The organism is Acinetobacter sp. YH12241, from assembly GCF_013417535.1.
GTDB lineage: Bacteria > Pseudomonadota > Gammaproteobacteria > Pseudomonadales > Moraxellaceae > Acinetobacter.
Map to the genome: position 1 here is coordinate 57,672 of NZ_VPDQ01000003.1, position 56,906 is coordinate 114,577.

Here is a 56,906-nt window from a genome sequence, read left to right on the forward strand (position 1 = left end):
AGTGGCTTGATACCAGGAATGGTATCAAAAGCAATCAGTCCGGTATTACGGATCAGTTTCAAGAATGGATTCTGGTTACTAAATCCACGTACGACTGAATCACAGAACTTAATCACTCTTTGCTGGTCATTCAAACGGGATTTTTCATAATCCTGTAATACTGCTGCATCACCTAAGTCTGCACCTTGTGACTGCTGTTCTTTCAGGTAGCGCACCAATACATGCGCATCTCGCATACACAGGTTAAAACCCTGACCCGCTACTGGATGAATTGTATGTGCAGCATTACCCATCAAGACCACGCGGCCCACAGCCTGTTTTTCTGCTAATACTTGGGACAATGGAAAACTGAAGCGCTTACCTGTTTTCTGGAATTTACCGGCACGATCGCCATAGGTTTCTTGTAAGGCGTTCAGGAAATGCTGGTCATTTTCTTCACCCAGCCATTCTCCTTCCGTTCCTTTTTTCACAGGCCAGACTACAGAACGACGATATTCACCTGGAAGTGGTAATAAGGCTAATGGGCCTAAGTGGCTAAACCGTTCAAAGCCAACATGATTATGTGGCTTAGAAGTTTGAACGGTAGTGACAATGGCGACCTGATCATAGTCATGTTCTGAAGCCCCAATACCGAGCGCTTTACGACAGAAAGAATCACGCCCATCAGCAGCAATCACCACTTTGGATTGAAGTTTCAATAAAGCATCACCACGTTGTGCTTCAAGATAAGCAAACTCAGCATCTTGAGTCAGAGAGCTGACCTGAACCCCATCAATCAGTTCAATGAGTGGTTCTTTTTTGACTTGAGTTAATAGCACACGACCTAGCCAGGCATTTTCAATCACTTGGCCAAAGCTTTCGACTTTTTCCTGTTCTGCAATTAAGCGCGCCTTACCAAAACTGCCCTGCTCAGTGATATTCACTTCAAGAATCGGCGTTGCATGTTCCTGCAAGGCATCCCAAAGCCCAAGTTCCTGATAAATCTGTACACTACGGCGTGACAAGGCACTATTACGTGCATCAAAGCTGGAATGATAGGGTGCAAGGTTTACATCATCATAATCTGGATATTTGATCGCTTCCAAAAGTTTGACTGCAATATTGGTTTTGGCCAACATCAGCGCGAGACTCAAGCCGACCATACCACCACCGACAATGATGACTTCTTGTTGCATGCTGTAATCCTTTCAATGGCGTACCTATATATAGATACTTATAATCATGATGAATTTTATATTAGCCTAAAAAATTTCTTTTTTATAATAAATTAGGTTGCGGTTTCGAAGCGAAGTCTGCTTGTGGTTAATTTATAGCTCACCTCAACGTCCTACTTAAATTTTTCAAAATACAGAAGTATCATCTGCCTGATAAAAAGCAGAAGAATTTTGGCACTGATTGTTAGGTTTAAAAGCTTGGCTTGGTATGAAATGATGAAGATGGGATCTGGATATAATTTTTTGAATTAACAATATTTATGTTTTTGAATTTATATAATATTTTTTATTTAACTTATTTAAAGTAAATACTCATTTTAAAAAATCATGCGATACGTAGCTTTAGCTTATATCGCATGATGATGTAAGGATTAACTTGCTTTCAATGTATAGGCATGGTCATTCAAACTTGCCAATATCTGTATAAATTGAGGAATGGTCTCGGCATTCAAGGTATAAGGATTGAATTCATCCAGATTATGTTCGGCAAAGAATCCAAGAATATCCTGATGGATATTGGCATATTTCATATGCCAGTCTGAGAAGAGACGGTCATTCACATCTTCAAAATACAGAACTTCACAATTTTTATGTCGAGGATCTTTCAAGATTTTTTTATAGAACAGATCTTCAATCTTGTTCCTATCTCCTTCCAGACATTGAACAAAGTAACCATTTCCATAATACAGAGCCCCAAAAATCGCATTACGTGAATTGAAATTCAACGCTTCTGTCAGAATATTGAATAGATCATTCATTGGATCTTCGCAATCATACAACTTACTAACATATAAAAGTCTTGCGTCGCTCATTGTCTACCTCAATATTTTAGATTATGTACATTACTCAATATTTTTCTGTTTAATATATATAACTGATTTTATAAAAATTTTCTATGATCAGATACAAAATAATTTATCGAATAGTAAAATAACTTGAAAAATAAAATAAATTTTTATATAAATTCAGCTACTTGCTTTTAACACGCATTTTCCAAATATTTCTATATTAAAAAGCTTCAAAATTTTGCTATTTGAGATCTGCCATCAAGTATCAGTTTTTTACTTTCTAAATGCTCATGTAATTTGAGCACCAGTTATCTTTGCCAGAACATCAGCAAGCCAGCAAAAATGTAAATCAGCGATTTGTTCTCAATCAATAGTGCAAGTGCTACGAATACGATAGCAAAGATGAAGGAACGGATTAAAGTCGCGATGTTTAATTTAGAAACGACAGTCTAAGTCGAGCTCAAGCAACTTATTAAGTATGTACTTTCTTACACCTCTCTTCTTATAATATTTTTAAAAGGTAATTGTTTTTAATTTCTAAATGATACAAAAACATGCTTATTTAATAATCAATCTTGTACTCTTTGACTTACAGCTATTCAAGTCCTTTACCCCTATTTTAGTTAAATGAATTTTCATATGATGATTACATCAGGAACAGGGAGTTCCACATAAGAATAACAATAGATAAGCACAAGGACAGTAAGGTACGACAGGAGTTATACCAAGCTAACCAATACAAAGAACCCCGGCAGGATGCCGGGGTTTTTTATTATTTAATGATTAAAAATTTGAAGATGATACTGAAGTTTCTAAACAGAAATCTTAGCAATCACTACTACCTATATCTTTCATCTACTTATAGAAAATTCCCAAATTTTGGTGTGAAGTTAATAATGTATACGTGATCTTTGAATTAATTCATCAATAGATTTCTTTCATAAGTCATTTTTCACTCAGCTCCAAGTTATAAATTCCAGCAATTAGATTGAATCTTAATGCTAGTCTTTTGCCTCGATTGCGATATCGCTCAGCAAGAATTTTGAAGGTTTTCAAACTGCCAAATACATGCTCAATTCCAATTCTTCTTTTATTGATTTCCTGATTATAGATTTTTAGTTCGGAATCCAGTTTACAGCGCTTCTTTGCTTTTAATGGCAACAAGCTATTTGGATACACTGTATAAATTCCCTGATAACCCTTATCCGCAAGGATAAATGCACCTGCAGGAATCTGATTCAAGTTACGTTTGAAGAGTTCGAAATCATGTACGGCACCACGACTCGTACATAAACTCAGGATTTTTTGAGTTTGATAATCAATGATGGCCTGTACTTTGAAAGTGTGGGTCTTTTTCTTGCCGCTATAGCTTTTCTTCTGTTTTTTTAGGCCTTTGGATTGGAATTTCTGTGGCATCCACGATCACAACATTCCAATCGATGCCTTCGCCCTCGGGTAAATCTTTGGGTAAATTAAAGAGATTGGACCGAATCAGGCAGTCTTCAACATGACGGACAATTCTTGAGGCTGTGGGCTCTGAAACCCCGTAGCTCGTCGCAACGTGAAATAAGGTTCGGTATTCCCGCCAATAGCTTAGACAGAGCAGAACCTGGTCTTCCAAGCTTAACTTGGGCGGTCTGCCTTTGGCAGGGACATGTTTCTTCAATTGCTCAACCATTAAATCAAAGGTTGACCATGAGATGCCCGTGTATCGCTTGAACTGAGGATCAGAAAGCTTGTTTGAATCGATGTATTTCATCCGCAGATTATGCATGAATGCCAAGAAATCTGGAGTGCAAATATTAACCAAAAAGAAGATCGTTTTTTGATTTATGAAAGAGATCTAATGGTTTCTGGAATTTCTTTTATTAAGCTGAGTACTTTTACTTTTTATTAAAATTTTGAAACATATTTTAAGCCGGTTAATAAATAATAATAATTAATAAAAAATTCATTTTTTACCAGTTTCTAAACTCTAGTGAATATTTGAGTTCCCGTAAAATACGGCTACTTTTATATAAAACCAACCGTAATGATTTTAGATTAAATAATTAGTAATATTCACGGTCTTTCACTAGGTATATTTGTTAGACAAACATTGAGTATGGTAGTTTAAATTAAATACTTTAATAAAATAATAACTATGCTTTATTCAGTGCAATTTCTTAGGGGGATTGCTGCCTTAATGGTAGTTATAAGCCATACCTCCTTTAAAGGACAACAATACAATGTTGATACGCTTCAGTGGTATCACATAGGCGGTTCTGGTGTTGATTTATTTTTCATAATCTCTGGCTTTATTATGTGTTATACAACATATAATAAAAAAGTTAATTTTCTAAATTTCATGAGAAACCGATTCATCCGAATCATTCCTCTTTATTGGGTTCTCAGTTTTTTTGCTTTAATTGTATTTCTGATTTCTCCAAATCTTATAAATTCATCCGGTGGTGAAACAGGAATTTTCGAATCTTTCTTTTTAATTCCGAATGGCAGTAAATTTTTAATTAATAATGGATGGACTTTAAGCTACGAATTTTATTATTATTTTATATTTTCTTTTTTCCTAATCTTTTTATTAAAAGACTTATATAAATATCTTTTTATCATTCTATATTTTTCAGTTGTTGTGGCTATAGGTTTAATACTCCAACCAAAATCTGAATTTCTGATGTTTTTAACCCATAATCTTTTGCTTGAATTCGCTTTAGGCGTTCTGGCATTTATCATTATAAAAAATACTAGTCTTTCCCGATTAATGTCTATATTTATGATTCTTGTCGGTGCTTCCCTATTAGCCTATCAAAACTTTTATAAACTACCTGATTTCATCACCTTGAGATCATTAAAAATCGGGATCCCAATGTTTTTCATTTTTGTTGGATGCGTAGCTTTAGAAGACTTAATCACAGAAACTAAATCACTAATTTTAAGATTCTTTAATCATCTTGGAGATTCATCTTACTCTTTATATTTGATTCATCCTTTTACTTTAAGCCCAGTTGCTATGGTTTTAAACAAACTCAATATATTAAACCCTTACCTATTTAGCTCTATACTGATTACCTCTTCGATCTTGGCAGGCTCTATTACGTATCTAGTTTTAGAAAAAAGGTTAATTAAATTAGGCAAAGAACCATTTAACTTCTTTAGGTATTTTTATCCGGTCGATAGAAAAAACTTATAGAGATTTTTTGATCACTTTATACGGTTTTTATCGATTTAAAATTTTATATAGGTTGACTAATTTAGAAATGGAAAACGGAGCTTAAGCTCCGTTTCTGTTAAATGTCCTTTATATCTTTTAGATTAACTAATTTGTTATAGAAATCAGTTAATTAAAAAAATATAAATGACTTCAATTAACTTTTAGTCAGTTAACGTACTACTCGAGCTTGAGACTCATGATGTACATCACGTCGACCCAATTTTGTACCAGTATAGATCAGATACAAGGCAGACAAACCAACCAATACATAGATAATTCGAGATAGTGCACTCATTTCACCAAAGATGGCAGCGACTAAATCAAAGTTAAACGCACCAACCAGACCCCAGTTGATGCCACCAATAATCGCTAAAGCATAAGCAATCCAGTCAAGCGTATTTAGTCTCATCATTTTTCTCCTGCTCTTCTTTGAGTTTATTTAAGGAACAGGTCAAGTATGAGAATGAAATCGGAATTAATATGTTGCTTTGATGCTAAAAACTCAATTGCTGTGTTGAATTCCTGTCATCTTATAATTCTCAATTTTAACAAAGTTAATTTTATTTGAATAAGTCGCGATTAACGTAAGTAAAAGTCTTGCATGTTTCTCGACAGTATCTTTGTTTTATGTAGCCATTGGATAATTTATTCCCTAAGAAATTAATTCATTTTTTCTTAAAATTTTATAAATATTCATTTTAATATCAATAAATTAAAAAATTACTATCATTCACGAATACATTTTTAACTTTCTACTATATAAAAAAGCCGGTGAGATCACCGGCTTTTTTATATCTTTCATTTAAGCAGCATGGGCTTTGGCCATTAAGGCTTCAATATCTTCCACGGTTTTCACAACTTTTGCAGTTAGCACTAGTGGGCCATTTTTGGTAGCAACCACATCATCTTCAATCCGGATTCCGATACCACGCCATTTAACATCTACAGTTTCATCATCTGGCGCAATATAAAGACCCGGCTCAACTGTCACGACCATACCTTCTTCATATGCACGCCATTCACCGTTGGCTTTATAAGTACCTACATCATGTACATCCATACCCAGCCAATGTCCAGTACCGTGCATATAGAACTGGCGGAAACTTTCCGTCTGGATAATTTCTTCAAGATCTCCCTGCATAATCCCCAGATCAAGTAAACCTTGAACCAGAATGCGAACCGCCACATTATGCGGCTCTTTATAAGAGTTCCCGATTTGAACTGCATTGATGGCAGCAATCTGTGCATCCAGTACGACATTATATAACGCTTTTTGTTCCGGACTGAATTTACCATTCACCGGGAAAGTACGGGTAATGTCCGAAGCATAAAACTGATATTCACATGCAGCATCAATCAGAACCAGATCACCATCTTTCAGTTCTTTGTCATTCTCTACATAATGCAGAATACAGGCATTTTCACCGCCACCAACAATACTGTTGTACGATGGTACACAGCCATTTTTACCAAAAACATAATTTAATTCTGCTTCTAAAGCATATTCCATCATGCCTGGACGAACTTTCTGCATAGCCAGTGTATGCGCTTCTGCAGAAATATCTGATGCAAGCTGCATCAGTTCAATTTCATTTTCATCTTTATGCAGACGCATTTCATCAACGATACGATCCAGCTGCATGATCTGTGCCGGTGCAGAAGTACCATGGCGGCTTTCACCACTGGCTGTTACGATCCATTTAGCTACACGTGCATCAAATTCGGCATTGTGTCCAATCCGGTAGAAAAGCTTGTCTTTGTTCTGAAGCTTGGTGAGGATTTCCTCATCCAGTAGATCAATCGCATAAGCTTCGTCTGCTTCATAATCATCAACGGCGCCATCTACTCCGGCACGGTAGCCGTTCCAGATTTCCATTTCACGATCACGTTCACGGCAGAACAGACTATAGGTATAGCCTTCTTCTTCAGTATCGAAAGTTTCAATTACTGCAACTGCTTCAGGCTCAGCAAATCCGGTCAGGTAAAAGAAACTGCTGTCCGCGCGGTATTTATAATCTGCATCACGGTTACGCAGGGCAACCGGGCTGGTGGCAATAATCGCGATACTACGTAATCCCATTTCCCCTGCGAGGATGTCACGACGTTCCTGAAAATCGGCTTGAGTCAGTTTCTTCATTACACCTTACTTCTTATCAATTGCTACTGTTATTTAAAATTTGGTCCTGAAAACAGGTCAGATTAATTTACTATCATCATGAGAAGGATCAGCAAAAAATATGCCGGTTTTCAGAACCGTTTTTTAATTTGTGTTTAGAACCGCTTGAACTTAACTCGGACGTTTCGGCGAGAAAATTTCAACTACAGATTGCGCTTCAGTTGCAGAAGCTGGAGTAGGTGCTTTTTGCGTGAATTTCTGCAATAAAGGTGTTTCTTCAACTTCTAATTTCTTACGGCCGACGGACAGGCTTACCGGAATCAGACGAACAAACTCATACAGCTCCTGATAGCTTTCTTCGCCTTCGGCATCGTCATCAGAATCTTCAAACTCGACTGCTGCAACATCTTGTAAATGTTCAATCAGTTCCATTTCATCATTGCGGATATGCCCTGAAGCCAGACCGAAACCAAGCACTACGCCTGCACACCAGTCAGCCAGTGCCTGAACGCGTTCAGCCAAGCTATGCTCATCATCTGGTAGTAATGGCAGATAATCCAGCTCATCTTCAGACAGCGCATGAAATATGTCTTCTGCCTCACCCGTTAACAATTCTAATGCTTCAGGGTTCAGTTCAGGAACATCTAGCGTTTCTAAAATCTGTCCCCATTCATCACTTGAAGGTGCCTGAGTGACACAGACAATTCCGGTAAGCAAACCATGCAGTTCGCTTGGGCTAGAAATTTCTTCAATTGAGGAAAAATTGCGGTACCATTCTGACCAACCTGAAATATCGTCTTGCATTCGTTTATCCAATCTCTATACTGCTTTATATATTACCTTTGTTTGCAACACTGTGCGACCTCGATATGTTAGAAGAATTACAGCGTCTACAAGTGCATATTGGCGTTTTAAAAACGCGACTTGCACAACTTGAAAGTGAGAATACCAGTTTACGGGAGAAGCAAGAGGCTTCAAGCGTGCAACATGAAACTCAAATTGAACAAAAAAATAGCTTTATTGCGCAAAAACAACAAGAAATCCAGAACCTCAATCAGCAACTGACAGAATCACGTAACCAGTTTCAGCATTTAAACCAGGATGCTACAGCACTGGCAGATCGTTATAGCCGTCTGGAAAAAAGTTGTACTGATCTAAAGAACCGTTTTCAGGAAATTCTGGCTGAACGCAATGAGTTACGCGTGCTGAAAGAAAAGTTATTGCTGGAACAGCGTCATGCCCAGCAGGAAATTCAGCGGCTGAATCAGGAATCTGAACGTCTTACCCAGAAAAATGAAAATGCCAAAGCTAAAGTTGAAGCCATTATTCAACGTCTGGCGATTTTGGGAACAGCCCAAGATCAAAATGCACAGGAAATTCAGCAATTGGCCCATCCTACTGAAGTGACTGAGGAAGCTTCATCATGAGTGAACAAATCGCAATCGACTTAAAGGTATTGGGTCATAGTTTCCGTCTGGCCTCCACTGCGGATCAGCAGGATGAACTACAACGTGCAGCGCAATTACTCAATGAAAAATACGATGAATTTCGCCGTAAAGCCCCTCGTATGGAACCAAGTAAACTGATCATTATGGTGGCACTGGAACTGATGCAGGAAGTATTGACGATGAATAAATCCCTGCAACAATATGCTCACTGCGAACGTTTGTTACAAACTATTTTGGAAGAAGTTGAAGAACTAACTGAATAATCGAGTTTTTTGTATAAACTTCGGTCGTTCGACTAAACTGTTTACAGTTCACGAACAGCATAGAGTTGCCACATCAGCATTATCGTTTATACTTAGTCTAACTCTGAGATGTTCGCCAGCGGGTCAGATTCCCCTGAGCCGATATTTAAATCTTAGGATTGAGTTCTGCATATTTAGAGTGTATGCCCATCCGGTATGGGAAACCCAGCAAGTATGCGTCTCGTCCACCTTGAACTTTAGGGTTCAAGGGTAATGACATGCAGCGGCATCCTCGGAGTGCTTCTATTTTTCTCAAAATATTTCATCATTTATCTTCTTTTCTAAATCTTAAATTTATTATATTTTTCTTGGTTTAGCGTCCTATACTCGTACCTTTTTCGTCTTTTAAAAAATTGCCTAGATCTAAATATAGTTCGATTAATTCATCATAAATGTTTCATTATTTTTAAAATTTAATCAAAAATTCATACTGATGCCTATAATACTCGTTATGTTGCTACCCTCTATTTAAGCTATGGCATTTTATTAATCTAATGCCTTAAAATCCTGAAGACCATATTTATGACGACGATGAATCTTTCCGAACTTCGCAAACAGCTACGTAAACAGCGCCGTCAACTCTCTCGATTTACCCAGAAACAGACTCAACAACGTATCCTGAATATGATTCGGACTTTGCCAGAATTTCATGCAAGCAAATCTGTGGGGGTTTATCTGGATGCTTTCGGTGAGGTTCGGACTCAGGCGCTGATTGAATACTGCTTTAAGCATCATAAAAGGGTTTATCTCCCCAATATTTGCAATATGAACCAGCAGCTCACATGGGTAGAAATCAGCCAGAATCAATATCGTTCCCAGCGTTTTGCTCATCATCGGTTGGGAATGCGTGAACCCATGGCTACACGTGGTCTGCATGTCTCAAAACTGGATCTTTTAGTTATGCCACTATTAGCCTGTGATCAATATGGCACCCGAATTGGTATGGGGGGCGGTTATTATGATCGTACGCTGGCAACAGCACCGCACCGTCCTTTTCGTCTGGGGTTAGCACATGACTTTCAGCTGATCCCACAGCCTTTAACCCGAGAAGTTTGGGACCAGCCTCTAGATGCCCTGCTTACGCCTACACTTTTACAACGTTTTAAGCGTTAAACAATGTATTTCCAAATACATAAGTACTTTAAAATCACATAATTAGTCATTTTTTATACAATTTAGTCGCTATAGCCCTTGTAATTTTTAAATTACCCATCACTATTAAAAACATGGCAACACCGTTGTCACTCATTAGGAGTGCCCATGTCTGAAATTATTATGAATCAAGAAACCTTAGAGCCTCAGGTTCCAAGTGTATTACCACTTTTGGCGCTACGTGATGTGGTGGTGTATCCACACATGCAAATTGCGCTATTTGTCGGTCGTGAAAAATCGATCAATGCAGTTGATGTGGCTCGTAACAGTGACAATCTAGTATTTGTAGTTGCGCAAAAAGATTCGCTTACAGAAGAAATTGATCACGACAACTTATATCAATACGGTACTGTCGCGAAGATTGTGCAAGTTGTGAATCACGAAAATGATGAAAACTGTATTAAAGTCCTGATTGAGGGACTGTATCGTGCCAAGCTCAAAACCATCATTGATGAAAATGAGTATTTGACTGCTGAGCATGAACTTAGCCCAATGACTGTGTCAGTCGATGAAACAACTCAAGCTACGCGCTTGCAGGAGCTGCGTGCCCTGTTCGCTCAGTATGCTGAAGCAAAACTTCGTAATGCTCGTGAGCTGATTGCAGCTGCGAATAAAATCGAAGACTTGTTGCAACTGTTATTCTTCGTAGCGACCCGTGTTCCTTTGAATATCGAAGTGAAACAGAAATTCCTGGAATATAACGAGTTCGATGCACATTTAACTGAGTTGATGACTTATCTACTGCAACAGTCTGAAGAACAGCAAATTGAACAGACTTTGCATGACTCGGTTAAACGCCAGATGGAAAAAAACCAGCGCGAATACTTCCTGAATGAAAAAATGAAAGTCATTCAGCGCGAGCTTTCCGATATGAATGGCGGTGCGGAAGATGACGTTGCAGAAATCGAAAAACGTCTAGCTGAAGCTGATCTGCCTGAGCATGTGCGTAAGAAAGCGGAATCTGAGTTCCGTAAGCTCAAAGCAATGCAACCGGCGTCTAGCGAAGCTGCGGTAGTTCGCAACTATCTGGAAGTGATTCTGGATACGCCTTGGAACAAAGCCAGCAAAGTTAGCATTAACCTGAACAAAGCGCAGGAAATCCTGGATGCCGATCACTATGGTCTGGACGATGTCAAAGACCGTATTGTGGAATATCTGGCGGTTCAGTCTCGCGTGAAAAAATTACGCGGTCCAATCCTGTGTCTAGTTGGTCCTCCAGGTGTAGGTAAAACTTCCTTGGGTGAATCGATTGCCAAAGCGACTGGCCGTGAGTTTGTCCGTATGGCCCTAGGTGGTGTACGTGACGAAGCAGAAATTCGTGGTCACCGTCGTACCTACATTGGTGCGATGCCAGGTAAGATCGTGCAGTCATTGACCAAAGTTGGCGTGAAAAACCCGCTGTTCTTGCTCGATGAGATTGACAAGATGGCTCAAGACTACCGCGGTGATCCAGCTTCTGCGATGCTTGAAGTACTTGATCCATCACAGAACAACAAGTTCAATGATCACTATCTTGATTTGGACCTTGACCTGTCAGAAGTGATGTTCATCTGTACTGCCAACAGCATGAATATTCCTGAAGCCCTCTTGGACCGTATGGAAGTGATTCGTCTGCCTGGCTATACCGAAGAAGAGAAAGTTAATATTGCTGACCGTTACCTTGTTCCTAAAGCAATCAAGAACAATGGTTTACGTGCTAAAGAGTTGACTGTGCATGAAGAAGCGATTCGTGACATCGTGCGTCGTTATACTCGTGAAGCCGGTGTTCGTAACCTTGAACGTGAAGTGTCTAAAATTGCACGTAAGGTAGTGAAAGAAGCAGTTAGCAAGAAAGCTAAAAATCTTCAGGTTGAAGTGAATGCGGGTAATCTTCCAGACTACTTGGGTCCACACAAATTTGACTACGGTATGGCGGAAGAAGAGGCTCAAATCGGCCGTGTAAATGGCTTGGCTTGGACTTCAGTGGGTGGTGAGTTACTGACTATTGAAGTTGCAGCAGTACCTGGTAAAGGTAAATTCATTACCACCGGTTCACTTGGTGATGTAATGAAAGAATCGATTACCGCTGCCATGACTGTCGTTCGTACCCGTGCGGCTGAGCTAGGTATCGAAGCGTCTCGTTTTGAAGAAACTGATGTGCACGTGCATTTACCAGAAGGTGCGACTCCGAAAGATGGTCCATCTGCAGGTTTGGCACTGACCACTGCTCTAGTTTCTGCATTCACCGGTATTGCGATTCGTCCAGATATTGCGATGACAGGTGAAACCAGCTTAAGTGGCCGTGCAATGCGTATCGGTGGCCTGAAAGAGAAACTGCTTGCTGCGCACCGTGGTGGCATTAAACTGGTGTTCATTCCACAGGAAAACGTTCGCGACCTTGCGGAAATTCCTGAGAATGTAAAAGAAGGCCTAGAAATCAAAGCTGTGAAATCGATTGATGAGATTTTACCTCTGGCTTTGATCGATATGCCGAAAGCACTGGTGAAACCGCCAATTGTGAAAGCAAGTGAAGAAGCTAAAGCTGCACGTCATTAAGACCTAAAGACTTTGAAAAACACCCTGCTCTGGCAGGGTGTTTTTGTATTTAGGCGAGGATAATTTTAAAGGCGAATCACCATATCGACCAAACCATTCACGACCTGAGCCATCTTGGTCAGATCCAGTTTATCTAAGGTATCCTGCTCGGTATTGTAGTAAGGATTACGATAATGCGCTGTGTCTGTAATCAACATGGTTGAATAGTTAAACTTGGCATAATTCAGATAACCAGAAAAATTCATGTCCTGAGCGAATGCTGGGCTAATAAAACGCTGACAGTCCAGACGCTTGAAACGTTGCATGGACGTGCAGTAATCTCCTGTCAAACCGGCTGATGCCAGATGTCCAATCGCAGCAATGAAGTTCCCATGCCGTGGATAGATCCATTTCAAACCTGTGGGATAGGTCTGCACCAGATTTTCATCATAATAGCCAATAGAATCCAGAATAATGACACCTTTCACTTTCTTTTTCTGGGTCTTTAAAGCTTTGGCATGTAGATAGCTTCCCATATGTTCAGTCTTGAAATAGGGCGGCTCCTCCAGTGTATAGAAAGCGAACTCGATATTATGTTTGAGTTTTGACTTTTGTAAGGCCAGTAATCGGGCTGTTTCCAGTACCCCTGCTACACCAGAAGCATTGTTATCTGCTCCATACAAGTCACTAAAGACATCATAATGCGCGCCAATAACCAGTTTGGTTTTGGCTTTGGCATTCAGTTGACACACCACATTTCTATAGCTTAGGCTATTTACAATATAGTTTTGAAATTGGCAAGGAATGCCAAGTAAACGCATCTGTTCTTTGAGCCATGCTGAGACCCGGTTTAATTCACTGGTATTTTTAAAATTCCGGTATTCATCTACACTGATAATTTGTTTGATAAACAGTTCCAGATGTTCTGTCTGTGCCTGTTTGGAGGAAAAATTTGCAGGTGCAGCAAAGCTCATGCCTGAACTGGTTAAACCGAGAATAATTAGTAGAAAAGTACAATATCTTTTAATAATGAGACTGGTCCGCATTTCTTATTATCCATTCCTTTATTATCAAGCGGATACTTGAATTATGGATATTAAAGCAACATTAAATTCATGATTTCAATTTCAATTTGTTTCCCTAGCTCAACTTCGTGTTGTTTGATCGTTATAATGAAGTATCTAATTATTGATCCAGTTCTATGAAAATCCGTATCTTAACCATCGGCCAGAAAATGCCGGCTTGGGTGCTGACAGGCTTTGAAGATTATTTCAAGCGTATTCAGCCTTTTGTACAGACTCAGGTGGTTGAATTGCCCATGGCGAAACGGGGCAAAAACGATTCTGAAGCCGATATTCTGAAATACCGGAATATTGAAGGTGACAGTATTTTAAATGCCTTGAAACAGAATGAAGTCCTGATTGCACTAGAGGTCGGTGGCCGTGAGTTTAGTACGGAAAAACTGGCTGAAACCATGAAAGGCTGGATGCTGGAAGGTCATGATATTGCCTTGGCGATTGGTGGGCCAGATGGCCATTCTGAAGCAGTCCGAAAAGCAGCAGCCTGGCATTGGTCCTTGTCTAAACTCACCTTGCCACATCCGCTAGTCCGTGTAATGCTGATTGAACAACTGTATCGCGCTATGAGCATCAACCATAATCATCCTTATCACCGTGCAGGCTGATCTGTTGATGCGTTCTGATTATGCAACGTTTTGTTGAACAATCCCCCCTGCCTTTGCTTTCCTTTTTATTGCATGATTAAAACATTGAATTAATGTGGTTTGACTTATGAACTTACAGACTTTGCCCGGCTTATTTATTTCTCATGGTTCTCCCATGCTCGCACTCAATCCTGAGCAGGTTGGCCCGGCATTGCATCGTTTAAGCCTGAATCTGCCACGTCCAACTGCCATTATTGTTATGTCGGCACATTGGGAAAGTGAAGCTCTGGAAGTCAATACAGGTATTCGTCCTGAAACTTGGCATGATTTCCGTGGCTTTCCACCTGAGTTATATGAGTTACGCTATCCTGCTCCCGGCAATCCAGAGCTGGCTGAGCAAGTCTTGGGCTTATTGGCCAATGCCGGGTTCTCTGCACATGCCAACAGCACCCGTCCGCGTGATCATGGCGTCTGGATGCCGCTCTTACATATGTATCCGGAAGCAGATATCCCGGTAATTGAAATTTCTTTACCAATGTCGATGAGTGCAGAAGAGATTTACAAGATTGGCCAGACGTTGGCGCCACTTCGTGAGCAGCAGGTTTTCCTGATTGGGTCAGGGAGCATTACTCATAATTTGCGTGAATTGTCTTGGCAAGGAAATAGCGATGAAGTTCCGGAATGGGCATCAACCTTCCGCAACTATGTAGCCAATAAATTAACTCATAGCGATTTTGATGCCGTTCTGGACTGGCAGTCTATTCCTCAGTTAAAACGTAATCACCCAACGCTGGAACACTTTGCTCCACTGTTCTTTGCTATGGGTACCGGCAACCGTTTCAGTATCGTGCATAGCAGTTTTACGATGGGCGCTTTGGGAATGGATATTTACCGTTTTGACTAACCGATAGCTTCGCTTATTTAAAATCTGACTTTTTAATTTGGATACATTTTGTTAGCAAAAGCTACGATTTGTATCCATATTTTTTGTTAATCTCTTGATTATAATCACGTTGAAACTTTAGCACATAGAATATAAACCAATGAAATTCAGTATTTTTGCGCTTGCCCTGCTCCCTTTAGCTTTAACTGCATGTCAATCTTCTCATCTTCCTGCCACTTCAGGAGATCCGGCTATTTCTACTCTATCCACTACATTAAAAACGCCTACACAAATTTTGCCCGCTTATACTTGGGAACTTGATCGTGGGCTGCAACGCCCGATTGTTCTGAGCTTTGATCAGCAAGGTAGACTGAGTGTAGCTTCTGGCTGTAATGGCCTTGGCACGAGCTGGACTGTTAAAGATAATACCCTGAGTACGGGTGACATGATGGGCACCATGATGGCATGTGATGCACCATTAATGGAACAGGAACGTTTTATCAGCCAGCTTCTGCAAAAGCGTGATATTCCGTTTAGCCTGGATCTAAGTGATGCCAATCAGCCGAAACTGAGTATTACTGCAGCTGATAGTCAAAAATATGTCTTTACCGGAAAAATAACACCGGAAACCAAATACCAAGGTCAGGCAGAAACCATTTTCCTGGAAGTTTCGCCACAGACTAAAGCCTGTACGGGTGTAGCTCAGCAAACCTGCTTACAGGTGAAAGAAATCAAATATGATGAAAAAGGTTTAAAGACTCAGGTCGATAAAGACTGGACTTTATTTTACGATCAGATTGAAGGTTTTCAGCATTCACCGAATGAGCGTCAGGTTATTCGGGTAAAACGTTATGAAATCAAAAATCCGGATGCAGACCAGTCTAAATATGCCTATGTATTCGACATGGCTGTAGAGCGTGAAACAGTCAAAGGCACTCTTTAAAGATAAAATCTGAACATAAAAAAACCGAGGCATTCACCTCGGTTTTTTTTCAAGCTTAAACTAAGTCAGACTTAGAATACGCCTTGAGAAAGCATTGCATCAGCAACTTTTACGAAGCCAGCGATGTTTGCGCCGTCTACATAGTTTACAGTACCGTCTTCTTTAGTACCGTATTTCACACAGTTGCGGTGAATTTCTTTCATGATCGCGTGCAGACGCTCGTCAACTTCTTCGAAAGTCCAGCCTAAACGCAATGCGTTTTGAGACATTTCAAGACCAGAAGTTGCTACACCACCAGCGTTAGATGCTTTACCTGGAGCATAAAGGATTTTCGCTTCAACGAATTTCTCAACTGCTTCAAGTGTAGAAGGCATGTTCGCGCCTTCAGCAACACAAATTACGCCGTTTGCAAGAAGCGCTGCTGCATCATTCGCATCAAGTTCGTTTTGAGTCGCACATGGAAGCGCGATATCACATTTGATACCCCAAGGACGTTGACCTTCAAGGTATTCAAAACCGTGTTTAGATGCAAATTCAGAGATACGGCCACGTTTAATGTTTTTCAGTTCCATCACTTCAGCAAGAAGCTCTTCAGTGAAACCGTCTTTAACGTGAACAGTACCCGCAGAGTCAGATAGAGAAACAACTTTAGCACCCAGGAACATTGCTTTTTCAGCAGCATACTGGGCAACGTTACCAGAACCAGAGATTGTTACCACTTTATCTTTGAAGCTTTCGCCACGAGTTTTCAGCATCTCTTCAGCGAAATACACTGTACCGTAACCAGTTGCTTCTGGACGAGCCAGAGAACCACCGAAAGTCAGGCCTTTACCAGTGAATACACATGAAGTGTCATTGCTGAGTTTTTTCATCATACCAGCCATGTAACCAACTTCACGGCCACCCACACCGATATCACCCGCTGGGATATCTGTATTAGAACCAAGATGACGATAAAGCTCGATGATTAACGCTTGGCAGAAACGCATGATTTCGCCTTCTGATTTGCCTTTAGGGTCAAAATCAGAACCGCCTTTACCACCGCCCATAGGCAATGTAGTCAGGGCATTTTTGAAAGTTTGCTCGAAACCGAGGAATTTCAAAATAGAAAGGTTCACTGACGGGTGGAAACGCATACCACCTTTGAATGGACCAATCGCTGAGTTGTACTGTACGCGGAACGCACGGTTAACCTGTGTTTGACCTTGGTCATCTACCCAAGCAACACGGAACTGGATCGCACGCTCAGGTTCAACTAGACGTTCTAGTAAACCATGTGCTGCGTATTGTGGATTCTTTTCAATGAATGGCCACAAACTGGTCATCACTTCTTCTACAGCTTGAAGAAATTCGGGTTGATGTGCATCACGTGATTTTACGTAATCTAGGAACTCATTAAGTGTGTTGTATTTCAACGCTTAATCCTCAGCAGAAAATGGATCAAAATTGGTCAAATTTACAATCAATGTTAAATTTTGGCGCAAAATATTAAATATCTTTTGTAACTAATCTACAATACTTTTTTGAAAAATAGTTTAAATTTAATTTGATAACAATTATTTATATTGATTATGAATATTTTTTCTGTGTACTTAAATGCCAATTGAATCAATGCTTAATTGTTAATTTATGCCTGATAATAATGCACAAAGTGACCTTTAATCGTGCATAACTTAGTTCCTTAAAAACATGTTAAAATTGTTAAATTGACATATTTTGTTTCATTCACTCTAAGGCTCAGCCCGAGCAGCCTAGGTTATTCATGAATTCGCAGATCTCTCTAGTCCAGTCTATTGATGCTTTATTGCCCCAAACCCAGTGCGGTTTATGTGGTCATCGTGATGGCTGCTTGCCCTATGCTCAATCCATTGCCGAGGGTGAAGATGCCAATAAATGTGTACCGGGTGGACAGCCCGTCGCTGATGCTCTGGCAACATTGTTAAATCGTTCTAAACTGCCCGCTGAAGAAAGTGTCTGGCCCATTCAGACGGATGGTCGTCCTCAGCGTATGAAAGCCATCATTCGTGAAGATGAATGTATTGGTTGTACCAAATGCATCAGTGCCTGTCCGGTCGATGCGATTATTGGCTCAGGCAAATTGATGCATACCGTGCTCACTGACTTGTGTACCGGCTGTGAACTCTGCATTTCGCCTTGCCCGGTAGACTGTATTGATCTGGTCGAAGATCTTCAGCCTTTGCCAACTGAAGCTCAGCGTATTGCTGAACAGGATGACTTGCGCAAACGTTACTATGCGCATATTCAACGCGAAGAAAAACGTCGCATTGACCGTAAGGGCCCTGTCGTTCGTGCCGAGATTAATACTGCCCTATTTGCCCAGTTCTCTGCTCAGGTCGATCAGGTTCCAGCCATTGAAATCGTGAAAAAACCAGCAGATGAAGTGGTTACACTTGATGCCAAAACCACGATTGAACTTGCAAAATTACGTACACAAATCAAAAAGTTAGAAAAACAGCTTTGGGTCCGTGAGGATGCACGCAAACGTCTGCAACTTGAAGAACTGATGCAGCAATTACAGGCTTTACAGGGATAAGATCATGACAACAGTAACAGCTAAGCCTGTAAAAAACATGACTAAAAAACAGATTCAGACTTTCTTTGAGCGCCTGCGTGAGCAGCGTCCGAATCCAAAAACTGAATTGAATTATTCAAGTCCATTTGAATTACTGGTTGCAGTGACCCTGTCTGCCCAAGCTACGGATGTGAGCGTGAATAAAGCCACCGATAAACTGTTTCCGGTCGCCAATACACCGGAAGCGATTTATGCACTCGGCGTGGATGGGCTGAAGGAATATATCAAAACGATTGGCCTGTATAATTCCAAAGCTGTGAACGTCATTAAAGCCTGTGAAATGTTAATCAAGAAGCATAACAGCGTAGTACCGGACAATCGTGCAGATCTGGAAGCTTTACCGGGTGTAGGACGCAAAACGGCGAATGTGGTGCTGAATACCGCCTTTGGTCAACCGACCATGGCTGTGGATACGCATATCTTTCGTGTTGGTAACCGTACCGGTTTGGCGGTGGGTAAAAACGTGCTTGAGGTCGAGCATCGTCTGGTCAAAGTGATTCCAAAAGAATTTATTATTGATTCACATCACTGGTTGATTTTACATGGTCGCTATTGCTGCATCGCACGTAAACCGAAGTGTCATGAATGTGTGGTCGCCGATGTCTGTAACTGGCCAGACCGTTTTGAATTTGGCGCAGGTCGCGCAATTCCGGTGAAAAATATTGAAGCTGAACGCTAGGTTCAGCTTTTTAATTTAAGTACTCGAAAAGTTTTTATTTTTTATTTTGCTCAGCCTGTTCTTGCTTGCGCTTTTGCTCAAGCTCGGCCTGTAATTTGGGATGCAGCTGACGCTCAGGCACCTTACCCACATTCTCAGCACGTTCTTCCTGACGTACTTTTTTCAGCATCTTGAAGCTGACATAGAACAGCGCAAACAGTACTGCCAGAAATACAATCATCAATCCCAATACAGCAAATTTCACAGCAGATCCTTTTGAACAACGCAATAAAAAGAGCCCTAATATGACTTAGGGCTCTTTGAAAGTCAAAATGATCGGAAACCGATTATTTTGCTTGATCCAGAATCGTGAAAAGATCTTTTTGAACTTCTTCGATTGGACGTAGACCGTTTAACTTGTCATAAGTCGGTGCATTTTCGCCTGAAGCTGCACGGCCTTGATAGAAGCCAACCAGCTGTTCAGTTTCAGTGTGGTATGAACCTAAACGGCGACGAATAGTTTCTTCCTGGTCATCTGGACGTTGTACCAGATCTTCACCAGTTTCATCATCTTTACCTTCCACTTTTGGCGGGTTGTAAACGATGTGATAAACGCGACCAGACGCCGGGTGTTGACGACGACCAGATAGACGTTGAACGATTTCTTCATCCGGCACATCAATTTCAATTACATGATCAATTGCAATGCCTTCTTTTTCCAGCGCTTCAGCTTGAGGAATCGTACGTGGGAAACCATCAAAGATACAGCCATTTGCACAGTCAGGTTGTGCAATACGCTCTTTGACCAGACCAATGATCAATTCATCAGAAACCAAACCGCCATTGTCCATGACGCTTTTAGCTTGTAGACCTAATTCAGTTCCTTCACGAATTGCAGCACGGAGCATATCACCGGTTGAAATTTGTGGGATATTGTAGCGCTTACAGATCAACTGAGCTTGTGTACCTTTACCTGCTCCAGGTGGTCCGAGTAAGATAATGCGCATATATAAACATCCTCATTTTTTAACTATGTATAAGATACCCAGCTTCACACGACCAAAACGTGTGCTGCTCTTTGGCATCTAATTATAAGAAAGCCACAAACAAATGGATTAAACCCGCAACAAAACCGGTAACTCCCCCCAGGACAATCAAGATCCATTCATCTTCCTGAAAAGCAGGACGTAATAGATTCTGAAACTCGTTAGGCGTCAAATCACGTATGCGGTCTCTAAACATTTGGTAGATCTTCTGTGCACGGCTCGCATTAAACGCAGGGTCGCTTACAGGCACCATCGTAATTTCAATCGAGCGATCGATCAAGTCTGTCTTGAGTTTTGCATACTCTTTTGGTCCTAAAGACAACTGTAAAGAGGTCCGAACCAGCGGTGTTTCCATAATTTCGTTAATATGACGTTTGACAATACGGCGGGTTTTATCTTTTTTACCACCATACATCATTTCTGTCATGATCGATTTTAGCGTAATCAGATCTTCTGTGACCACACTTGCAAATACGTCAGAAACTTCCTCCTGACGTTTCATAAATGCGCCTTGTATGTTATAGGTGCCAATTCTTGGAATTACCGGCTTAATCCAAGGGAATCTGTGATCGGCTGTACGCTTAAAGAATTGCGGGTATTTAATATAATGCGGTTCTACCGGATTAAATACCATCCAGATCGCAATCCAGTTAGTCAGGAAGCCCCAGATAGCAGCCCAGAACGGTACGGTCCAGTGCCATGGCACCACAAACCAGACCACCATCTGGAACAGGCCAAAGAACATCCCGATCAGGGCACTGATATGCCAGATAAAGTTGATTTCTTTCTGTCCGACTTTCAGGAACATGCGCACCATTAAACGACGATCGCCTTCCATTTGACTGACCACCATGTCGCGCATATCGACCAGTGACTCGACGTTCATGGTCAGTTCAGTCACCAATTCTTTTAATACCTGTGGCAGCTGTTTATGGGCTTGGGCATAAATACGGCGCTTGATTGAATAAGGCAAGTTTTCCCATAACACCGCATTTCGGTCCATCATGACTTCATCAATCAGATGTTCCAGTTCAAAACCGACCTGTTCCCCGATAATACGTGCCATATCATCCGGATCCATTGCCTGCAAGAACTCTTGGATAGAACCCAATTTAGACAAGGTATTATCCGTGATAATTCCTGAGATTCTTCCAGCTTTACGCGGCACAATACCTTGCCAGCCAACAGGAACAGGCCCGACATGAAAACCCCAAAAATTAATTGGATAAAACACCATTTTTAGCGCCATCCACACGTGAGCCCATGTTACGAATGCGGTCACCGGGATAATGCTGAGCACTGCCCAAAAATCTGGGCGATTCAAGAAGGCTTGCCACAATTCATTGACGTACTCAAGCATGCATAAATTCCATATTTAATTTTTTGTTCACAGAATACAGGTATTAATAAAGTTGAATATTTTGTCTATAAACCGATACTTAAAGTATAGGAGAATTGTAGTCTGGGTTCAGTTTCGGCTACAACGCGACCATTACTGTCCTGTAATTTCTCCCCCGCCCCAATACCGATACTAAAACTGCTGATCCGTTCTGAACTAAGCAAAACATACGCCAGATCAATACCTCCACCTAAACGGCTTTCGTATTTGCCATCAACCTGTTTGCTATCGATATGACCGGCATAAGCCCCTACATAATAACCATTTTTGTCCTTGCCGGTGAGGTGTGCAGGATAACGAAAGCCAACTTGTGCTCCAACTGTACGATCATCGTTGAGAAAAGCACCACCTTTCACATAAGCAATCCCATAAGGATTCACCCATTCAGTGTTTAGATGGATAAGTTTCTGGGTAAAACCGACCCCAACATTAAATGCTTTAGGCTCACGATCCTCAGTTCTGTTTGTCGTATTATTCACTTGATCATGTGCATATACCCCATTTGCAAAGAATGCAAATGCCAACAAAGGGTAAACTTTGTTCATTCCTTCACCATCTTCCTTAATTATAGTTTTTGGTAGAGTCCTATTTTTATTTAATTTTGACTTTATCAGAATTATTAAAACTCTTGTACACAGCACTTTACAATTTTCATGTCTGCAAAGTCAAAGTTTAAACACAGGAATTGCTACAGTCAGTTTTCCATTATCAAATCCCGTACAGTTGCGCTAGAATACTCCACTTTGATTCCTTTCCCTCTGGTCTTAAGTCGATCGCGTATGAAGCAGCACTTTCCTTTAAAAAATGCACAACAAGAAAAGCGCATCTATAGCAGTCGGGTCTGGATCTCTGTCGGTATTGTGGTTTTCTTTATGCTGCTGCTGGTCAGCCGCTATGCCTATTTGCAAATTTTTAATTTTGAAACCTTCTCTACGGCTTCTGACCAGAACCGTATTCGTCTGCAGCCCTTAGCGCCAGCACGCGGTTATATTTATGATCGTAACGGTATTTTACTTGCCGATAATTACCCGGTTTTTACAGCTACCTTAAGCCGCGCTGATGTGCAGGATATTGATGATACACTGAAACGTCTTACACCGATTCTAGAATTAACTGAAGAAGATATTGAACGTTTTCAGGCACGAATCAAGACGGCGCGTAAAACTGAGCGGGTATCGATCAAGCTGAATCTGAATGAAAATGATATTGCCCGTTTTAGTGAGGTGAAATATCTATTTCCGGGCGTCAATATTGAAACGCAGATGACCCGTTACTATCCGCATGGTGAACTCTTCGCGCATGTGATTGGTTATGTCGGCCGTATTAATGACAAAGAACTCAAAGAAATTGATAAGTATCTCTATGCCGGATCTAACCTGATTGGGAAAATCGGGGTAGAAAAATACTATGAAGATCTCTTACATGGTGTGCCAGGGAATGAGTCGGTAGAAGCTGATGCTTTCGGTAATGTCCTGCGTCATTTAGGCCGTAAAGAGCCGGTACGTGGTAATGATCTGTATTTATCACTGGATTATGGTCTACAAACCATTGCTACAGAGCAACTGGCCGGTCGTCGTGGTGCTATTGTCGCGATTGACCCACGTACAGGTGAAATTCTGGCGCTGGTTTCCAGTCCAAGTTTTAACCCTAATTTATTTGTCACTGGGATTAGTAGCAAAGACTATTCAGGCCTTCGTGACAGTTTGGATCAGCCACTTTATAACCGTGCTGTTCAAGGGGCCTATCCTCCAGGTTCAACGATCAAACCGATGTTTGGTATGGGTGGTCTGCATTATGGACTGGTCGACTGGAGTACAGCGATTTCTGACCCGGGCTACTTTACCTTACCGGGCGATAGTCACCGCTTCCGTGACCATAAAAAAACAGGTCATGGTGCTGTGAACCTGCATAAGGCGCAAGTAGTATCCTGCGATACTTATTTCTATGTCATGTCCTACCGCATGGGCATTGAAAAAATGAATAGCTGGATGCGCCAGTTCGGCTTTGGCGAAAAAACCGGTGTGGATTTACCAAGTGAAAGTTCAGGGCTTTATCCAAGTCCTGAATGGAAAATGCGTACCCGTAAATCTAAATGGTCACGTGGTGAAACCATCTCGGTGAGTATTGGTCAGGGTGCCTTTACCGCCACACCATTACAGCTCGCCATGGCAACTGCTATTACAGCAAATCAAGGCTCACATGTTACGCCTCACGTACTGCGTGAAAGTAAAGGTGCCAAACCTTTTACAGTACATAATGCCCCTAATGGTAAAATCGACTTTAATGGTCAACCAGATGACTGGATCAAAATGCGTGATGCGATGATCGATGTGGTTCAGTCAGGGACAGGTCGCGGAATCCGCACGCCGATGTATCAAATCGCAGGTAAAACCGGTACGGCACAGGTGAAAAGTATTGCGCAAGGTAAGCGCTATAATGAAGCCCTGCTGACTGAACGCCAGCTGGATCATGGTCTGTTTGTTGGTTTTGCTCCTGCTGAAACCCCTGAAATTGCAGTAGTCGTTGTCTGGGAAAATGGCCGACATGGGGGTTCTGCTGCACAACTGGCTAAACCGTTATTCGACTACTGGTTACTGTCTCGCGATAAAAATCCGATCCATCCTGCCGGCCATCAAATCAGTGGTGGTCTCATGACAGCAGGTATTAAACCAGGCGAATTGCCAAGTGGACCAAACCTGTTAAGTGCAGACCCGAATGCTACCCCAACTCAAGAAGGCAGTCAGGCGACCCATGCACAGCCAAACAATCCGCAACCTGCAACTTCTCGCTCTGCTCCTGCAGCCAATGACGATCAGGAATAATTCATGAAAAACCAACTTAGAATTATTGGTGGTGACTGGAAACGCCGTCAATTGGCTTTTGCCAGTATCGAAGGATTACGCCCCACACCTGATCGTGTGCGTGAAACTTTATTTAACTGGCTGATGTGGGATGTCCAGAATGCCTGTGTCTTGGATCTGTGTACCGGTTCAGGTGCTTTATCTTTTGAAGCATTATCACGTGGTGCAGCTTCAGTGGTGATGATTGAGCCGGATCGTACTCAGGCGCAATTCCTCACCCAAAATCTGGAATTACTCAAAGTCACCAAAGCACGTGCGCAACTTAAAATTGCGACAGCACAACAAGCATTAACCAGCCTGAAACAGCAGTTTGATCTGGTCTTTCTAGACCCACCGTATAGTCTGGACCTATGGGAAAGTTTGGCTACTCAGGCTGATCCACTGATCAAAGAAGATGGTTTTATCTATGTAGAAGCCGATCGTGAACTGAGTACATTGAAGTTACCAAGTTCATGGCGTTTAGTTAAAAATACCAAAGCCGGTACAGTACGCGCAGGGCTGTATCAAAAAAAGCAGCTTAAGACCTACTTATATTAAATACTCAAATAAAAAAGGACTCCTTAAAGGAATCCTTTTTCATAAATGGAAGGTAACGATTAACGATTACGACGCCAATCCCGATCGCCTCTGTCACGTTTCCAGTCACGATGATCTTTATGTTTTTTCCAGTCCTTATCACCACGATCCCGATCATCATGTCCATTACGATCATGATGACCGCGATAACCTTCATCCCAAGGATCAACCACACAGCCTGTTAGCGCTACTGCCAATACAGATGACAGTAATATCATTTTTTTCATTTTCATCACCTCTATACCGCACTCAATTAGTATCAAGTGATTTCATGAAGAGTACGCGGAGCCATTGTTGCACTCTTGTATGATTTTGTTCATTTTCCATACTTAATTAAAGGATTTGTCTCGGATTTAATAAAAATCATTTATGCATATTTACACTTAGATTCGCATAAATACAGCTAAGGATCTGCTTGGTTTTTCTAGCCATATTTTGAATACTACAAACTTTTCCAATATCCTGATTTTTATGACCTGGCTACTCTTTATTCTTGGTGCAATTATCGCAGGATTTGTACAGGGACTTACCGGTTTTGCTTTTGCATTAATTGCCATGTCATTCTGGGTATGGGGATTAAGTCCTCAACTTGCTGCGCCCTTAGTAATTTTTGCCTCGGTGTGGAGTCACCTCATTTCATTATCTAATGAACCTAGACTTCCTCATCTGCACCGAACCTTATATCTACCTTATTTAATTGCTGGTCTGATCGGTGTCCCACTCGGCACCTGGTTACTGAATATCGTTGAAGCGAGTACTTTTCGTATTTTGCTTGGTATATTTCTCGTGATCTGGTGTCCACTGATGTTGCTTAATCCACAGATTAAATTGATTCAACATTCAGGTAAAACTGCGGATGCAGGGATTGGTTTGGTTGGCGGCATCTTAGGAGGTTTAGGGGGATTCTGTGGTTCTGTACCCTCTGCCTGGTTAATGCTGAAGCAACTGCCGAAAGAACAGCAGCGCTATATATTGCGTCATTTTAATTTTGCCATACAGGTGTTTACCTTGGCCGCCTATTTACTGCAAGGCACCTTAAATCAGACTCACCTTCCCTATATGGCGGTACTCATTCTAGCTGTAAGTATTCCCGCTATTTTAGGCGCATGTCTGTTTCATCGAATTTCAGAATTACGTTTTAAACAGATTGTCTTAAGCTTGCTCTTCAGCTCGGGCTGCTTTCTCCTGATCAAGGAAGGCATTGACTCATTTGCGCGATAGAGCAGCTCTAAAACCTTACATCACTTTGCTTTCAGCCCTATTGCTGTTATGTTAGCCCGAATGATTCTCAGGCGGATATAAGCAATGCAAATTCGTGATCAAATTGTCCTTGTGACTGGTGGTGCTCGTGGATTGGGACTAGCCATTACCCAGCTCCTGATTCAGGAAGGTGCACGTGTGGTAGTAAATTACCATAGCAGCAAAACCCAAGCTGAAGCTTTGCAAAATCAGTATCCTGATCAGGTCTTTGCCTGTCAGGCAGATGTAACACAAGCTGATCAAGTAAAAGCTTTATTCACTGCCAGCAAGGCCCATTTTGGAGAAGCCATCCATTCCGTCATTAATAATGCGCTGGTGCAGTTTGAGTTTAATGGTGATGAGCGACCTAAAGTTGAAGATCTGACCTGGGAAAGTATGTCCCGTCAGTTTAGTGGAGCAGTTCAGGCCTGTTTAAATACAACACAAGCTGCATTAGAAGATATGAAACAGGCACATTTTGGTCGTATCGTGAATATTGGGACTAACCTGATTCAAAACCCTGTCGTTCCTTATCATGATTATACGACTGGGAAAGCGGCGCTATTGGCCTTTACCCGAACTACTGCGCAAGATCTTGGTCAGTATGGGATTAACGTGAACATGCTTTCAGGCGGATTACTGCAAACTACAGATGCAAGTAAAGCAACGCCTGACTTTGTCTTTGACCTGATTGCTCAATCCACTCCTTTACGTCGCGTGATTACACCTGAAGAATTTGCGTCTGCTATTCTGATGTTCCTGTCACCTTATTCACGTGCAGTGACAGGTCAAAACCTGATTGTCGATGGCGGACTGGTTAAAGGTTAAAGATCGCCAAGGAAGAATGAGATTCTGAATTTTATTCTTCTATTTTTTGACCAGTTGTTGAATAAAACTACTTTTGCATAGCGCATTTACTTCTACAATAGTGCGCTCCCCATCAAAGTTCATCTATTTTCTATGAAACTCCTAACGGCATTGCTCAGTAGCATGTTACTGGCAGGTTGTATGTCCAATGATCTTAAAAAGTCAGAACAGCTTCTGCGAAACTTCAATTGTGCCAAGATTGATACAGCGCAAATGCCACACAGTAGTATGACGGATTATTATCAACACATGCTATACAGCAGCAAAACCAAGGTCGAATCTTATATTGAGCAATATCATCAAGGAGAAGAGCTTTTTGACCTGCCTTTATATGAAGTGGTAGAACAGCAATACAATCTTTATAAAGATGCCTGCCAGAATCTGGGGGGAATTTTATCTGAAGAGAATCAAAATTAAATTCGGTATTTATATATCGTACAGAAAAGCAGAGTCCATCCCTCTGCTTTTATTTTTCCTGAAATTAAAAATAGCGTTGATCAATACTGAATTTTTCAGGAAATTTAGGTTCAATATTGGCATAGAACGTCATGATCTCAGCCATATCCTGTTCATAATTTCCTGTTGGATAAATGATTTTACCTACGCCCGCTTCTTTTTTTGCATAATCCATATAAGCCAGCGCAATTGGCACACCCGCATTGATCGCCACATGATAAAAACCAGTTTTCCATTGTTCCTGACGGGCGCGTGTGCCTTCCGGTGTAACCAGCATGACTAGTTTAGGATGCTCTTTAAATAGACCTGTCATGACCTGAACCATGCTTGGACGTGGCTCACCCGGTTGTTTGGGACGACGGTCAATACCAATTCCACCCATTGCACGTACAAAAGGCCCAAATGGAAATTTCATATAGCTGTCTTTAATGGTCAGACGCACATTCACTTTTAATGCCTTTAAGGCCAAACGTGCATATAGTGCATCCCAGTTACTGGTATGTGGCGCTGCAATCATCACACATTGATCAAGGTCTTCGGGCCATTGGTCATCGGTTTTCCAGCCCATTAAATTTAAAGTTTTCTCAGCTAAATTTTCAAACACAGCTACATCACAATCATTATCAAAATTTCGCCACAGTCTAACAATGCAGCAGAATATAGATAGTGCATCCTGATCAATAAAACATCAATTAATATATATTTGTATTTTTAAGCTTTAGGAAGAATTTCAATTTATTGTTATTTGAATATTTCTTCTTTCACTACCTATTGCAAGCTCACTCTTTTAAGCAAATAGTGAGTTCAATTTATTTTACTGATTTATATATTTTTCCATCCTAATTTTAGGATATGTCGATTTTAGCTTTCTTTCTATACTTCGCTGACATAATAAATTTCAGGAAGATTTTCATGAAAAAGACTTTAATTTGTCTTGCCTTAGCGGGGTTACTTACAGCATGTGGCGGTTCAGATAATGATCGTACAGAGGGTTCATCACCTGTTCCACCTACAGCTCCGGTCGGGACCGAAACTGGTGTACTGACAGATGGAATTATCTCAGGGGTAACATATATCACCAGCAGCGGTGCGGAAGGGGTTACTAATGAAAAAGGTGAATTTAAATTTAATGATGGAGAAAAGGTTAAATTCCTGATTGGTGACGTACAACTAGGTCAAGAAATTGAAGCGAAAGAACGTGTTACTCCGTTAGATTTAGCACAAACTGAAAATGCACGTACCAATCTGATGGTGCTTTTACAGTCTTTAGATACAGATAGTAATCATGACAATGGGATTAGCATCAGTACTGAAGCTGCTAATGCCCTTCTTAATAAAAGTTTAGATTTTTCTAAGGCCCCTACAGCATTTGCTACAGACGTGGTATCAACAGGCGTAGTTACCACAGAAAAATTGATTACACCTGAAAAAGCTGCAGAAAACTTCCAGTCAACTTTCTATAAAGATATTGCCGGTACTTGGGAAATTGGCCGTAATGCAAACAGCGCTGTTCTAATCCATATTTTAGAAGATGGCCGTTATGCCTTAGGTCAAGCAGAAGCTGCTGATGGTGATGGAACGCCTGGCATTGAAACTGGAGAGTTAAACTGGAATGCAACTACCAGTGTAATTTCACCGCGTATTATTCAAGACAGTAATGGTGAATGGGGACTCTCACATCCTGCAGGAGGCAAACCTTATACGTTAAACTATGATGGAACGACCTTAATTCTGACAGAACCGGGGATCAATACCGAATACCGTTTAAGCCGCGTCAAACAGTCTGCTAATGGTCTGGTAGGTGCATGGAGATTTAGTGACACCCATTTATTTGCCTTCTTTGACACAAACTATTATTTCTTCCTGGACACTGAAGGCGGAGATGATTGTGGCTGGCCTGGTATTGAATATGGCAAATTTATCCTCTCAGGTAATACACTTACGACCACTGAAGTTTTATTCGATACCAATGAATGTGGCGGATTACAAGACAGTTCCGATGGCAGCAAGACCATTGCAAACATCAATGTATCGGCTGAAACTCTGATCTTGCATCCACAAGGTGAAGGTCCTGTAACATTACAGCGCGTTAGATAATGAGCACTGCCTACCTAAAGAATTATCTTTAGGTAGGTTTAATTAATATGTTCAAAATGAATCGTACATCCCATCAATAAGTGCATCAGCTCAATTTGTGAAGTGCAGTCAGTTTTTTCATAAATATTCTTAAAATAAGTGCGTACTGAACTTAAAGTGATCCCACATTTCACTGCAATTTCTTCTAATTTATAGCCATTGATTAAAAGTTCACACAAATCAAATTCACGTTTTGACAGTTGATATGCTTGCTGCAAATAAGCTCTAGATAATGAATAATGCCGGTTTTTGTCTGTCATAAATACAGCAATCTGATGCTGAGCTTCAGAAAATTGCTGCATTTTTCTCAACCTTTTAAAAGGCACAACAGTGAGCATCAATTGCTGTCCTTTAGAATCCTGCAAAGCCAAGACCCCGCCTATTTCACTCGACATACTGGTATCTTCCAGCAAAGCACTCGATAGCAATCTTTCCAGACGTTCCTGATCACCTACCGGTGTTTTCAGCCGGTTATGCATATCCATTTCCAGACATGTTGAAGCTTCAATCATGCTTTGTGCTAGTGGATTTGAATAAGATAACTTGAGATCCTGATCCAGCAAAATAATACCGATTTTTAAACAGTCTAATACGGTATATAAGCTGATATTGTCTTGTTGTACCAAACTGATTTGCCGATGAATCTGTAAAGAGCGACGCAAATGTATGCCGATCCGTTTGAGAAAATTCAGTTCAGCTACTTCAAAACCTTGAGTGTGCGGAGCACGATGTAGTCCCATGACTGCCCAGCGATAATTTCCTCTGTCCAGTAATACTCCCGCCATATATCCTATCCCTGTAGGCTTAAGGCATTTTTCATAAAAGATATACTGCTCTGTTCCAGGTTGATCTGCATAATGACGGCAGTCCTGATTAAGTGCCTCCCCCATATCAATTTTATTCCATAAAGGCATATGCAGCTTCATGTCAATGACCCGAATCCGTTCCTCCTGATAAGCAGCCAGACTTTCTTCCGGGATATTGTAAGTATAAACAAAGTCATAGGCTGGATTGAATTGATCAAGGCCGGTAAAAATTGCACTATGACTCTGGGTATATTGCACAATATCCTGAATGACCTCTAGCCATAAAGCAGGCAATAAAGCAGCATCATATATTTTCGCGATGATATTATTTTCCTGTTCTGCTTTCATGACCGCTCTTATTAATAATTATTTCTATCAAATCATAACCTTAAGGTTTATAAAATAAAACTAAAGAAAACCTATCGCTTATTTTGTATTTTAATTATCTTAGTTTCTCATCTACATATATTTAATCCGTTTCACTTAACGAATCAATTTTTAACAAGATCTCTCTGTATATTGATAGCTCATACTCTTAATGTAAATCCTAATACAGAAGAACAAGAGGATGATCTTCAATGAAAAAAATATTATGGCCTGCTTTATTGGTAGTAACAGTTACTAGTTTAAGTGCATGTTCTAAACAGAATGACCGCGATATGGCCAGTGCAGATACTCAATCTAATACCACAAATGCTCCTGTTACTACAGAGACTACAAATAGTCAAAGCAATATGAGTACTGAGATGAGCAGTAATGCTACTGTCAACTCAAACTGGGCAGGCGAATATGAGGGTGTTTTCCCGTGTGCTGACTGCGAAGGGATTAAAGTTGAACTAGATCTTAATCCTGACAAAACTTATGAATTGAGTGAGGAATATTTAGGTAAAACTGGAAATAATGAAACTGAGACCAAAGGTAGCTTCACTTTCGATTCTCAACAACCTTCTATTATCGTCCTAGATGGAAAAGCTGAAAACCGGAAGTTTTATGTAGGTGATAATTTCGTTGAAGCTCGTGATATAGAAACAGGTAAGGAAATACAGAGTAATCTGAATTATAAATTAGTTAAAAAATCACCTTAATCATTTTGTAACTTAATAAAAATCCCCGCAAATGCGGGGATTTTTTATTTCAACTATGTTGAGGGTAAATTATTTACCGCCAAACACATATGAAACACCTACACGGCCACCAACTTCGTTACCGCCAGCGAAACCAAGAGCAGCACTTAGAGAAGTACGGCCATCAGCGAATACGCTTGCAACACCTAAAGCACCGGCAGTTTCACCTTCATAGTGACCTACACCACCGAATACTGCGAATTGACCAGCACCGATGTTAGGAATTTGTTGTTGAGCAGCTAACGCAATTGCAACACCACGGTAAGCAGTTTGCTCTACGTCATCAATACGGCTGTTCAAACGAGCTGCTGTAGAATTGAATTGAGTTAAACGAGTATCAACTTCTGCAATTTTAGCATCGATAGCGGCAGTTGCACCACCTACAGCCGTACCTACTTCAGCTTTGATATTATCAACAATACTTACGCCACCAATTTGGTAATCAGCCGCGTTAATTACGCCAGTTGTATTAATACCTTCAGCAGTAATAGTAGTTTGAGCTGTTACAGCACCATCTTTAGAGTTAGTAGCTTGTAAACCATATGTATTGCCTTCTGTGCCACTTGCAATAATACCTGTAACAACTTCTTTAGAAGTAGTACTTACTACAGAATCTGCACCTGGTTTAATAAAGGTTGTGCCTTCATCAAATGTCCAGTTTGGATCTGTACTACCAACAATTACACCTTCTGCATTGTTACGTGTTGTAACAGACTCACCATAAGTAACAGCTGTTTGATTAACACGCTTAGTTTCGATACTAGATGTAGTAGTACCACCTTTAGAGAAATCTGCTACACCTGTTGCAATTTGATTTAGATCTTCTGCTGTCAAATCTGTTAATGTCAATACACCATTTACATCTGACTTGTAGAAACCTTCGCCAATAATTTCAATTACTTGATCACCAGTTTCGGTAAGATAAGAACGAATTTCCTTACGATCTGCTGGATTGACAGTACCCGCAGTAACTGTATTTTTTGTATGTGTACCATTTACATAGTCAATAATAGAACCTTCACCTTCGTTAGAAGTTAGAAGAATGCCATTACCTGTTACATATGTGTTTTGGTTATTAGCTTGTTGATATTCTTGAGCCCAAATACCATAGACTGGTTTATCACTTACTCGGTCAATGTAACCAGCTGCTAAATATGAACCATATGCATTAGTAGTTGTTACACCACCCTCTGTTACGGAACCTGAGATTTCCGCTAGGACTTCACCTGTTGGATCAACTAATTGACCATTTAAAGTTAAGTCTGTAACTCCAGTCGTAGAAGTCGTTACGCTATCATAACCCCAGTCTGCATATTCACCGAAATGTTGCTCATCTGGTGTACCTACAACTGGTGGAGTTTGGGTAAAATTAGTTTCAATTTGACCACCAATTAAAAGGTTATACCCTTCAGGAAGCTCTGTACCAACTTCGGTTAATGTGCCATCAGCATTTTCTTTATAAAAAACATCTGAACCAATCACACCATTACCTTGGTTCAAATTTAACTTAATCAGTTGATCCCCAGCTGCATTTTGATATAACCATGCATCAGAAAGTGTTTGTGCGGCATTAGCACTAAAACCTACAAACGCTAATGCAGCTGCCAATAGAGATTTTTGAAATTTCATATAAATTTCCTTCAATTTTTATAAAAAGACTGGTCTACCCTAGGATGATGTAAACCAGCAAAACTGAGTTGAATGTCTGGTTGTTCTGGAGACTGCCATCCACCCCCTGCCGCTGCTATAGCGGTCTTGCAGCAATAATATACAAAACATAACAAATTTATCAATCAAAATTTGATTTATTTTTAAATTATTTTTCTTAATATTACTAAAAAAATGATAGCTTAATTATAAGATACTGTTTTATTTGAATTATTTTAAATTAATATACATCAACTGAAAGTTTATATTAATAGATTTATTTACTAATAGATTATTTAAGTTAAACTAAAAATATTAAATTTAAGACATAAAGAAAATTCATTACAAATAATTACAACAAGTTATCTTAAATAAAGTTGTTACAATTGAAATATTTTCGAAGTTTTCTTAAAATTAGGCTCTGAAACATTGTAGTATTTAAAATACTTTTTAAGGCTAGGCTTAAAAGTATAGGAATAGATAGAAGGAATTTATGAGCAGCCAAAAAGAAAAAAATCTATTTGCTGAACGGCTGAAAAGTGCTTTAACAAATGCAAGACATCCTATAAGTCCTACTTATTTATCAAAAGAATTTAATTATCGTTATGACGGTCCAGCTATTTCAGTACAGTCAGCAAATAACTGGTTGTTAGGAAAGGCAATTCCTAGCCAAGATAAATTGGCAATACTCGCAATTTGGCTTAATGTTTCCAACCAATGGTTAAGATTTGGAGACCATGATTTTAATCCTGCCCCTCAAGTTTCAGAACATGATACTGAAGATTTGGATTATTATTTAAAGTTTCGCTCTTTAAAAAATACCCAGAAAGATATTATTAAAAAGTTGATTGATGAATTTAATCAATTGTAATCTTTTGAGTGAAGTAAGCTAATAGCTTTCTATGTTCATATTCACTTTTCTTTAAACGATCTTCATACTCTCTTAATTTTCGGTATAAAGATTTTAATTCATCTTTACTCACCAATACAAGTTTAGATTGATCATCTGAACTCTCACCCTCATTTATAACTGTATTGCTCATATTGCCATATATATCAATTATATTTTGATCAAATAATAAATCAAAACTTTACAAAAACCAAGCCTAAAAATATTACAAAAGTAAACATTTTTCATTTATTTAAAAAAAATTGAATACTTCATCAATCATTTATGACTATAAGTCAACTTAAGTCTCAAATTCTACTATATTTTTCACGAAAATCTCACTTTTATTTTATTTAAAATTAAAAAAATCCCCACAAATGCGGGGATTTTTTACATCATATGATCGAACGATGAATTACATCATACCGCCCATACCACCCATGCCGCCCATATCAGGCATAGCTGGTTTTTCTTCTGGAATTTCAGTAATCATACATTCTGTTGTTAACATCAAGCCCGCTACAGATGCAGCATGCTCAAGTGCAGAACGAGTTACTTTCGCAGGGTCAAGAATACCCATTTCCAGCATGTCACCGTATTCGCCTGTCGCAGCGTTATAGCCATAGTTACCTTCACCGTTCTTCACAGCATTGATCACTACAGATGGCTCATCACCAGCATTGGCTACGATTTGACGAAGAGGAGCTTCGATTGCACGACGAAGAATGTTGATACCTACGTTTTGGTCATCGTTAGCACCAGTCAAACCATCAAGTGCAGATGCAGCACGTACCAGTGCAACACCACCACCTGCAACAACACCTTCTTCAACTGCAGCACGAGTTGCATGAAGTGCGTCGTCTACACGGTCTTTCTTTTCTTTCATTTCAACTTCAGTTGCAGCACCGATTTTGATGACTGCTACACCGCCTGCCAATTTAGCAACGCGTTCTTGAAGTTTTTCTTTGTCGTATTCAGAAGTAGATTCTTCGATTTGAGCACGGATTTGCTGTACACGTTCAGAAATCTGATTTGCATCACCAGCACCATCAACAATCACTGTATTTTCTTTAGATACAGTTACTTTGTGTGCAGTACCTAAGTGTTCAAGTGAAGTTTGATCTAACTGCATACCGATTTCTTCAGAAATCACAGTACCGCCTGTCAGGATCGCGATATCTTGAAGCATTGCTTTACGACGGTCACCGAAACCAGGGGCTTTAACAGCACATACTTTGATAATGCCGCGCATGTTGTTTACTACAAGTGTAGCCAACGCTTCGCCTTCAACATCTTCAGCAATGATAAGAAGAGGCTTACCAGTTTTCGCAACAGCTTCCAAAACAGTGATCAATTCACGGATGTTGCTAATTTTCTTGTCAACCAACAGGATGTATGGGTTTTCAAGTTCAGCAGTCAACGTATCTTGTTTGTTTGCAAAGTATGGAGAGATATAACCACGGTCAAACTGCATACCTTCTACAACATCAAGCGAATCTTCGAAGCCTGAACCTTCCTCAACAGTGATTACGCCTTCTTTGCCCACTTTTTCCATTGCTTGTGCAATCAGAGAACCTACAGTGGTGTCAGAGTTTGCAGAGATCGAACCGACTTGCTCAATCGCTTTAGAATCAGAAGCAGGTTTTGCAGTTTGTTTAATGTTTTCAACAACAGTTTTCACTGCAAGGTCGATACCGCGTTTCAGATCCATTGGGTTCATACCCGCTGTTACTGACTTGATCCCTTCGTTCAGGATTGCTTGAGCCAATACAGTTGCAGTTGTTGTACCGTCACCTGCGATATCATTGGTTTTTGAAGAAACTTCACGAACCAGTTGCGCACCCATGTTTTCGAATTTGTCTTTTAGGGTGATTTCTTTCGCAACAGATACACCATCTTTAGTGATGTGCGGTGCACCGAAAGAACGGTCGATTACAACGTTACGGCCTTTAGGACCTAAAGTCACTTTCACCGCATCTGCAAGGATGTTCACACCAGCGATCATTTTTGAACGAGCTGAATCACCAAATTTTACGTCTTTAGCTGACATATTTGACTCCGAATATTGTTGTATCTTTACAAAATCTGAATTGGAATGAGTAAAACGATCTGGCGCAGATTAAGCTTCTAATACTGCCAGAATGTCAGACTCTTTCATGATTAAAAGTTCTTCGCCGTTTACTTTTACAGTTGTACCTGCATAAGTACCGAACAATACTTTGTCGCCAACTTTTACGTCTAACGCGCGTACGCCATTGTCAGTGATTTGACCATTACCAACTGCAATGATTTCACCTTGTGCAGGTTTTTCAGCAGCAGAACCTGGAAGTAAGATGCCCCCAGCTGTTTTTGTTTCTTCTTCAACACGACGAATAACAACGCGGTCATGTAATGGACGAATGTTGCTCATAAATAACTCCATCAGACTAAGTCTTTTTTAGATCACCGATGACGACTTATTTATTCCATTGGTCATCATCAAAATTTTTTGATGTCCTTTTTATGGAGATGGAATAAAACGCTTCAAGGGCAAAAATGAAAAAAAATTGGTTTTTTTTTAATTTTTTGATGGATTGCGTATTTTTTGTCTATTTATTTATGGGATCAGGCTGTGGAACAAAGGTTTTTAACTGTTCATCAAAACAATATTGCGTAATTTTTCCTGTTTCATCAATTGCATTAAAGCTATTCGGCTGATTCTTATCGAGCCGATGTGACGCAGAAGTCCCGGCATGTACATCATAAACCGGATGATCTCCTCCCAATTCGAATATATGGTTCAAATCATAGACTGCGGTATGATGCAAATGCCCATGCAATACAGCAAACAGACCATGTTGCGACCAAGACTCCAATGCAATTTTGGCCATCAGGGGAATATCCTTAAACCCCCGCCTATTCTGAAATGGCACATAAAAAGGTTGATGACTGACAATAATCTTAATTTTGGAAGCAGGTGCCTGCTGTAGTTTTAGGTCAATCCTTTGAATCTGCTCAAGTGATAAATGGCCTTTGGTATGATATCGACGTCTAATTGAATTTACCCCAATCAGATAAAAATGTTCAGTTTCTAAAACAGGCTCGAGTTCACCGAAAAATAATTGATAACGGGTAAATGGAGTAAATAGCCGATTCCATAAATGATAAAGCGGAATGTCATGATTCCCCGGGATCACCAGATAAGGCGTATTCAACTGATCCAGAAACCGTTTACATGCAAAGAACTGCCCTAAACGTGCTCGCTGGGTGAGATCGCCACTGACTACCACCGCTTCCAGTGCATGATCCCGACAAAATTGCTGGATGGCTTCCAAACATTCAGGTCTTTCTGTACCAAAATGTAGATCAGAGAGATGCAGAATCATGCGGCACCATTACACTTAAACTATTTTTTAAAACTGAAATATTTAACGGTGGTGTTATTTCTACCGTTTCCCCATCTATGGCAACCATTAATTTTTTGCGTTTAGACTCAATTCGCACCTGATCTGCAGCAAAACTATAGACATCGGAGGCTTCATCAATTTTGCCCCGAATTAACTGATATACCAGCTTGAATAACGTCAGCTTGTCACTTTTAGAGACCACAACCCCAGCCACCTTCCCTTGCTCAGCAGCTTGGGCAATCCGCATTTTCATGTCTGCTAACTGTAGTGGATTATTGCCAAAGAAAATCAGTGGAGTTTTGACCGGATATTTCTTCTGATCTACCCAGATTTCCAGTTTTAATTCTTTACGGTCACGAATCAACACATCGAGTGCTGAGGTATAGGCATGTAAAGGGAAACGGCCAAATATGCGATTATAGTCTTCACGTTTTTTAATAAATAAGGGATATAAGCCCAGACTAGCATTGTTCAGGTAGATTTCCTGATTGATGCGTGCCACATGGATACGTTTGGTTTGACCCGTTGCAATGACTTGTGCGGCTTCAACCAAATCTAAGGGAATATCCAGCAATCTTGCCGCATAGTTAAAAGTACCTAGAGGCAATATTCCGACTGGAATATCAGTTTCAAGCAGGTGTTTGGCGACAGAGTTCAATGTTCCATCTCCTCCTGCTGCCACGACCACACCATGATCCGGCGATTGTTGATGCCGTTGCAGCACTTCAGCAATGACTTTTTTGAACTGTTCTGGATCGTTGATTTCAAAGGCTTTAGTCTCAAAATCATGCGCTGCAAAAATATCTAGTAATTGCTCATATTTTTCTTGTTGGTCGAATAGACGGAAACCAGAATTATGATTATAAATAATGGATAAGGGTTTAGATTGATTAGACATTTTTTACACAGATTGATGCACACCTATTGGCATTTTGTCCAATTCATAAACAATTAATAGTTGCTTTATGTAAAATTCGAATGGCGACCATTTATTTAATCAATAACAAATATAACTGAACAATTTTAATTAAACATTTGATTTAAATAAAAATAATTAAAATAAATACCACACATAAAGTTAATAAATATATATTTAAGATTTTTAATTTATTTATATCTTATTGTTTTATATAAATTTAAACAGAAAATAGCATAATATTCCAAATAAAATCCAGCACTTCTTTAGTCTTATTTTTTTGATGATTTTATGCTTTAATACAGCCACTTTTTTTCATATTTCATCTGGCCAGTATTTTATTGACCAGATTGTACTTTGTACAAAATTTTGTACACATTTGAGATAGGCCTCACCATGACCCAAGTGAACGCACCAGAATTCGTTCGTCACCCTAAGCTTATTGCATGGGTGGAAGAAATTGCTAAATTAACAAAACCAGCAAAAATTGAATGGTGTGACGGTAGCGCAGAAGAATATCAACGTTATATCGACTTGATGATCGCTAACGGCACAATGCAAGCGCTTAACCAAGAGAAACATCCTGGTTCTTATCTTGCAAATTCTGATCCCTCTGACGTTGCTCGTGTTGAAGACCGTACTTTTATCTGTTCTGCAAATAAAGAAGATGCTGGCGCGACCAATAACTGGGAAGATCCAGCAGTTATGCGCGAAAAATTGAATGGTCTGTTTGATGGTTCAATGAAAGGTCGTACCCTGTATGTGGTTCCATTCTCTATGGGTCCATTGGGTTCACACATTGCGCACATCGGTATCGAATTAACTGACTCTCCTTATGTAGCAGTCAGCATGTCTAAAATGGCTCGTATGGGTAAAGCTGTTTATGACGTTCTAGGTACAGATGGTGAATTTGTTCCTTGCGTACACACTGTGGGTGCACCACTTGAAGAAGGTCAAAAAGATGTTGCTTGGCCTTGCAACAAAGAAAAATACATCGTGCACTACCCAGAAACTCGTGAAATCTGGTCATTTGGTTCTGGTTACGGCGGTAACGCATTGTTAGGTAAAAAATGCCTGGCTTTACGTATTGCATCTTATATGGGTCGTCAACAAGGCTGGTTAGCTGAACACATGCTGATTCTTGGCGTAACTAGTCCTAAAGGTGAAAAACACTACATCGCAGCTGCATTCCCATCTGCTTGTGGTAAAACAAACTTCGCAATGCTGATTCCACCAGCAGGTTATGAAGGTTGGAAAATTGAAACTGTAGGTGACGATATTGCCTGGATCAAACCAGGTGAAGATGGTCGCTTATATGCAATTAACCCTGAAGCTGGTTTCTTCGGTGTAGCTCCTGGTACAAATACCAAAACGAATCCGAACTGTATGGCAACGCTTCATAAAGACGTGATCTATACAAACGTTGCTGTAACTGACAACGGTGAAGTTTGGTGGGAAGGTCTGACTAAAGAAGCACCTGCGAATCTGACTAACTGGAAAGGCCAACCACATACTGGCGAAGAAAAAGCGGCTCATCCGAACGCTCGTTTCACAGTTTCTGCTGGTCAATGCCCTTCTATCGATGCGGATTGGGAAAATCCAGCAGGTGTTCCAATTTCTGCGTTCATCTTCGGTGGTCGCCGTGCAGACACAGTGCCTCTGATTTCAGAAGCATTTGACTGGGTTGATGGTGTTTATAAAGCTGCAACCATGGGTTCTGAAACAACTGCTGCTGCTGTTGGTCAACAAGGTATCGTTCGTCGCGACCCATTTGCGATGCTTCCATTTGCTGGCTACAACATGGCTGACTACTTCACTCACTGGTTAGAAATGGGTGAGAAAGTTGGCGAGAAAGCTGCTGCTGCTGGTAACAAGCTTCCTGGTATCTACAACGTGAACTGGTTCCGTCGTGATGCTGAAGGTAACTTCGTATGGCCTGGTTTCGGTCAAAACATGCGTGTTCTTGAGTGGATCATCGATCGTTGTGAAGGTCGTGCTGATGCTGTTGAAACTCCAATCGGCCGTGTACCTACTTACGAACAGCTAAACTGGACTGGTTCTGATTTCACTAAAGAACAATTTGACCTGGTAACTTCTCAAGACAAAGATCAATGGATCAAAGAACTTGAAAGCCACACTGAATTGTTCAACAAATTGGGTGATCGTCTGCCAGAAGCGTTGAAAAAACGCCAAGCTGAACTTCTTGAAGCGGTTAAATCTGCTTAATTGCTGATTTAATTTTAAAAAGGTCGCGTAAGCGGCCTTTTTTATTACCTTAAGATAAGGTTAAAGCCAATTTTTTAATCTATTTTACATCTAAATAAAAACTACCTTTACCATTCATTAATCCCCTTAAAGAACAGCATTTAACCAGTTAATCCAATATAAAAATCAAGCAATTACTCTAAACAAATGGTAAATTTATGTTTTATAAAAATATTTGAAAACTACATTATTTATTAAGACTAAAGTCCTATAAAAAGAGAAAACTTGGAGGCGTATAAGTATATGAAATCTCCTCACTTTCTCTCTCACTAAAACATAACTTTTTAGATTTTATAGCAATGAAAATTTAAAAAAGATGTGTTTTACAGCATTCCTTTGGAGCAATGTTGTGAATCAGCCACTTCCTGAAGCTGCTACACCGCAGCTTGATCGTAAAACACGGGTTAAATCTATTCTCGGTGGTTCTGCAGGTAACCTGGTCGAATGGTACGACTGGTATGTTTATGCAGCCTTTACCTTATATTTCGCTTCACAGTTCTTCCCTGATGGCGACAATACCGTCAAACTTCTTCAGGCTGCTGCTGTATTCGCACTTGGTTTCTTGATGCGTCCGATTGGCGCATGGATTATGGGGATTTACGCTGACCGTAAGGGTCGTAAAGCCGGTTTAACACTTTCTGTATCTTTGATGTGTGTCGGTTCCCTGATTATTGCCTGTGCACCCACCTATGATTCAGTGGGCATGCTCGCCCCTGCGCTGCTGTTATTTGCTCGTTTATTACAAGGTTTGAGTGTAGGTGGTGAATACGGTTCAAGTGCCACTTACTTGACTGAAATGGCAGGTAAAAATCATCGTGGTTTCTACTCAAGCTTCCAGTATGTGACCCTGATCTCAGGTCAACTATTGGCACTCTGTGTCTTGATCTTCCTACAACGCACTTTGACTGAAGCACAACTCACTGAATGGGGCTGGCGTATTCCCTTCTTGATTGGTGCATTCTTAGCGATTGTGGTGTTCTGGATCCGTCGCGGTCTGGTAGAAACACAATCTTCAAAACAGGCTGTTGAACAGGCGAAAAAAGGTGGTCCTAAATCCGGTGCCTTAGCATTATTCACTAAATACCCTAAACAGGCATTTACCGTGATCATGCTGACCGCAGGTGGTACTTTAGCTTTCAATACTTTCACTACCTATCTGCAGAAATATCTGGTGAACACTTCAGGTTTTGAAAAAACCACAGCGACTGAAATCACGACTCTTGCGATCTTTGTATTCATGTTATTGCAACCAGTTGTGGGTGCACTTTCTGACAAAATTGGCCGCAAGCCAATCATGATTGCTTTTGGTGTGCTTGGTGTACTATTTACCATTCCTATCTTTAATGGCTTAGGCTCAACTACCAACCCAACTACAGCATTCATGCTGTGTATGAGTGGTATGGTGATTGTGACTGGTTACACAGCGATTAATGCCGTAGTGAAAGCTGAGCTATTCCCTGCCCATATCCGTGCCTTAGGCGTAGCTTTGCCTTATGCGATTGCCAATACACTATTTGGGGGTACAGCAGAACTGGTAGCTTTAAGTTTTAAAAATGCCGGCCATGAAAACTACTTCTTCTATTACATTACTTTTATGATTGGCCTGTCGCTGCTCACTTATGTCTTTATGAAAGACACTAAAAAGCACAGCATGATTACTGATGACTAAGTAACTGTATTGCTTTAGGAGCTTTCCGGATGGAAACATTCGGAAAGCTTTTTTATTGGAATTTTATGTTTACTGCCATTCCGCTATTTCGTTGCTATGGCATACTTGTCTGATAAAAATACGGGAAATCATCATGATGAAAAAAACAGTTTTTTTACTCGGCTTAACTATCGGCACTTTAGGCCTGACAGCATGTCAGACGGCACCTCAACAATTTAACGGTCAGACCGGTTATGAAATTCTGGAACGTTCAGAAAATTCCGCAACCTTAAGCTATACATTAGCAGGACGACCAAGTCAGGATGAAAACAGGTTACAGGCTGCTTGCAGACAAGTTCTTGGAACCTCTAAAAGTTATAATATCCAGATTATTAATAGTCAGGAAATAGTTAACCCAACTCCTGAACAGGTTCAGTATGGCCGTCAACTCGGGGATAGCCGCACCCAAATCAGTTTGAGTAATACACCTGATTTATATAACAGTGAAAATCCGGGTGCCCGAGAGGCATTAGAAGCTCGCCCTACCACTGTACGTGTGATTCGCTATACCTGCTCATAAAACAGAGCATAAAAAAGGGCTTGATGCCCTTTTTTCTTTTTCAATTCTTGGATGTTATTTAGTTCGATAGAAGCTGACATTACGGAATTCTGGTGATTCATCCAGATCTGGCCAGGTAGTCGCACTACGTTCATCCAGTTTGAGATATTGCGGATGACTAAAATTTTTCACCCGACTATCTGCGACCCAGACTTCTGGTGCAAATTTCAGGAATTCATCCAGGAAGAAACGGTTACACTGATCATAAAGCACATCTGCCGCTAGCAGTATATCCACCTGTTCTGCTTTATAGAGATCATCCAGATATTCCAGCTCAACATCATTTAACTCAGCATTGGCACGACAGGCATTCAGACTGACCTGATCGATATCACAACAGATCACACGTTTGGCTCCTGCCATTTTCGCTGCAATAGCAACAACACCTGATCCTGCACCAAAATCTAGTACCACTTTGTCTTTGACATGATGCGGTTCAGCCAGCAACCACTGTGCCATGGCCAATCCTGATGCCCAGCAGAAGATCCAGTACGGCGTATCATTCCAGATACGACGAATCACTTCATCATCTAGTTTGTCTGTCGGAAAGACTGGTGGAATCAGCCAGAGTGAAATCGGTGTTTCTGGTAGCTGCTGTGCCATCAGTTCACAATTAGGAATAACTTGGTGTAAGGCTTGAAGTAAATGCTCAGGGGCTTTAGGAAATTGGAAAGTACAGCTCATGAAGAAAGCCTTGATGCGAAAATATCTTTATTGGAATTTATACATTAATCGGATACATGACCACGTCATTCGCAGCTGTTCGAGGCAGACTGAAATCTAATTCGTCCTGTTTTTGCGACACATCAACCACGCAAAAGAAATATGACGAGTTCTGCGAATGACAAATGGTTTTGGTTACTTTTGCCGAAACAAAAGTAACGAATGAGCTTCTTACATCTATAGTCACAACGATACAACTCCGCCGTAACTAATTAAAATTTCAATTAACCCAAAGCCTTCTCAGCAGCTTCTACAGTTTGACGAATCAGCGTAGTGATTGTCATAGGACCTACACCACCCGGAACTGGGGTATAAGCAGAAGCAACTTCTTCAATACCGACTAATTGAATATCACCCACACCACCGCCATCACGTGGGTGGAAACCAGCATCAACAACCACTGCACCTGGTTTAATCCAGTCTTTCTGGATCAGTTCAGCTTTACCCACCGCACCCACAATAATGTCAGCTTGTTTTACAAATTCTGGAAGGTTTTGAGTACGTGAATGGCAAATAGTCACTGTAGCATTCGCTTCAAGCAACATTGCTGCCATTGGTTTACCTAGAATCGCAGAACGACCAACCACTACCGCATGTTTACCTGCGATTTCAATATTGTTTTCTTTCAGGATAGTCATGATACCTGCAGGAGTAGCAGAACCATAAGCTGCTTCACCCATCGCCATACGACCATAGCCCAGACAAGTCACACCATCGACGTCTTTTTCAAGCGAGATAGCATCAAAACAAGCACGTTCATCAATTTGCGCAGGTACTGGGTGTTGTAAAAGAATACCGTGAACATCCGGATTTGCATTCAGTTTTTCAATTTCAGCCAGCAATTCTTCAGTAGTCGTTTCTTTTGGAAGCTCAACTTTTAGTGAATCCATACCAACACGGCGGCAAGCATTGCCTTTCATACGAACATAAGTTGCAGATGCGCCATCGTCACCCACTAAAATAGTCGCAAGAATTGGAGTACGACCTGATTTTGCTTTCAGCGCTTCTACGCGAGTTAACAAGTCAGCTTCAATTTGCTTCGCCAATGCACGACCGTCTAAAACTAATGCCACGGCACTTCTCCCAAGTGTTGATATGAATCAATTTTGCACATTCTACATGATAATTCTGAATATTTTCCGCCATATGCTGTTTTTATGCGCATACAAATGAATATCCTATTGTTTTTTTTTCAGAGCTTGATAATATACGCATCAACAAGACGCGGCGGGGTGGCAGAGTGGTCATGCAGCGGACTGCAACTCCGTGGACGCCGGTTCGATTCCGACCTCCGCCTCCAATCTTGTTAAAGCCCGAGTGGTGAAATCGGTAGACACAGGGGATTTAAAATCCCCCGCCCACAAAGCGTGCCAGTTCGAGTCTGGCCTCGGGCACCATTCTTCTACTACTGAAGATGGTGCAAATAAAGAACCCAGCTAAAGCTGGTTTTTTTATGCCTGTAATTTGCTAAATCTAATTCTCAATAGAATTCTATAAGCATTCGCCAACCTGCTCTGCTTTCAAAATATTATCCAGCAGAGCGTAAATAACCTTCCAGATCCTGTTCCAGTTTTTCCTGAAAATGAATCGGCTCAATGATCTTTACATACGGTAGCCAGTAACGTACCAGTGGCAATAACTGCATTTCATGACGAATCTGACAACTAATTAACAATTCTCCAGACTCTGATTCCTGTTCGATCTGCTGTTCCGGAAATAAACGGCGCTCTTTAAAAAATACCGTGACTTCAGGTTGCACCTTCATCAAAACCTGCTGTTTTTGCTGACCAAACCAGATGCTGTCTTCATCTGCCAGCATTTTCAGAACTTCAGGATCATGCTCAAAGCTTTCATTTTCAAAAACCAGTTTGACTTCCTGCAACTGACTTAAACGATAAGTTTTGAGTTCAGCTTCAGTGACACCAGCCAGATACCAGATGCCATGATGATGAATCAATCGGTATGGCTGGATGATCCGTGTTTGTTCGGAATATTGCAGCTCAATCTGCTGCCGTTTATAGATCGCCCCTGCAAGCAGCTTGAAATGCTCGGCAAACTGTTTGGCATCTTCAAAATAATAACCTTTTGCCGAAAATACCTGATTTGCCCGCTCATCCAGCAATTCACGAATAAAAGACATATCCAGTGCCGGATACAGCTCACTGATTCCGGACAACTGTGCAAAATTCTGGATATCCTGCAACTTGAAACGCCCTAAATATGAAGGCTCAAGATAATAGCGTTTGGTATTTTGATCCTGTATGAGCGGTAAATACGCATTCAGACGAACAAAATCACGTTCAATAGTACGGGTGCTGACCTGAAATTCTCGTGCCAGCTCCTGTACACTTAACTGATGCCCTATATTAAGTTTGGTTAAAATATTTGCCAAACGGTCTGCGAGGCGCTCATGCGTTGACGCATTGCCCTTCATAAATACCCTCTTCGTGCCGCTTGTGCAGCACAATGATTCATCTGCTTAGAATTTTTAAATTATGGGAAAATTATACAGCCAAATAAAAACGAGATTAGAGTTATTCACTTCAACTTAAGGCTAATAGGCAAGGTGTTTTTTAAGCTTTTTTACGACGTTTGTAGTGAGGTTTCGGTGCTGAGTGGCTCAGCCGTTCCATATAGCGTTCCAGATGCAACATGGCTTGATACAGCTTGTGTAGATCGGAACGAAGTAACTGATTACGGATAATCGCTTTATGCAAACGCTTCAATGCACGAAAGCCATGTTCATGCGTATAAGGGGTGGACACTATCTTCATAATATACTTCCTTTTAATACGTGACATTTCATCTAATACCAAACAATTTAGTCAGATTATATTTAAGCGCTAATTTACTCCTCAGTTTTGACAGGTTGTGTCGAACAATCGACACTTTTTACCGTTTTTTAAAATTTGTATCCCTATTTCAAGCAATTAATTTAAATTAGTTATCGTTTTTTATGCAAAATAAAAGCCAACAAAAGTTGGCTTTTAGTATTTCTATCACAAGAATAATTAGATGATTTCCACCACAATCTTACCGATATGTTCACCTGTATCCATCGCTGCATGCGCATCCTGAATCTGGTCAAACTTGAAGGTTTTATAGATCATCGGTAAACATTCACCTTTTGCCCAGAGTGGTGCCACATGCTCTTTCAGGCCTTGGGCAATTTCAGCTTTCTCAGCCGTATTGCGTGCCCGCATGGTAGAACCAGTAATGGTCAAACGTTTCATCATAATTTGACCCAATTTTACCTCCTTAGCCTTAGCACCGCCCAGGAATGCGATATACACCAGACGACCATCACGACGCAGCAGATTCAGGTTTTTCTCCAGGTACGGTGCACCTACCATATCCAAGATCACATCTACACCAGCATTATCCGTGGCTTCATTGATGACCTGCTCAAAGTCTTGGGTCTTGTAATTGATTCCTGTGGTCAGATGTGAAATTGCCTGGATTTTTTCATCACTACCTGCTGTCGCAAAGGTTTTGATGCCTAGAGATTTACATAGCATTAAGGCCGTGGTCCCAATCCCACTGGTACCGCCATGAATCAGTACAGTCTCTCCTGCCTTAGCCTTACCCATCTGGAACACATTTGCCCAGACAGTGAAAAAAGTTTCAGGAATCGCTGCAGCCTGTACAAAACTCACACCTTCAGGAATGTTTAAAGTCTGGCTCTCTGGCACAACGCAATATTCTGCATAACCACCACCATTGGTCAGGCCACAGACTTTGTCACCTACTTTAAACTGACTTACTTCACTTCCGACTGCAACCACTTCACCGGCAACTTCCAGACCCGGTACAGGAGTCACTCCCTTAGGCATTGGATACAAGCCCTGACGCTGCAAGATATCCGGACGGTTAATCCCGAAAGCATGTACCTTGACCAGCACTTCGTCTGCTTTAGGCTCAGGGATGGCAACGGTTTCATAAGCGAGTTTCTCTACACCGCCCGGTTCTGTAATGATGACTTGTTGCATGCTGTATTGCGTCATGGATTCTTTCCCTAATATTCATGTTTCGTATTTTTCGAACTTATTTGAACATAGAAATGCTATGGATTGAAGCAGCATGGACTTATGTATAATCAGCTGCCTATTTAGTAAATTGATATAAGACCATTGATGACAATAATTACAAAAGCGAAAGTAGAGGATATCGACGCTATTCTTGAGATCTGGTTCAAGGCTTCTTTAAAGGCACATGATTTTATTCCGGCTGATTATTGGGAAAATCAGCTGCTTCCAATGCGAGATGTATATTTACCCTTAGCAGAAAACTATGTCCTTAAAGAAAATCATACGGTGCTTGGCTTTGTTTCATTATTAAAATCGGAAAATGTATTAGCTGCACTTTTCATTGATCCTGAGCAGCAAGGTGCTGGCTATGGCCGCCGTTTGGTTGATTTCTTAAAACAGCAATGTAATCAGCTGCATTTAAATGTCTATGCTGCAAATACATCAGCAGTTCATTTTTACCAAAAGCAGGGTTTTAAGATGATCAATCAAGGAATCGATGAGAATACCGGTCAAGCTGAACTCACTATGAGCTGGTTTAAATCTTAATTTTGAAATGATGAGAGCAAATTCATGTCAGCAGTCATCCCCTACAATGAAGATAATTACAGTAACTTCGAATGGTTTGAAGGCCTTGCTGTGAACCGGTTCTATGCTGACTGGTGCAAGCCTTGTGTACAAAATTTTCCGGTTTTTGAGGAACTGGCAGTACAATATGCTGGGCATAACCCAGAAATTAAGTTCGGTAAAATCAATGTCGATCAATCACCGATTCTGACCTTACGCTATAACGTTTATGGCCTACCTTCTACTCTTATCTTTAAAAATGGGCAGATTATTCATCGTATTGCGGGTGTGAAAAGCTTGTCTGAAATGAAATCTATTTTGTCTCAAGTTCTGAATAAGTCATCCGATTCCGACTGATTCGAATAAGCAATTTCTTATTTAGCAGATTGATCTGACATCTGCACAAACTGCATCAGGAATTTGCGTACCAGCGGCAATACAAGCAGAATCAGTGGAAATGCCACCAGCCATGACAGCCCCCAAGCATGTAACCATAGCGAGATAAACGCATCGCTCCAACCTCTATTCAGCAGCATATTAAAGCAGGAAATCGCACCGCTCATAATGCCGGAAAGGATTAAGGGCATTAACCAGTTCAGATGTTTTGGGTGAAATTTTGGGAGATTCTTTTTCATAAATGACCTTTAGAATACTTACTGTTCTTCACTTTGGGCTTTCACTGTCTGTTTTAAGGATTTCATAAACTGGGCAAATTGCGGCAGGAATTCCTTGAAGAGTGGCAACTCTTTATTTTCCAGCATGACTTCACTAAACAGTTTTAAGCCGATAACAAATGCTTTGGTACTTTCCTCATCTAGCAACTGACTGGCTTGAAGTTTTTCCAGTATTTTAAAGATGTCATCGTGATTACCCACCTGAAACTGTAGCTCCTCAGTATAGGTTGATGGATTACCTTGGGCATCAGCCAGATGTTGAACAGTCACTTCATAGAGATGTTGTTTCATGTCCTGCTCCTACAGTTGACGGATATTAATTGCAGCCTGTTCAATCTGGGCAGCAATATCACTGATCTGCTCTGGACGAAGTTCATTTTGCAGTTTGAATCGTAGTGAAGCTTTCAGGCTTTCCATTGAATTATGGATATCGATATAGCGCTCATCTTCTTGAATGCGGCGACGGGTTTCAAAACGGCTAAGAACTCTTTGTAGAGTTTCCTGATTATCTTTCAGATGCTCACGACCTTTATCAGTAATGTGATATTGCTTACGTTCATCCACACTCATGATCACTTGGGTATATTGCTGTTCTTCAAGATAGTTAATTGTTGGGCAGATCGTACCTGTACTCGGCTTATAGTTACCTCCAACCAGCGCAGCTACATCTTTAATAATGTCATAGCTAAACTTGGGCGCTTGAGCAATAAAATGCAGCACGAGCAGTTTCATTTCACCTGCTTCAAAGAGCCGTCTACGAGGTTTTGGAGAGTTTTTTCGCTCTTCTTTTAATGCAGAATCAGAAGTTCTAGACATACAAAAGATATATCTTAAATTTAATTAAGATATATCTTATCATAGATAATATTGAATTTATTTCAAGTGAAGCAATAAAAGTTAAATTTAAGAAGAAAAAATAGGCACGAAATACTTGTGAAAAAATCCTTCCTTATAAAGCCATTTTCTCAGTTGAGATTACAACAATTAACTAGGAACTTTTTTTATAGTTACTGTCTTATCTAAATGTATAAAAATAGATGATTTATAATCTTAGTCCCTCAACTTAAATTTTAACTTTTATATTCTCGCACCATCCGATCACTGACATCTTCCGGATAGCAAAACGGTGCATAACCACCAGCACGGTTATAAGCACTACGCTTGCCGCAACGACTACCATTACGCGCTGTATTGTATGGACAAGGACAATTTCCCGGATAGCTTTCAATCGACTGTTGAATAATCTTCTGTTTAATTGCTTCCGTACTTTGGCTGCTCTGCTTGGCTTCTGCTCCAAAAGCTACACATAGTCCAACTAGTAATAATAATTTTTTCATACATTCCCCCCATCTACGGAGCATTGTATAAAGCTACATATAAATTGAAAGATCACATTTTGAATAACCGAATGATTTTCAAACATTCAAAATTCAGGCAATAAAAAACCCGCCTTACAGCGGGTTTTTCTTAAAATCAGTCCAGTCTTATAGACGAACCAATTCCACAATTTTCTCAGCCAGTTCTTCAACTGCTTCTTGCGCGTAAGTCACATCTGTACCTTCTGCAAGGTCAGTAATGACTACTACACCAGTTTCACGAACAAGTGTAACCTGTTCAGCAGTCAGACCCGCTTTCGCAATTGCAACCACACCTTGTTGAATCAACAGGCTTTCAAGTGCTTGAGCATTTTCCAGTGCTTTTGCAGTTACTGTCACCGCAGCAGGTTTTTGACCCAAACGTGCAGCACGTGCTTCAGCAGTTACAGGTTCATTGTGTGCAGTCCATTCCACTGCAGCTTCAACCATACCCGCTCCAACAGTCACGTTGCTTAGACGGTCGATGAAAATGAATGAACCGGTGTAACGGCTGTCTTGATAACGGTCAAATACCACTGGCGCATCAAATTCGATAGTGACATCAGCAATCGCATTCAGATCCAGCTGCTCTACTTGTAGTTTTTCCAATGTATTGACATTGGTACGGTAGTTAATTTTCGCAACTTTCGCTGGAATAGTTTGAGTACCAAACTTCACATTATAAAGTTTGCCAACGACTAGCGGTTGATCGTTCATCCACACTACAGACGCACGTGCAGAACGTGAAATCAGTGGTTGTTCGCCAGCTTTCACCAACACGTTACCACGTGAAATATCGATCTCATCGTTCAGTGTTAACGTAACAGCTTGACCAGCTACAGCATGATCCAGATTGCCATCAAAAGTGACAATTTCTTTTACTGTTGATTTCTTGCCAGATGGCAGCGCAACAATTTCATCACCAACTTTCACTTCACCCAGTGCGATCGTACCGCAGAAACCACGGAAGTCGAGGTTAGGACGGTTGACATACTGAACTGGGAAACGGAATTCATCTTTGCTGGTATTACGTGTAATTTCAACGGTTTCCAAAGTTTCCATTAAGGTCTGACCTTGGTACCACGGCGTATTTGGTGATTTGTTTACAACGTTATCACCGTTCAACGCAGAAATTGGCGTGAACACAATATTTTCAGGTTTACGATCGCCCAACTGGTTCACGAACTCGTTGTATTCAGCCTGAATTTCATTAAAGCGTGCTTCAGAGAATTCAACCAGGTCCATTTTGTTCACTGCAACCACAATATTACGAATACCTAGAAGGCTCGCAATAAATGAGTGACGACGTGTTTGAGTCTGAACACCGTAACGCGCATCGATCAGGATAATTGCAAGATCCGCAGTAGACGCACCAGTTGCCATGTTACGGGTGTACTGTTCGTGCCCCGGGGTGTCAGCAATGATGAACTTACGTTTTTCAGTAGAGAAATAACGGTAAGCCACGTCAATCGTAATACCTTGCTCACGTTCAGCTTGCAGACCATCGACAAGCAGTGCCAAGTCAGGAGCATCACCAGTAGTACCGACTTTTTTAGAGTCACGGGTAACCGCTTGCAGCTGATCTTCATAAATCAGTTTTGAATCGTAAAGCAGACGGCCGATAAGAGTAGATTTACCATCATCCACGTTACCGCAAGTCAGGAAACGCAATAAGTCTTTATTTTCGTGCTGTTTCAAATAAGCCAAAATGTCTTGGCTAATAAGTTCTGATTGGTGAGACATCGCTCATAGCTCCACAAATACGTTGAAATCGTTTCTAATCTTCAAATCCACCTAAATCCTCCTTTACTAAAGGAGGACTTTCCTCCGCTTTTTTAAGCCCCTCTTTGGTAAAGAGGGTGAGCAGCACTGCTGCGCAAGGAGATTCTTAGGAGGAGATTTCTTAAGATTCTTAGAAGTAACCTTCCTGCTTTTTCTTTTCCATCGAACCTGCTTCGTCATGGTCGATCATACGGCCTTGACGTTCAGATGTGGTCGCTAAAAGCATTTCCTGGATAATTTCCGGTAAAGTTGTTGCAGTTGATTCAACCGCACCCGTTAATGGGTAACAACCTAAAGTACGGAAACGAACCGATTTCATTTGTGGCACTTCGCCTGGATTCAGGCGCATACGCTCATCATCAACCATGATCAGTGTACCATTACGCTCAACGACTGGACGTTCAGCAGCTAAGTACAATGGAACAAGTTTGATATTTTCTAGGTAGATATATTGCCAGATGTCCAGCTCAGTCCAGTTAGACAGCGGGAATACACGAATACTTTCGCCTTTGTTCACTTTACCATTGTAAAGGTTCCAAAGTTCTGGACGCTGGTTTTTCGGATCCCAACGGTGTTTAGAATCACGGAATGAATAAACACGTTCTTTGGCACGTGATTTTTCTTCGTCACGACGTGCACCACCGAAAGCAGCATCAAACTGATATTTATCCAGTGCCTGTTTCAGACCTTGGGTTTTCATAATGTCAGTATATTTAGAGCTACCATAGTCGAATGGGTTTACGCCCACATCACGACCTTCTTTGTTCTGATGCACGATCAGATCAAAGCCATGTTCTTTGGCCATGTTGTCACGGAACTTGATCATGTCTTTGAATTTCCAGCCGGTATCTACATGAAGTAGCGGGAATGGAAGTTTTGCAGGATAAAACGCTTTCAGTGCTAAATGCAGCATGACTGCTGAATCTTTACCGATTGAATAAAGCATAACCGGATTTTCAAACTCGGCAGCAACTTCGCGAATGATGTGAATACTCTCAGCTTCAAGCTGTTTAAGATGAGTAAGTCTTTCCTCATTTAATGACATGGACAACCTGCGTATTACACGTGTACTTATTACACTTTATAAAATTTATATTCATTATAGTGATTAACTTTTCATAACGATTGCTTGTTTTGTGATATTCATATATTAAAACGTCATATAAAAATTCACTAATATCAACTATCAGTTTTTATGAATCTGATAGCTTAGCTAAATAAAGACAATTGATTGTTTAGTCAAAGCACTCTGGAAGATTACTTTTAGCAATGAAATGATATATTAATCATCTAAACGGACAGTTCACATCGTGGTGAAAAAAAATTAGAGTAGGATTAGTTCTTCCAATTTATAAACTATGTATGCCTTATAACGAATTTGATTTAGATACTTTAAAATCCCGTCTGGAACAGGCAAAACTTGCCGGTTTTATTTACCAGCACCAGCAACATATTTTGGTTCTTCAGGAACCCTATACTGAAGATGGCAGTCCTTTAAACATTTATATCCAGCATGAATTGACCGCGGATCAGATTGGCATGCAGTTTGGCCTGCGTAAGCTGAACGGTCAATGGGAATACCTGCTCGGTATGACTTATAGCAACCAGCAGGCAGGTTACGAAATAGGTGCCGGCAATCTGAGAAGTGATCAAAAAGCTTTCAATCTGCTTTATGCTTTCTATAACTATCCTAAAGCCTTTTTCTTGGTGGCCCTTCCTTTGTCTGCAAATACTCAGGCATTGGAACAGGCTCTCGATGAACAACTATTTAATCAGCCTGAACTTAAATTTCTGGAGACTGCAGTAAAAACCAATCCAATGGGCGAACAGGTGCAATGGATGAAGAACTATATCCTGCAACAAGCCCTAGAAATGAAAGTCCGTATCCAGACCGCCATCCTTTAATTCTTTTATACATCTACCTAGGGACAGAAAAGCAAATGTACACAATTGCTTTTCTATTCTTGAGATAAAACCTCAGATTCGCCCACCTATAAAATAGTCGACATTTATTTGCAGCTAAGAAAAGCTCATCACATATTGTTAAATTTTGGATTTTATCAAGCTATCCCGATTGGGATTTTTGTTGTTTTTTGCTTACAATTTTATTAATAACTGTTATCTTTAACAGGGTCATAAAATTTCTATAAAACCATAATTAGAGACAGAAACTCATGTGGGAACTGTTCATTCATCCTTCCAACATTGTATTTAGTATCAGTTTAAGCCTGATGCTGATGTTTGCTGCCTTGGAATGTGTCTTGCTGATGCTAGGAGGTGGTTCCCAGAATATGTTCGAACAATTTCTGCCTGAAGAACCGCTTCATCCGGAAGTAGGTATTGATCAGCAGACCGGCCTGTTCAATAAAGTATTCGACTGGCTTTATCTGGGTCGCCTGCCTCTCTTTATCTGGCTCATTATTTTCCTGACCAGTTATGGTCTGAGCGGTTTATTGATCCAAGGCCTGTTCGAACGATTTACCAGTCAGCTTTTAAATGCATGGATTATTTCCCCTGCCTGTTTATTTTTATGCATGCCGATTGTACGTGGGCTGTCCGTGCTTGCTGCCAAAATTCTGCCTCAGGATGAAACCATCGCGATCTATAGCGATGAACTGATCGGACGAACCGCCACGATTATTCTGGGAGATGCCAAAGCTAACTCCCCTGCTCAGGCCAAAGTTCAGGATCAGCATGGTAAGACCCATTATGTGCTGGTCGAACCTGAACGCAATGAAATATTTAATCAAGGTCAGACAGTGGTTTTGACTCAAAAAACTAAAAATGGCTTTCAGGCTATTGAACTTTAATTAAACCAATTTCCTATAAAAATTAAGCTTGCCCAAAGAGACTTTATAACAATGCTAAATTTTGATTTATATAATGTTTTGATTATTGCGGGGATTATATTCGTTGGCCTAGTCACCTTCGGATTAATCATTGCGCGTTTATACCGTCGTTCCAGTAAAGAGATTTCCTTTGTACGTACCGGTTGGGGTGGTGAAAAAGTGATTCTAGGTGGTGGGGCTTTGGTGCTACCGGTGCTACATGAAATCATTCCCGTCAATATGAATACCCTACGGCTGGAAGTCCGTCGTGCCGATGATCAGGCGCTGATTACCCGTGATCGCATGCGTGTCGATGTAATGGCTGAATTCTATGTGCGCGTTAAGCCTACCGCCGATTCGATTGCAACCGCAGCACAAACTCTTGGTCAAAAGACCATGTCGCCAAACGAATTAAAGAATCTGGTAGAAGGAAAATTTGTCGATTCACTCCGTGCGGTGGCTGCTGAAATGGCCATGGAAGAATTACACGAAAAACGGGTCGACTTCGTACAAAAAGTACAGCAAGTGGTGTCTGAAGATCTGCACAAAAATGGTCTGGAACTGGAAACTGTTTCTTTAACAGGTCTGGATCAAACCGGCTTTAAATATTTCAATCCACAAAATGCTTTCGATGCTGAAGGTTTAACCAAACTCACTGAAACGATTGAAGATCGTCGCCGTAAGCGTAATCATATTGAACAGGATACAGATCTGGCCATTAAAGCCAAAAATCTGGAAGCTGAGCAAGCACGTCTACAAATTATCCGTGAAGAAGAATATGCCAAACTGCAACAGGAACGTGAAATTTCGATTCGCCGCGCTGAACAGTTAGCTGAAATTGCAGCTCAGGAAGCTGCAAAAAAACGTGAAGCGGAAGAAGCCCGTATTGCTGCTGAACGTGAAGTAGAACTGAAACGCATTCTGGCAGCTCGTGATGTTGAAAATGAAAACATTCAGAAAGCCCAGCTCATTCAAAAAGCCCAAGTTGAACAGAAGAAAACGATTGAACTGGCTGAACAGGATCGTGCAATTGCGATTGCAGAAAAATCACGTGCTGAATCTGAAGCCAAAGCTTTAGCTGATCAGGCACGTGCTCAAGCGGTTAAAGCGGAAGAAGAAGTCGTTACTGTCCGCCAGATCCAGCAAGCAGAACGTCAAAAAGCGGTTGAACTGGTTGCAGCGAAAGAACAGGCTGAGAAAGATGCAATTGCCATTACCGTTGCAGCAGAAGCTGGCAAACAGGCAGCAGCTGATGATGCAGAAGCGGTTCGTATTGCCGCTGAAGCCGAAGCTGAAAAAGTTCGCTTGAAAGCCAAAGGTGAAGCGGATGCAAAAGTCTTACTTGCTCAAGCGATGGAGAAACAGTATCAAGTCGATGCTGAAGGTACCCGCGCAGTGAATGAAGCAAATAATGTACTGTCATCTGAACAGGTGGAAATGCAAATCCGCCTAGCCATGCTGAAATACTTACCTGAAATCATTCGTGAAAGTGTTAAGCCGATGGAAAACATTGATGACATCAAGATTCTGCAAGTGAATGGTTTACATGGCACACATGCGGGCTCTTGCCAAGCAGATGCCCATCATGAA

Annotated in this window: 59 protein-coding genes, 2 tRNA genes and 1 other RNA gene (2 of these 62 cut by a window edge); 29 read left to right on the plus strand and 33 right to left on the minus strand. The window is 40.8% G+C overall.

Translation table 11 applies throughout. The features are described 5' to 3' along the window. From ubiH to FTV18_RS02820, 4 genes are all read right to left on the minus strand, one after another. Positions 1–1,175, minus strand: the 5' portion of a protein-coding gene (gene ubiH, locus FTV18_RS02805; RefSeq protein ID WP_034703738.1) for a 2-octaprenyl-6-methoxyphenyl hydroxylase. The gene continues 34 nt to the left of window position 1, outside the view; 1,175 of the gene's 1,209 nt are visible here — the first part of the coding sequence; it begins with the start codon at positions 1,173–1,175; its stop codon lies off the left edge, out of view. Between the two features lie 410 nt (positions 1,176–1,585). Further along, the gene (locus FTV18_RS02810; protein ID WP_004782875.1) at positions 1,586–2,026 is read right to left on the minus strand and encodes a BLUF domain-containing protein; all 441 of its coding nucleotides are present in this window, start codon (positions 2,024–2,026) and stop codon (positions 1,586–1,588) included. Positions 2,027–2,947: 921 nt separating this feature from the next. Continuing rightward, complete coding sequence (locus tag FTV18_RS02815; RefSeq protein ID WP_180016842.1) at positions 2,948–3,418, minus strand: transposase family protein; 471 nt, start codon at positions 3,416–3,418, stop codon at positions 2,948–2,950. Beyond that, a complete protein-coding gene (locus FTV18_RS02820; RefSeq protein ID WP_079281082.1) occupies positions 3,366–3,761 on the minus strand; it encodes a transposase family protein in 396 nt (131 codons plus the stop codon). Before FTV18_RS02820 ends, FTV18_RS02815 begins: the two co-directional genes overlap by 53 nt. 384 nt (positions 3,762–4,145) lie before the next feature. On the opposite strand from FTV18_RS02820, the gene FTV18_RS02825 reads away from it, so the two are divergent. Further along, positions 4,146–5,189 (plus strand): acyltransferase, encoded by a 1,044-nt coding sequence (locus FTV18_RS02825; RefSeq protein ID WP_257218569.1) that lies wholly within the window; start codon positions 4,146–4,148, stop codon positions 5,187–5,189. Between the two features lie 190 nt (positions 5,190–5,379). On the opposite strand, the gene FTV18_RS02830 is transcribed toward FTV18_RS02825, so the two are convergent. From FTV18_RS02830 to FTV18_RS02840, 3 genes are all read right to left on the minus strand, one after another. After that, positions 5,380–5,619 (minus strand): DUF378 domain-containing protein, encoded by a 240-nt coding sequence (locus FTV18_RS02830; protein ID WP_034703714.1) that lies wholly within the window; start codon positions 5,617–5,619, stop codon positions 5,380–5,382. Between the two features lie 393 nt (positions 5,620–6,012). Continuing rightward, on the minus strand, positions 6,013–7,347 hold the full coding sequence (gene pepP / locus FTV18_RS02835; protein ID WP_180016840.1) for a Xaa-Pro aminopeptidase: 1,335 nt from the start codon (positions 7,345–7,347) through the stop codon (positions 6,013–6,015). A 150-nt stretch (positions 7,348–7,497) separates the two neighbouring features. Then, positions 7,498–8,130 (minus strand): UPF0149 family protein, encoded by a 633-nt coding sequence (locus FTV18_RS02840; protein ID WP_180016838.1) that lies wholly within the window; start codon positions 8,128–8,130, stop codon positions 7,498–7,500. A gap of 65 nt (positions 8,131–8,195) precedes the next feature. Here FTV18_RS02840 and FTV18_RS02845 point away from each other — a divergent pair, with 65 nt between their 5' ends. The 5 genes from FTV18_RS02845 (at position 8,196) to lon (ending at position 12,763) form a co-directional block, all read left to right on the plus strand. Next, positions 8,196–8,753, plus strand: a complete 558-nt coding sequence (locus FTV18_RS02845) for a hypothetical protein (protein WP_004782884.1) — start codon at positions 8,196–8,198, stop codon at positions 8,751–8,753. After that, a complete protein-coding gene (locus FTV18_RS02850; RefSeq protein ID WP_005234746.1) occupies positions 8,750–9,037 on the plus strand; it encodes a cell division protein ZapA in 288 nt (95 codons plus the stop codon). Before FTV18_RS02845 ends, FTV18_RS02850 begins: the two co-directional genes overlap by 4 nt. A 97-nt stretch (positions 9,038–9,134) precedes the next feature. Then, positions 9,135–9,319, plus strand: a non-coding RNA gene (gene ssrS, locus FTV18_RS02855) — 6S RNA. A gap of 288 nt (positions 9,320–9,607) precedes the next feature. Further along, a complete protein-coding gene (locus FTV18_RS02860; protein WP_159123362.1) occupies positions 9,608–10,189 on the plus strand; it encodes a 5-formyltetrahydrofolate cyclo-ligase in 582 nt (193 codons plus the stop codon). A gap of 147 nt (positions 10,190–10,336) precedes the next feature. After that, a complete protein-coding gene (gene lon / locus FTV18_RS02865) occupies positions 10,337–12,763 on the plus strand; it encodes an endopeptidase La (RefSeq protein ID WP_180016836.1) in 2,427 nt (808 codons plus the stop codon). Between the two features lie 65 nt (positions 12,764–12,828). Here lon and FTV18_RS02870 read toward each other — a convergent pair whose 3' ends face one another. Beyond that, positions 12,829–13,788, minus strand: coding sequence for a M28 family peptidase (locus FTV18_RS02870; RefSeq protein ID WP_180016834.1), 960 nt, complete (start codon positions 13,786–13,788; stop codon positions 12,829–12,831). 155 nt (positions 13,789–13,943) lie between these two features. Between FTV18_RS02870 and rlmH the strand changes: the two genes are divergently transcribed. From rlmH to FTV18_RS02885, 3 genes are all read left to right on the plus strand, one after another. Next, positions 13,944–14,426, plus strand: coding sequence for a 23S rRNA (pseudouridine(1915)-N(3))-methyltransferase RlmH (gene rlmH / locus FTV18_RS02875; protein WP_004782895.1), 483 nt, complete (start codon positions 13,944–13,946; stop codon positions 14,424–14,426). A gap of 106 nt (positions 14,427–14,532) precedes the next feature. Next, complete coding sequence (locus tag FTV18_RS02880; RefSeq protein WP_180016832.1) at positions 14,533–15,309, plus strand: dioxygenase; 777 nt, start codon at positions 14,533–14,535, stop codon at positions 15,307–15,309. Between the two features lie 139 nt (positions 15,310–15,448). After that, positions 15,449–16,231 (plus strand): META and DUF4377 domain-containing protein, encoded by a 783-nt coding sequence (locus FTV18_RS02885; protein WP_180016829.1) that lies wholly within the window; start codon positions 15,449–15,451, stop codon positions 16,229–16,231. A gap of 71 nt (positions 16,232–16,302) precedes the next feature. On the opposite strand, the gene gdhA is transcribed toward FTV18_RS02885, so the two are convergent. Then, on the minus strand, positions 16,303–17,646 hold the full coding sequence (gene gdhA / locus FTV18_RS02890; protein WP_004782901.1) for an NADP-specific glutamate dehydrogenase: 1,344 nt from the start codon (positions 17,644–17,646) through the stop codon (positions 16,303–16,305). Between the two features lie 347 nt (positions 17,647–17,993). On the opposite strand from gdhA, the gene FTV18_RS02895 reads away from it, so the two are divergent. After that, positions 17,994–18,785, plus strand: a complete 792-nt coding sequence (locus FTV18_RS02895; protein WP_180016827.1) for an RnfABCDGE type electron transport complex subunit B — start codon at positions 17,994–17,996, stop codon at positions 18,783–18,785. Positions 18,786–18,789: 4 nt separating this feature from the next. Continuing rightward, on the plus strand, positions 18,790–19,503 hold the full coding sequence (nth, locus tag FTV18_RS02900) for an endonuclease III (protein ID WP_034703692.1): 714 nt from the start codon (positions 18,790–18,792) through the stop codon (positions 19,501–19,503). A 34-nt stretch (positions 19,504–19,537) separates the two neighbouring features. Here the strand turns inward: nth and FTV18_RS02905 are convergent, their stop codons facing one another. The 4 genes from FTV18_RS02905 to FTV18_RS02920 form a co-directional block, all read right to left on the minus strand. Beyond that, on the minus strand, positions 19,538–19,747 hold the full coding sequence (locus FTV18_RS02905) for a hypothetical protein (protein WP_004782905.1): 210 nt from the start codon (positions 19,745–19,747) through the stop codon (positions 19,538–19,540). An 82-nt stretch (positions 19,748–19,829) separates the two neighbouring features. Continuing rightward, on the minus strand, positions 19,830–20,489 hold the full coding sequence (adk, locus tag FTV18_RS02910; RefSeq protein WP_180002300.1) for an adenylate kinase: 660 nt from the start codon (positions 20,487–20,489) through the stop codon (positions 19,830–19,832). A gap of 82 nt (positions 20,490–20,571) precedes the next feature. Then, positions 20,572–21,888, minus strand: coding sequence for a membrane protein (locus FTV18_RS02915; protein WP_034170491.1), 1,317 nt, complete (start codon positions 21,886–21,888; stop codon positions 20,572–20,574). A gap of 65 nt (positions 21,889–21,953) precedes the next feature. Beyond that, positions 21,954–22,472 carry a hypothetical protein gene (locus FTV18_RS02920; protein WP_034703685.1) on the minus strand — a complete coding sequence of 173 codons (519 nt, stop codon included), beginning with the start codon at positions 22,470–22,472 and terminating at the stop codon, positions 21,954–21,956. 234 nt (positions 22,473–22,706) lie between these two features. Between FTV18_RS02920 and mrdA the strand changes: the two genes are divergently transcribed. Both mrdA and rsmD read left to right on the plus strand, forming a co-directional pair. Next, positions 22,707–24,749, plus strand: coding sequence for a penicillin-binding protein 2 (gene mrdA / locus FTV18_RS02925; RefSeq protein WP_180016825.1), 2,043 nt, complete (start codon positions 22,707–22,709; stop codon positions 24,747–24,749). 3 nt (positions 24,750–24,752) lie between these two features. Next, positions 24,753–25,325, plus strand: a complete 573-nt coding sequence (gene rsmD / locus FTV18_RS02930; RefSeq protein ID WP_180016823.1) for a 16S rRNA (guanine(966)-N(2))-methyltransferase RsmD — start codon at positions 24,753–24,755, stop codon at positions 25,323–25,325. Between the two features lie 59 nt (positions 25,326–25,384). Here rsmD and FTV18_RS02935 read toward each other — a convergent pair whose 3' ends face one another. Further along, the gene (locus FTV18_RS02935; RefSeq protein WP_034703678.1) at positions 25,385–25,591 is read right to left on the minus strand and encodes a hypothetical protein; all 207 of its coding nucleotides are present in this window, start codon (positions 25,589–25,591) and stop codon (positions 25,385–25,387) included. Between the two features lie 244 nt (positions 25,592–25,835). On the opposite strand from FTV18_RS02935, the gene FTV18_RS02940 reads away from it, so the two are divergent. From FTV18_RS02940 to FTV18_RS02950, 3 genes are all read left to right on the plus strand, one after another. Beyond that, positions 25,836–26,585: a sulfite exporter TauE/SafE family protein gene (locus tag FTV18_RS02940; RefSeq protein ID WP_180016821.1), complete on the plus strand. Its 750-nt coding sequence runs from the start codon at positions 25,836–25,838 to the stop codon at positions 26,583–26,585. An 84-nt stretch (positions 26,586–26,669) separates the two neighbouring features. Beyond that, positions 26,670–27,431: a 3-oxoacyl-ACP reductase gene (locus FTV18_RS02945; protein WP_180016819.1), complete on the plus strand. Its 762-nt coding sequence runs from the start codon at positions 26,670–26,672 to the stop codon at positions 27,429–27,431. Between the two features lie 132 nt (positions 27,432–27,563). Then, a complete protein-coding gene (locus FTV18_RS02950; RefSeq protein WP_125278719.1) occupies positions 27,564–27,887 on the plus strand; it encodes a hypothetical protein in 324 nt (107 codons plus the stop codon). Between the two features lie 64 nt (positions 27,888–27,951). On the opposite strand, the gene FTV18_RS02955 is transcribed toward FTV18_RS02950, so the two are convergent. Continuing rightward, complete coding sequence (locus tag FTV18_RS02955) at positions 27,952–28,530, minus strand: 1-acyl-sn-glycerol-3-phosphate acyltransferase (RefSeq protein ID WP_125278720.1); 579 nt, start codon at positions 28,528–28,530, stop codon at positions 27,952–27,954. 308 nt (positions 28,531–28,838) lie between these two features. On the opposite strand from FTV18_RS02955, the gene FTV18_RS02960 reads away from it, so the two are divergent. Next, complete coding sequence (locus tag FTV18_RS02960; RefSeq protein WP_180016817.1) at positions 28,839–30,023, plus strand: hypothetical protein; 1,185 nt, start codon at positions 28,839–28,841, stop codon at positions 30,021–30,023. Positions 30,024–30,061: 38 nt separating this feature from the next. Here the strand turns inward: FTV18_RS02960 and FTV18_RS02965 are convergent, their stop codons facing one another. Then, positions 30,062–31,216: a helix-turn-helix transcriptional regulator gene (locus tag FTV18_RS02965; protein WP_180016815.1), complete on the minus strand. Its 1,155-nt coding sequence runs from the start codon at positions 31,214–31,216 to the stop codon at positions 30,062–30,064. Between the two features lie 230 nt (positions 31,217–31,446). On the opposite strand from FTV18_RS02965, the gene FTV18_RS02970 reads away from it, so the two are divergent. Further along, a complete protein-coding gene (locus FTV18_RS02970; protein WP_179992094.1) occupies positions 31,447–31,953 on the plus strand; it encodes a copper resistance protein NlpE in 507 nt (168 codons plus the stop codon). Positions 31,954–32,022: 69 nt separating this feature from the next. On the opposite strand, the gene FTV18_RS02975 is transcribed toward FTV18_RS02970, so the two are convergent. Then, on the minus strand, positions 32,023–33,621 hold the full coding sequence (locus FTV18_RS02975; RefSeq protein ID WP_180016813.1) for a YadA C-terminal domain-containing protein: 1,599 nt from the start codon (positions 33,619–33,621) through the stop codon (positions 32,023–32,025). Between the two features lie 511 nt (positions 33,622–34,132). Between FTV18_RS02975 and FTV18_RS02980 the strand changes: the two genes are divergently transcribed. Beyond that, on the plus strand, positions 34,133–34,510 hold the full coding sequence (locus tag FTV18_RS02980) for a hypothetical protein (RefSeq protein ID WP_179992096.1): 378 nt from the start codon (positions 34,133–34,135) through the stop codon (positions 34,508–34,510). Here FTV18_RS02980 and FTV18_RS02985 read toward each other — a convergent pair. From FTV18_RS02985 to FTV18_RS03005, 5 genes are all read right to left on the minus strand, one after another. Next, positions 34,497–34,682: a hypothetical protein gene (locus FTV18_RS02985; RefSeq protein WP_180016811.1), complete on the minus strand. Its 186-nt coding sequence runs from the start codon at positions 34,680–34,682 to the stop codon at positions 34,497–34,499. The genes FTV18_RS02980 and FTV18_RS02985 overlap by 14 nt on opposite strands. Positions 34,683–34,943: 261 nt before the next feature. After that, positions 34,944–36,578, minus strand: coding sequence for a chaperonin GroEL (gene groL, locus FTV18_RS02990; protein WP_005234685.1), 1,635 nt, complete (start codon positions 36,576–36,578; stop codon positions 34,944–34,946). 69 nt (positions 36,579–36,647) lie between these two features. Continuing rightward, a complete protein-coding gene (groES, locus tag FTV18_RS02995) occupies positions 36,648–36,938 on the minus strand; it encodes a co-chaperone GroES (RefSeq protein WP_004646315.1) in 291 nt (96 codons plus the stop codon). A 178-nt stretch (positions 36,939–37,116) separates the two neighbouring features. Then, positions 37,117–37,893: a metallophosphoesterase gene (locus FTV18_RS03000; RefSeq protein WP_180016809.1), complete on the minus strand. Its 777-nt coding sequence runs from the start codon at positions 37,891–37,893 to the stop codon at positions 37,117–37,119. Further along, positions 37,874–38,812: a diacylglycerol kinase family protein gene (locus FTV18_RS03005; protein ID WP_180016807.1), complete on the minus strand. Its 939-nt coding sequence runs from the start codon at positions 38,810–38,812 to the stop codon at positions 37,874–37,876. Before FTV18_RS03005 ends, FTV18_RS03000 begins: the two co-directional genes overlap by 20 nt. A 414-nt stretch (positions 38,813–39,226) precedes the next feature. Here FTV18_RS03005 and FTV18_RS03010 point away from each other — a divergent pair, with 414 nt between their 5' ends. The 3 genes from FTV18_RS03010 to FTV18_RS03020 all read left to right on the plus strand — a co-directional run bounded on the left by FTV18_RS03010 (position 39,227) and on the right by FTV18_RS03020 (position 43,323). Next, positions 39,227–41,056: a phosphoenolpyruvate carboxykinase (GTP) gene (locus FTV18_RS03010; RefSeq protein ID WP_034706283.1), complete on the plus strand. Its 1,830-nt coding sequence runs from the start codon at positions 39,227–39,229 to the stop codon at positions 41,054–41,056. A 355-nt stretch (positions 41,057–41,411) separates the two neighbouring features. Beyond that, positions 41,412–42,764 (plus strand): MFS transporter, encoded by a 1,353-nt coding sequence (locus tag FTV18_RS03015; RefSeq protein WP_218945520.1) that lies wholly within the window; start codon positions 41,412–41,414, stop codon positions 42,762–42,764. 136 nt (positions 42,765–42,900) lie between these two features. Next, complete coding sequence (locus FTV18_RS03020) at positions 42,901–43,323, plus strand: hypothetical protein (protein WP_034590028.1); 423 nt, start codon at positions 42,901–42,903, stop codon at positions 43,321–43,323. 54 nt (positions 43,324–43,377) lie between these two features. Here the strand turns inward: FTV18_RS03020 and FTV18_RS03025 are convergent, their stop codons facing one another. Together FTV18_RS03025 and folD are read right to left on the minus strand one after the other, a co-directional pair. Beyond that, entirely contained in the window at positions 43,378–44,046 is a 669-nt protein-coding gene (locus FTV18_RS03025) for a methyltransferase (protein WP_034704932.1), read from the minus strand. 263 nt (positions 44,047–44,309) lie between these two features. After that, the gene (gene folD / locus FTV18_RS03030; RefSeq protein WP_004782941.1) at positions 44,310–45,158 is read right to left on the minus strand and encodes a bifunctional methylenetetrahydrofolate dehydrogenase/methenyltetrahydrofolate cyclohydrolase FolD; all 849 of its coding nucleotides are present in this window, start codon (positions 45,156–45,158) and stop codon (positions 44,310–44,312) included. A gap of 153 nt (positions 45,159–45,311) precedes the next feature. On the opposite strand from folD, the gene FTV18_RS03035 reads away from it, so the two are divergent. Further along, a tRNA-Cys gene (locus FTV18_RS03035) sits at positions 45,312–45,385 on the plus strand. A gap of 11 nt (positions 45,386–45,396) precedes the next feature. Then, positions 45,397–45,482: transfer RNA gene (locus FTV18_RS03040), tRNA-Leu, on the plus strand. Positions 45,483–45,613: 131 nt separating this feature from the next. Here the strand turns inward: FTV18_RS03040 and FTV18_RS03045 are convergent. From FTV18_RS03045 to FTV18_RS03055, 3 genes are all read right to left on the minus strand, one after another. Then, a complete protein-coding gene (locus FTV18_RS03045) occupies positions 45,614–46,519 on the minus strand; it encodes a YafY family protein (RefSeq protein WP_179992100.1) in 906 nt (301 codons plus the stop codon). 139 nt (positions 46,520–46,658) lie between these two features. Then, positions 46,659–46,859: a hypothetical protein gene (locus FTV18_RS03050; protein ID WP_179992101.1), complete on the minus strand. Its 201-nt coding sequence runs from the start codon at positions 46,857–46,859 to the stop codon at positions 46,659–46,661. A 237-nt stretch (positions 46,860–47,096) separates the two neighbouring features. Continuing rightward, entirely contained in the window at positions 47,097–48,089 is a 993-nt protein-coding gene (locus FTV18_RS03055; protein WP_180016803.1) for an NAD(P)H-quinone oxidoreductase, read from the minus strand. Between the two features lie 129 nt (positions 48,090–48,218). Here FTV18_RS03055 and FTV18_RS03060 point away from each other — a divergent pair, with 129 nt between their 5' ends. Then, positions 48,219–48,659: an N-acetyltransferase gene (locus FTV18_RS03060; protein ID WP_180016801.1), complete on the plus strand. Its 441-nt coding sequence runs from the start codon at positions 48,219–48,221 to the stop codon at positions 48,657–48,659. Positions 48,660–48,683: 24 nt separating this feature from the next. Then, positions 48,684–49,034 carry a co-chaperone YbbN gene (locus FTV18_RS03065; RefSeq protein ID WP_180016799.1) on the plus strand — a complete coding sequence of 117 codons (351 nt, stop codon included), beginning with the start codon at positions 48,684–48,686 and terminating at the stop codon, positions 49,032–49,034. Between the two features lie 17 nt (positions 49,035–49,051). On the opposite strand, the gene FTV18_RS03070 is transcribed toward FTV18_RS03065, so the two are convergent. The 6 genes from FTV18_RS03070 to cysD all read right to left on the minus strand — a co-directional run bounded on the left by FTV18_RS03070 (position 49,052) and on the right by cysD (position 53,533). After that, positions 49,052–49,312: a DUF2798 domain-containing protein gene (locus tag FTV18_RS03070; protein ID WP_180016798.1), complete on the minus strand. Its 261-nt coding sequence runs from the start codon at positions 49,310–49,312 to the stop codon at positions 49,052–49,054. An 18-nt stretch (positions 49,313–49,330) separates the two neighbouring features. Then, positions 49,331–49,642 carry a DUF3861 domain-containing protein gene (locus tag FTV18_RS03075; protein WP_125278733.1) on the minus strand — a complete coding sequence of 104 codons (312 nt, stop codon included), beginning with the start codon at positions 49,640–49,642 and terminating at the stop codon, positions 49,331–49,333. Positions 49,643–49,651: 9 nt separating this feature from the next. Next, positions 49,652–50,167, minus strand: coding sequence for a PadR family transcriptional regulator (locus FTV18_RS03080; protein ID WP_179992107.1), 516 nt, complete (start codon positions 50,165–50,167; stop codon positions 49,652–49,654). 254 nt (positions 50,168–50,421) lie between these two features. Further along, a complete protein-coding gene (locus FTV18_RS03085; protein ID WP_180016796.1) occupies positions 50,422–50,688 on the minus strand; it encodes a hypothetical protein in 267 nt (88 codons plus the stop codon). A gap of 147 nt (positions 50,689–50,835) precedes the next feature. Continuing rightward, a complete protein-coding gene (cysN, locus tag FTV18_RS03090; RefSeq protein ID WP_180016794.1) occupies positions 50,836–52,449 on the minus strand; it encodes a sulfate adenylyltransferase subunit CysN in 1,614 nt (537 codons plus the stop codon). 169 nt (positions 52,450–52,618) lie between these two features. Next, positions 52,619–53,533 (minus strand): sulfate adenylyltransferase subunit CysD, encoded by a 915-nt coding sequence (gene cysD, locus FTV18_RS03095; protein WP_180016792.1) that lies wholly within the window; start codon positions 53,531–53,533, stop codon positions 52,619–52,621. 317 nt (positions 53,534–53,850) lie between these two features. On the opposite strand from cysD, the gene FTV18_RS03100 reads away from it, so the two are divergent. From FTV18_RS03100 to FTV18_RS03110, 3 genes are all read left to right on the plus strand, one after another. Next, on the plus strand, positions 53,851–54,393 hold the full coding sequence (locus FTV18_RS03100) for a hypothetical protein (protein WP_034704963.1): 543 nt from the start codon (positions 53,851–53,853) through the stop codon (positions 54,391–54,393). Positions 54,394–54,662: 269 nt separating this feature from the next. Further along, a complete protein-coding gene (locus tag FTV18_RS03105) occupies positions 54,663–55,298 on the plus strand; it encodes a YqiJ family protein (protein ID WP_004782965.1) in 636 nt (211 codons plus the stop codon). Positions 55,299–55,349: 51 nt separating this feature from the next. Then, a protein-coding gene (locus FTV18_RS03110) for a flotillin family protein (protein ID WP_180016790.1) crosses the window boundary here: on the plus strand, positions 55,350–56,906 show its 5' portion. Its footprint extends 162 nt past the window's final position; the window shows 1,557 of its 1,719 coding nt (coding positions 1–1,557); it begins with the start codon at positions 55,350–55,352; the stop codon falls past the right edge of the window.

Bases quoted from the DNA above. Each gene is read 5' to 3' on its own strand.
- FTV18_RS02885 (WP_180016829.1), top strand. From the start codon at position 15,449: ATGAAATTCAGTATTTTTGCGCTTGCCCTGCTCCCTTTAGCTTTAACT.
- FTV18_RS03085 (WP_180016796.1), bottom strand. From the start codon at position 50,688: ATGAAAAAATTATTATTACTAGTTGGACTATGTGTAGCTTTTGGAGCA.
- FTV18_RS02845 (WP_004782884.1), top strand. From the start codon at position 8,196: ATGTTAGAAGAATTACAGCGTCTACAAGTGCATATTGGCGTTTTAAAA.
- FTV18_RS03025 (WP_034704932.1), bottom strand. From the start codon at position 44,046: ATGAGCTGTACTTTCCAATTTCCTAAAGCCCCTGAGCATTTACTTCAA.
- FTV18_RS02915 (WP_034170491.1), bottom strand. From the start codon at position 21,888: ATGCTTGAGTACGTCAATGAATTGTGGCAAGCCTTCTTGAATCGCCCA.
- FTV18_RS03100 (WP_034704963.1), top strand. From the start codon at position 53,851: ATGCCTTATAACGAATTTGATTTAGATACTTTAAAATCCCGTCTGGAA.
- FTV18_RS02920 (WP_034703685.1), bottom strand. From the start codon at position 22,472: ATGAACAAAGTTTACCCTTTGTTGGCATTTGCATTCTTTGCAAATGGG.
- FTV18_RS02830 (WP_034703714.1), bottom strand. From the start codon at position 5,619: ATGAGACTAAATACGCTTGACTGGATTGCTTATGCTTTAGCGATTATT.
- cysD (WP_180016792.1), bottom strand. From the start codon at position 53,533: ATGTCATTAAATGAGGAAAGACTTACTCATCTTAAACAGCTTGAAGCT.
- FTV18_RS02935 (WP_034703678.1), bottom strand. From the start codon at position 25,591: ATGAAAAAAATGATATTACTGTCATCTGTATTGGCAGTAGCGCTAACA.
- FTV18_RS03050 (WP_179992101.1), bottom strand. From the start codon at position 46,859: ATGAAGATAGTGTCCACCCCTTATACGCATGAACATGGCTTTCGTGCA.
- adk (WP_180002300.1), bottom strand. From the start codon at position 20,489: ATGCGCATTATCTTACTCGGACCACCTGGAGCAGGTAAAGGTACACAA.
- FTV18_RS02815 (WP_180016842.1), bottom strand. From the start codon at position 3,418: ATGCCACAGAAATTCCAATCCAAAGGCCTAAAAAAACAGAAGAAAAGC.
- FTV18_RS03010 (WP_034706283.1), top strand. From the start codon at position 39,227: ATGACCCAAGTGAACGCACCAGAATTCGTTCGTCACCCTAAGCTTATT.
- FTV18_RS03055 (WP_180016803.1), bottom strand. From the start codon at position 48,089: ATGACGCAATACAGCATGCAACAAGTCATCATTACAGAACCGGGCGGT.
- FTV18_RS03005 (WP_180016807.1), bottom strand. From the start codon at position 38,812: ATGTCTAATCAATCTAAACCCTTATCCATTATTTATAATCATAATTCT.
- FTV18_RS02940 (WP_180016821.1), top strand. From the start codon at position 25,836: ATGACCTGGCTACTCTTTATTCTTGGTGCAATTATCGCAGGATTTGTA.
- nth (WP_034703692.1), top strand. From the start codon at position 18,790: ATGACAACAGTAACAGCTAAGCCTGTAAAAAACATGACTAAAAAACAG.
- FTV18_RS03045 (WP_179992100.1), bottom strand. From the start codon at position 46,519: ATGAAGGGCAATGCGTCAACGCATGAGCGCCTCGCAGACCGTTTGGCA.
- FTV18_RS02880 (WP_180016832.1), top strand. From the start codon at position 14,533: ATGAACTTACAGACTTTGCCCGGCTTATTTATTTCTCATGGTTCTCCC.
- lon (WP_180016836.1), top strand. From the start codon at position 10,337: ATGTCTGAAATTATTATGAATCAAGAAACCTTAGAGCCTCAGGTTCCA.
- FTV18_RS03080 (WP_179992107.1), bottom strand. From the start codon at position 50,167: ATGTCTAGAACTTCTGATTCTGCATTAAAAGAAGAGCGAAAAAACTCT.
- FTV18_RS02870 (WP_180016834.1), bottom strand. From the start codon at position 13,788: ATGCGGACCAGTCTCATTATTAAAAGATATTGTACTTTTCTACTAATT.
- FTV18_RS02945 (WP_180016819.1), top strand. From the start codon at position 26,670: ATGCAAATTCGTGATCAAATTGTCCTTGTGACTGGTGGTGCTCGTGGA.
- pepP (WP_180016840.1), bottom strand. From the start codon at position 7,347: ATGAAGAAACTGACTCAAGCCGATTTTCAGGAACGTCGTGACATCCTC.
- groES (WP_004646315.1), bottom strand. From the start codon at position 36,938: ATGAGCAACATTCGTCCATTACATGACCGCGTTGTTATTCGTCGTGTT.
- FTV18_RS03065 (WP_180016799.1), top strand. From the start codon at position 48,684: ATGTCAGCAGTCATCCCCTACAATGAAGATAATTACAGTAACTTCGAA.
- FTV18_RS02975 (WP_180016813.1), bottom strand. From the start codon at position 33,621: ATGAAATTTCAAAAATCTCTATTGGCAGCTGCATTAGCGTTTGTAGGT.
- mrdA (WP_180016825.1), top strand. From the start codon at position 22,707: ATGAAGCAGCACTTTCCTTTAAAAAATGCACAACAAGAAAAGCGCATC.
- FTV18_RS03075 (WP_125278733.1), bottom strand. From the start codon at position 49,642: ATGAAACAACATCTCTATGAAGTGACTGTTCAACATCTGGCTGATGCC.
- groL (WP_005234685.1), bottom strand. From the start codon at position 36,578: ATGTCAGCTAAAGACGTAAAATTTGGTGATTCAGCTCGTTCAAAAATG.
- rsmD (WP_180016823.1), top strand. From the start codon at position 24,753: ATGAAAAACCAACTTAGAATTATTGGTGGTGACTGGAAACGCCGTCAA.
- FTV18_RS02850 (WP_005234746.1), top strand. From the start codon at position 8,750: ATGAGTGAACAAATCGCAATCGACTTAAAGGTATTGGGTCATAGTTTC.
- FTV18_RS02860 (WP_159123362.1), top strand. From the start codon at position 9,608: ATGAATCTTTCCGAACTTCGCAAACAGCTACGTAAACAGCGCCGTCAA.
- FTV18_RS02980 (WP_179992096.1), top strand. From the start codon at position 34,133: ATGAGCAGCCAAAAAGAAAAAAATCTATTTGCTGAACGGCTGAAAAGT.
- FTV18_RS03020 (WP_034590028.1), top strand. From the start codon at position 42,901: ATGAAAAAAACAGTTTTTTTACTCGGCTTAACTATCGGCACTTTAGGC.
- FTV18_RS02965 (WP_180016815.1), bottom strand. From the start codon at position 31,216: ATGAAAGCAGAACAGGAAAATAATATCATCGCGAAAATATATGATGCT.
- FTV18_RS03060 (WP_180016801.1), top strand. From the start codon at position 48,219: ATGACAATAATTACAAAAGCGAAAGTAGAGGATATCGACGCTATTCTT.
- FTV18_RS02825 (WP_257218569.1), top strand. From the start codon at position 4,146: ATGCTTTATTCAGTGCAATTTCTTAGGGGGATTGCTGCCTTAATGGTA.
- FTV18_RS03000 (WP_180016809.1), bottom strand. From the start codon at position 37,893: ATGATTCTGCATCTCTCTGATCTACATTTTGGTACAGAAAGACCTGAA.
- FTV18_RS03015 (WP_218945520.1), top strand. From the start codon at position 41,412: ATGTGTTTTACAGCATTCCTTTGGAGCAATGTTGTGAATCAGCCACTT.
- rlmH (WP_004782895.1), top strand. From the start codon at position 13,944: ATGAAAATCCGTATCTTAACCATCGGCCAGAAAATGCCGGCTTGGGTG.
- FTV18_RS02895 (WP_180016827.1), top strand. From the start codon at position 17,994: ATGAATTCGCAGATCTCTCTAGTCCAGTCTATTGATGCTTTATTGCCC.
- FTV18_RS02960 (WP_180016817.1), top strand. From the start codon at position 28,839: ATGAAAAAGACTTTAATTTGTCTTGCCTTAGCGGGGTTACTTACAGCA.
- FTV18_RS02950 (WP_125278719.1), top strand. From the start codon at position 27,564: ATGAAACTCCTAACGGCATTGCTCAGTAGCATGTTACTGGCAGGTTGT.
- cysN (WP_180016794.1), bottom strand. From the start codon at position 52,449: ATGTCTCACCAATCAGAACTTATTAGCCAAGACATTTTGGCTTATTTG.
- FTV18_RS02820 (WP_079281082.1), bottom strand. From the start codon at position 3,761: ATGAAATACATCGATTCAAACAAGCTTTCTGATCCTCAGTTCAAGCGA.
- FTV18_RS02985 (WP_180016811.1), bottom strand. From the start codon at position 34,682: ATGAGCAATACAGTTATAAATGAGGGTGAGAGTTCAGATGATCAATCT.
- FTV18_RS02840 (WP_180016838.1), bottom strand. From the start codon at position 8,130: ATGCAAGACGATATTTCAGGTTGGTCAGAATGGTACCGCAATTTTTCC.
- FTV18_RS02810 (WP_004782875.1), bottom strand. From the start codon at position 2,026: ATGAGCGACGCAAGACTTTTATATGTTAGTAAGTTGTATGATTGCGAA.
- FTV18_RS03070 (WP_180016798.1), bottom strand. From the start codon at position 49,312: ATGAAAAAGAATCTCCCAAAATTTCACCCAAAACATCTGAACTGGTTA.
- FTV18_RS03105 (WP_004782965.1), top strand. From the start codon at position 54,663: ATGTGGGAACTGTTCATTCATCCTTCCAACATTGTATTTAGTATCAGT.
- FTV18_RS02970 (WP_179992094.1), top strand. From the start codon at position 31,447: ATGAAAAAAATATTATGGCCTGCTTTATTGGTAGTAACAGTTACTAGT.